58 protein-coding genes and 1 tRNA gene (2 of these 59 running past the window's edge) are annotated in these 57,671 nt (G+C 37.8%); 41 read left to right on the top strand and 18 right to left on the bottom strand.

Annotated elements, in window-relative coordinates; translation table 11 throughout:
• A protein-coding gene (locus tag P0077_RS17670) for a cytochrome c biogenesis protein (RefSeq protein WP_432422793.1) crosses the window boundary here: on the bottom strand, window positions 1-1,609 show its 5' portion. It extends 1,571 nt beyond the left edge of the window; the window shows 1,609 of its 3,180 coding nt (coding positions 1-1,609); its start codon is at window positions 1,607-1,609; the stop codon falls past the left edge of the window.
• 295 nt (window positions 1,610-1,904) lie between these two features.
• Between P0077_RS17670 and P0077_RS17665 the strand changes: the two genes are divergently transcribed.
• The 7 genes from P0077_RS17665 to P0077_RS17635 all read left to right on the top strand — a co-directional run bounded on the left by P0077_RS17665 (window position 1,905) and on the right by P0077_RS17635 (window position 9,815).
• Window positions 1,905-2,669 (top strand): Rossmann-like and DUF2520 domain-containing protein, encoded by a 765-nt coding sequence (locus P0077_RS17665; protein ID WP_276166530.1) that lies wholly within the window; start codon window positions 1,905-1,907, stop codon window positions 2,667-2,669.
• Window positions 2,653-3,180: a KdsC family phosphatase gene (locus P0077_RS17660; protein ID WP_276166529.1), complete on the top strand. Its 528-nt coding sequence runs from the start codon at window positions 2,653-2,655 to the stop codon at window positions 3,178-3,180. Before P0077_RS17665 ends, P0077_RS17660 begins: the two co-directional genes overlap by 17 nt.
• Before the next feature lie 2 nt (window positions 3,181-3,182).
• Window positions 3,183-3,764 (top strand): Maf family nucleotide pyrophosphatase, encoded by a 582-nt coding sequence (locus P0077_RS17655; RefSeq protein ID WP_276166528.1) that lies wholly within the window; start codon window positions 3,183-3,185, stop codon window positions 3,762-3,764.
• A 35-nt stretch (window positions 3,765-3,799) separates the two neighbouring features.
• The gene (locus tag P0077_RS17650) at window positions 3,800-4,747 is read left to right on the top strand and encodes a septum formation inhibitor Maf (protein WP_276166527.1); all 948 of its coding nucleotides are present in this window, start codon (window positions 3,800-3,802) and stop codon (window positions 4,745-4,747) included.
• Between the two features lie 3 nt (window positions 4,748-4,750).
• Window positions 4,751-5,296, top strand: coding sequence for a mechanosensitive ion channel domain-containing protein (locus P0077_RS17645; RefSeq protein ID WP_276166526.1), 546 nt, complete (start codon window positions 4,751-4,753; stop codon window positions 5,294-5,296).
• 151 nt (window positions 5,297-5,447) lie between these two features.
• Window positions 5,448-7,973: a PIG-L family deacetylase gene (locus P0077_RS17640; RefSeq protein ID WP_276166525.1), complete on the top strand. Its 2,526-nt coding sequence runs from the start codon at window positions 5,448-5,450 to the stop codon at window positions 7,971-7,973.
• Window positions 7,974-8,081: 108 nt separating this feature from the next.
• A complete protein-coding gene (locus tag P0077_RS17635; RefSeq protein WP_276166524.1) occupies window positions 8,082-9,815 on the top strand; it encodes a sodium:solute symporter family protein in 1,734 nt (577 codons plus the stop codon).
• Window positions 9,816-9,956: 141 nt separating this feature from the next.
• On the opposite strand, the gene P0077_RS17630 is transcribed toward P0077_RS17635, so the two are convergent.
• Both P0077_RS17630 and P0077_RS17625 read right to left on the bottom strand, forming a co-directional pair.
• Window positions 9,957-10,805 (bottom strand): DUF2911 domain-containing protein, encoded by an 849-nt coding sequence (locus P0077_RS17630; RefSeq protein WP_276166523.1) that lies wholly within the window; start codon window positions 10,803-10,805, stop codon window positions 9,957-9,959.
• Between the two features lie 78 nt (window positions 10,806-10,883).
• Entirely contained in the window at window positions 10,884-12,185 is a 1,302-nt protein-coding gene (locus P0077_RS17625; RefSeq protein ID WP_276166522.1) for a T9SS type A sorting domain-containing protein, read from the bottom strand.
• Between the two features lie 163 nt (window positions 12,186-12,348).
• On the opposite strand from P0077_RS17625, the gene P0077_RS17620 reads away from it, so the two are divergent.
• The 3 genes from P0077_RS17620 to P0077_RS17610 are packed head-to-tail and all read left to right on the top strand — an operon-like array spanning window position 12,349 to window position 14,863.
• Window positions 12,349-12,846, top strand: coding sequence for an SRPBCC family protein (locus P0077_RS17620; protein ID WP_276166521.1), 498 nt, complete (start codon window positions 12,349-12,351; stop codon window positions 12,844-12,846).
• Between the two features lie 10 nt (window positions 12,847-12,856).
• Window positions 12,857-13,549, top strand: coding sequence for an SDR family NAD(P)-dependent oxidoreductase (locus P0077_RS17615; protein ID WP_276166520.1), 693 nt, complete (start codon window positions 12,857-12,859; stop codon window positions 13,547-13,549).
• Window positions 13,550-13,552: 3 nt separating this feature from the next.
• Window positions 13,553-14,863: a cryptochrome/photolyase family protein gene (locus P0077_RS17610; RefSeq protein WP_276166519.1), complete on the top strand. Its 1,311-nt coding sequence runs from the start codon at window positions 13,553-13,555 to the stop codon at window positions 14,861-14,863.
• Window positions 14,864-14,879: 16 nt separating this feature from the next.
• Here the strand turns inward: P0077_RS17610 and P0077_RS17605 are convergent, their stop codons facing one another.
• Window positions 14,880-15,929 (bottom strand): DUF6340 family protein, encoded by a 1,050-nt coding sequence (locus P0077_RS17605; RefSeq protein WP_276166518.1) that lies wholly within the window; start codon window positions 15,927-15,929, stop codon window positions 14,880-14,882.
• 321 nt (window positions 15,930-16,250) lie between these two features.
• Between P0077_RS17605 and P0077_RS17600 the strand changes: the two genes are divergently transcribed.
• Window positions 16,251-16,700, top strand: coding sequence for a VOC family protein (locus P0077_RS17600; RefSeq protein ID WP_276166517.1), 450 nt, complete (start codon window positions 16,251-16,253; stop codon window positions 16,698-16,700).
• Between the two features lie 50 nt (window positions 16,701-16,750).
• Here the strand turns inward: P0077_RS17600 and P0077_RS17595 are convergent, their stop codons facing one another.
• The 4 genes from P0077_RS17595 to P0077_RS17580 form a co-directional block, all read right to left on the bottom strand.
• Complete coding sequence (locus P0077_RS17595) at window positions 16,751-17,071, bottom strand: GNAT family N-acetyltransferase (protein ID WP_276166516.1); 321 nt, start codon at window positions 17,069-17,071, stop codon at window positions 16,751-16,753.
• 28 nt (window positions 17,072-17,099) lie between these two features.
• Entirely contained in the window at window positions 17,100-18,407 is a 1,308-nt protein-coding gene (gene murA / locus P0077_RS17590; RefSeq protein WP_276166515.1) for a UDP-N-acetylglucosamine 1-carboxyvinyltransferase, read from the bottom strand.
• A 16-nt stretch (window positions 18,408-18,423) separates the two neighbouring features.
• Window positions 18,424-19,080 carry a DUF4290 domain-containing protein gene (locus P0077_RS17585; RefSeq protein WP_276166514.1) on the bottom strand — a complete coding sequence of 219 codons (657 nt, stop codon included), beginning with the start codon at window positions 19,078-19,080 and terminating at the stop codon, window positions 18,424-18,426.
• A gap of 81 nt (window positions 19,081-19,161) precedes the next feature.
• Window positions 19,162-19,449 carry a DUF493 family protein gene (locus P0077_RS17580; protein ID WP_276166513.1) on the bottom strand — a complete coding sequence of 96 codons (288 nt, stop codon included), beginning with the start codon at window positions 19,447-19,449 and terminating at the stop codon, window positions 19,162-19,164.
• Between the two features lie 88 nt (window positions 19,450-19,537).
• Between P0077_RS17580 and P0077_RS17575 the strand changes: the two genes are divergently transcribed.
• The 5 genes from P0077_RS17575 (at window position 19,538) to P0077_RS17555 (ending at window position 24,100) form a co-directional block, all read left to right on the top strand.
• Window positions 19,538-20,101, top strand: a complete 564-nt coding sequence (locus P0077_RS17575; protein WP_276166512.1) for an AAA family ATPase — start codon at window positions 19,538-19,540, stop codon at window positions 20,099-20,101.
• Window positions 20,101-21,999, top strand: a complete 1,899-nt coding sequence (locus tag P0077_RS17570) for a RecQ family ATP-dependent DNA helicase (protein WP_276166511.1) — start codon at window positions 20,101-20,103, stop codon at window positions 21,997-21,999. Before P0077_RS17575 ends, P0077_RS17570 begins: the two co-directional genes overlap by 1 nt.
• 31 nt (window positions 22,000-22,030) lie before the next feature.
• Window positions 22,031-22,978, top strand: a complete 948-nt coding sequence (gene fmt, locus P0077_RS17565) for a methionyl-tRNA formyltransferase (protein WP_276166510.1) — start codon at window positions 22,031-22,033, stop codon at window positions 22,976-22,978.
• A 174-nt stretch (window positions 22,979-23,152) separates the two neighbouring features.
• The gene (locus tag P0077_RS17560; RefSeq protein ID WP_194527026.1) at window positions 23,153-23,425 is read left to right on the top strand and encodes an HU family DNA-binding protein; all 273 of its coding nucleotides are present in this window, start codon (window positions 23,153-23,155) and stop codon (window positions 23,423-23,425) included.
• 114 nt (window positions 23,426-23,539) lie between these two features.
• Window positions 23,540-24,100, top strand: a complete 561-nt coding sequence (locus P0077_RS17555) for a YqgE/AlgH family protein (RefSeq protein ID WP_276166509.1) — start codon at window positions 23,540-23,542, stop codon at window positions 24,098-24,100.
• A gap of 15 nt (window positions 24,101-24,115) precedes the next feature.
• Here P0077_RS17555 and P0077_RS17550 read toward each other — a convergent pair whose 3' ends face one another.
• Together P0077_RS17550 and P0077_RS17545 are read right to left on the bottom strand one after the other, a co-directional pair.
• On the bottom strand, window positions 24,116-24,961 hold the full coding sequence (locus tag P0077_RS17550) for an aminotransferase class IV (protein WP_276166508.1): 846 nt from the start codon (window positions 24,959-24,961) through the stop codon (window positions 24,116-24,118).
• Window positions 24,962-25,017: 56 nt separating this feature from the next.
• Window positions 25,018-25,401 (bottom strand): START-like domain-containing protein, encoded by a 384-nt coding sequence (locus P0077_RS17545; RefSeq protein WP_276166507.1) that lies wholly within the window; start codon window positions 25,399-25,401, stop codon window positions 25,018-25,020.
• A gap of 136 nt (window positions 25,402-25,537) precedes the next feature.
• Here P0077_RS17545 and P0077_RS17540 point away from each other — a divergent pair.
• The 3 genes from P0077_RS17540 to P0077_RS17530 all read left to right on the top strand — a co-directional run bounded on the left by P0077_RS17540 (window position 25,538) and on the right by P0077_RS17530 (window position 27,901).
• Window positions 25,538-25,611: transfer RNA gene (locus P0077_RS17540), tRNA-Met, on the top strand.
• Window positions 25,612-25,721: 110 nt separating this feature from the next.
• Window positions 25,722-27,119, top strand: coding sequence for a tyrosine-type recombinase/integrase (locus tag P0077_RS17535; protein ID WP_276166506.1), 1,398 nt, complete (start codon window positions 25,722-25,724; stop codon window positions 27,117-27,119).
• Window positions 27,116-27,901: a hypothetical protein gene (locus P0077_RS17530; protein ID WP_276166505.1), complete on the top strand. Its 786-nt coding sequence runs from the start codon at window positions 27,116-27,118 to the stop codon at window positions 27,899-27,901. The genes P0077_RS17535 and P0077_RS17530 overlap by 4 nt, the downstream gene beginning before the upstream one ends.
• Before the next feature lie 383 nt (window positions 27,902-28,284).
• Here P0077_RS17530 and P0077_RS17525 read toward each other — a convergent pair whose 3' ends face one another.
• On the bottom strand, window positions 28,285-28,671 hold the full coding sequence (locus tag P0077_RS17525; protein ID WP_276166440.1) for a hypothetical protein: 387 nt from the start codon (window positions 28,669-28,671) through the stop codon (window positions 28,285-28,287).
• 91 nt (window positions 28,672-28,762) lie between these two features.
• Here P0077_RS17525 and xerA point away from each other — a divergent pair, with 91 nt between their 5' ends.
• Window positions 28,763-29,890 (top strand): site-specific tyrosine recombinase/integron integrase, encoded by a 1,128-nt coding sequence (gene xerA / locus P0077_RS17520; RefSeq protein WP_276166504.1) that lies wholly within the window; start codon window positions 28,763-28,765, stop codon window positions 29,888-29,890.
• Window positions 29,891-30,030: 140 nt separating this feature from the next.
• Here the strand turns inward: xerA and P0077_RS17515 are convergent, their stop codons facing one another.
• Entirely contained in the window at window positions 30,031-31,074 is a 1,044-nt protein-coding gene (locus tag P0077_RS17515) for a serine hydrolase domain-containing protein (protein WP_276166503.1), read from the bottom strand.
• Between the two features lie 345 nt (window positions 31,075-31,419).
• Between P0077_RS17515 and P0077_RS17510 the strand changes: the two genes are divergently transcribed.
• From P0077_RS17510 to P0077_RS17470, 9 genes are all read left to right on the top strand, one after another.
• Window positions 31,420-31,845 carry a GNAT family N-acetyltransferase gene (locus P0077_RS17510; protein WP_276166502.1) on the top strand — a complete coding sequence of 142 codons (426 nt, stop codon included), beginning with the start codon at window positions 31,420-31,422 and terminating at the stop codon, window positions 31,843-31,845.
• 1,140 nt (window positions 31,846-32,985) lie between these two features.
• Window positions 32,986-33,540 carry a hypothetical protein gene (locus P0077_RS17505; RefSeq protein ID WP_276166497.1) on the top strand — a complete coding sequence of 185 codons (555 nt, stop codon included), beginning with the start codon at window positions 32,986-32,988 and terminating at the stop codon, window positions 33,538-33,540.
• 241 nt (window positions 33,541-33,781) lie between these two features.
• The gene (locus P0077_RS17500) at window positions 33,782-34,264 is read left to right on the top strand and encodes a hypothetical protein (RefSeq protein WP_276166501.1); all 483 of its coding nucleotides are present in this window, start codon (window positions 33,782-33,784) and stop codon (window positions 34,262-34,264) included.
• Window positions 34,265-34,472: 208 nt separating this feature from the next.
• A complete protein-coding gene (locus P0077_RS17495) occupies window positions 34,473-34,817 on the top strand; it encodes a DUF3024 domain-containing protein (RefSeq protein ID WP_276166500.1) in 345 nt (114 codons plus the stop codon).
• On the top strand, window positions 34,810-35,256 hold the full coding sequence (locus P0077_RS17490; RefSeq protein WP_276166499.1) for a UPF0158 family protein: 447 nt from the start codon (window positions 34,810-34,812) through the stop codon (window positions 35,254-35,256). The genes P0077_RS17495 and P0077_RS17490 overlap by 8 nt, the downstream gene beginning before the upstream one ends.
• Before the next feature lie 212 nt (window positions 35,257-35,468).
• Window positions 35,469-36,179 (top strand): GNAT family N-acetyltransferase, encoded by a 711-nt coding sequence (locus tag P0077_RS17485; protein ID WP_276166498.1) that lies wholly within the window; start codon window positions 35,469-35,471, stop codon window positions 36,177-36,179.
• 153 nt (window positions 36,180-36,332) lie between these two features.
• Window positions 36,333-36,887 carry a hypothetical protein gene (locus tag P0077_RS17480; RefSeq protein ID WP_276166497.1) on the top strand — a complete coding sequence of 185 codons (555 nt, stop codon included), beginning with the start codon at window positions 36,333-36,335 and terminating at the stop codon, window positions 36,885-36,887.
• Window positions 36,888-37,099: 212 nt separating this feature from the next.
• Window positions 37,100-37,519 carry a carboxypeptidase-like regulatory domain-containing protein gene (locus P0077_RS17475; RefSeq protein WP_276166496.1) on the top strand — a complete coding sequence of 140 codons (420 nt, stop codon included), beginning with the start codon at window positions 37,100-37,102 and terminating at the stop codon, window positions 37,517-37,519.
• A 216-nt stretch (window positions 37,520-37,735) separates the two neighbouring features.
• A complete protein-coding gene (locus tag P0077_RS17470) occupies window positions 37,736-38,236 on the top strand; it encodes a hypothetical protein (protein WP_276166495.1) in 501 nt (166 codons plus the stop codon).
• 101 nt (window positions 38,237-38,337) lie between these two features.
• Here P0077_RS17470 and P0077_RS17465 read toward each other — a convergent pair whose 3' ends face one another.
• A complete protein-coding gene (locus tag P0077_RS17465) occupies window positions 38,338-39,909 on the bottom strand; it encodes an IS1182 family transposase (RefSeq protein ID WP_276166494.1) in 1,572 nt (523 codons plus the stop codon).
• A gap of 285 nt (window positions 39,910-40,194) precedes the next feature.
• Between P0077_RS17465 and P0077_RS17460 the strand changes: the two genes are divergently transcribed.
• The 8 genes from P0077_RS17460 (at window position 40,195) to P0077_RS17425 (ending at window position 45,579) form a co-directional block, all read left to right on the top strand.
• On the top strand, window positions 40,195-40,656 hold the full coding sequence (locus tag P0077_RS17460) for a hypothetical protein (RefSeq protein ID WP_276166493.1): 462 nt from the start codon (window positions 40,195-40,197) through the stop codon (window positions 40,654-40,656).
• A gap of 230 nt (window positions 40,657-40,886) precedes the next feature.
• Window positions 40,887-41,231: a DUF3024 domain-containing protein gene (locus tag P0077_RS17455; RefSeq protein ID WP_276166492.1), complete on the top strand. Its 345-nt coding sequence runs from the start codon at window positions 40,887-40,889 to the stop codon at window positions 41,229-41,231.
• Window positions 41,224-41,670, top strand: a complete 447-nt coding sequence (locus P0077_RS17450) for a UPF0158 family protein (protein ID WP_276166491.1) — start codon at window positions 41,224-41,226, stop codon at window positions 41,668-41,670. Before P0077_RS17455 ends, P0077_RS17450 begins: the two co-directional genes overlap by 8 nt.
• 44 nt (window positions 41,671-41,714) lie before the next feature.
• Window positions 41,715-42,230 carry a hypothetical protein gene (locus tag P0077_RS17445; RefSeq protein WP_276166490.1) on the top strand — a complete coding sequence of 172 codons (516 nt, stop codon included), beginning with the start codon at window positions 41,715-41,717 and terminating at the stop codon, window positions 42,228-42,230.
• A gap of 68 nt (window positions 42,231-42,298) precedes the next feature.
• Complete coding sequence (locus tag P0077_RS17440) at window positions 42,299-42,604, top strand: hypothetical protein (protein WP_276166489.1); 306 nt, start codon at window positions 42,299-42,301, stop codon at window positions 42,602-42,604.
• A gap of 201 nt (window positions 42,605-42,805) precedes the next feature.
• The gene (locus tag P0077_RS17435; RefSeq protein ID WP_276166434.1) at window positions 42,806-44,356 is read left to right on the top strand and encodes an IS1182 family transposase; all 1,551 of its coding nucleotides are present in this window, start codon (window positions 42,806-42,808) and stop codon (window positions 44,354-44,356) included.
• A 63-nt stretch (window positions 44,357-44,419) separates the two neighbouring features.
• Window positions 44,420-44,800, top strand: a complete 381-nt coding sequence (locus P0077_RS17430; RefSeq protein WP_276166488.1) for a DUF2750 domain-containing protein — start codon at window positions 44,420-44,422, stop codon at window positions 44,798-44,800.
• Between the two features lie 380 nt (window positions 44,801-45,180).
• Complete coding sequence (locus tag P0077_RS17425; protein ID WP_276166487.1) at window positions 45,181-45,579, top strand: DUF3997 domain-containing protein; 399 nt, start codon at window positions 45,181-45,183, stop codon at window positions 45,577-45,579.
• Between the two features lie 307 nt (window positions 45,580-45,886).
• Here P0077_RS17425 and P0077_RS17420 read toward each other — a convergent pair whose 3' ends face one another.
• A complete protein-coding gene (locus tag P0077_RS17420) occupies window positions 45,887-46,174 on the bottom strand; it encodes an IS110 family transposase (protein WP_276169223.1) in 288 nt (95 codons plus the stop codon).
• A 12-nt stretch (window positions 46,175-46,186) separates the two neighbouring features.
• Window positions 46,187-46,942 (bottom strand): IS110 family transposase, encoded by a 756-nt coding sequence (locus tag P0077_RS17415; RefSeq protein WP_276166486.1) that lies wholly within the window; start codon window positions 46,940-46,942, stop codon window positions 46,187-46,189.
• A 382-nt stretch (window positions 46,943-47,324) separates the two neighbouring features.
• Between P0077_RS17415 and P0077_RS17410 the strand changes: the two genes are divergently transcribed.
• From P0077_RS17410 to P0077_RS17395, 4 genes are all read left to right on the top strand, one after another.
• A complete protein-coding gene (locus P0077_RS17410) occupies window positions 47,325-50,579 on the top strand; it encodes a T9SS type B sorting domain-containing protein (RefSeq protein WP_276166485.1) in 3,255 nt (1,084 codons plus the stop codon).
• 161 nt (window positions 50,580-50,740) lie between these two features.
• Window positions 50,741-50,944, top strand: a complete 204-nt coding sequence (locus P0077_RS17405) for a hypothetical protein (protein ID WP_276166484.1) — start codon at window positions 50,741-50,743, stop codon at window positions 50,942-50,944.
• Window positions 50,945-50,953: 9 nt separating this feature from the next.
• Window positions 50,954-51,208, top strand: a complete 255-nt coding sequence (locus tag P0077_RS17400) for a type II secretion system protein GspG (protein ID WP_276169222.1) — start codon at window positions 50,954-50,956, stop codon at window positions 51,206-51,208.
• Between the two features lie 516 nt (window positions 51,209-51,724).
• On the top strand, window positions 51,725-51,874 hold the full coding sequence (locus tag P0077_RS17395; RefSeq protein WP_276166483.1) for a hypothetical protein: 150 nt from the start codon (window positions 51,725-51,727) through the stop codon (window positions 51,872-51,874).
• A gap of 136 nt (window positions 51,875-52,010) precedes the next feature.
• On the opposite strand, the gene P0077_RS17390 is transcribed toward P0077_RS17395, so the two are convergent.
• The 3 genes in view from P0077_RS17390 to ligD are tightly spaced (at most 41 nt apart) and all read right to left on the bottom strand, a layout consistent with a single transcriptional unit that may run on beyond the window.
• Complete coding sequence (locus tag P0077_RS17390; RefSeq protein WP_276166482.1) at window positions 52,011-53,390, bottom strand: exonuclease domain-containing protein; 1,380 nt, start codon at window positions 53,388-53,390, stop codon at window positions 52,011-52,013.
• Between the two features lie 8 nt (window positions 53,391-53,398).
• Entirely contained in the window at window positions 53,399-55,456 is a 2,058-nt protein-coding gene (locus P0077_RS17385) for an ATP-dependent helicase (RefSeq protein WP_276166481.1), read from the bottom strand.
• 41 nt (window positions 55,457-55,497) lie between these two features.
• Window positions 55,498-57,671, bottom strand: partial view of a DNA ligase D gene (gene ligD, locus P0077_RS17380; RefSeq protein WP_276166480.1) — the 3' portion only. It continues 244 nt past the right edge of the window; 2,174 of the gene's 2,418 nt are visible here — the last part of the coding sequence; its start codon lies off the right edge, out of view; the stop codon is at window positions 55,498-55,500.

The following is a 57,671-nucleotide window of genomic DNA, read 5'->3' as shown; positions in this document are numbered from 1 at the left end:
TCATACGGCCACCTTCATCCTGAATTACAAGTTTCCCAAACTTCTCCGCATGCTCCTCAGAAACAATTGTAGTTTGCAAAAGGGAGTCTATTTGAGATTGAGTAGGTGTGGTGCTACTATGATCATGACCATCATCTGCTGAATGTTCCTGAGCATTTACATTCAACAACATTCCCAAAACCAGAACCGTGGTCAGTTTTGCTTTTTTGCTTTTTAACTTCTCCAGAGAAACCGCTAAATCTTTAAACCTTGTTTTTCCAAAAAACATAATACCCATTAAACCAATGTAAAGTAAATAGTACCCCAAATATGTAATGCGCGTACCCCACTGATCATGGTTCACGGACAGAACGGTACCTTTTTCATCTGGGTGGAAACTAGACTGAAAGAAACGATACCCTCTATGATCCAAAATATTGTTCATAAAGATTTTATAATCGAACGGGCGTTCATCTTCTACGGTAACCTTACTCATAAAAGATTTATATCCTTGCTCTGTACCAGGGTATTTTTCTGCTATAAAATCATTCAACTTAATACTAAAAGGAAGTTCATAAACCTTGGAACCATAACTCAAACTAAAATCTAGACCGCCTACGGTTACCTTATCCGAAAAATCAGCAACCCCTCTTCCTCCCAACAATTTTTGCTGAACGGTTTCGCCATTTGCTGAGATTTCAACCACCAAAGCATCCATAGTTGCATCGGTAATTTCTTCTTTTGGCACTTTTACTATTCCGTAAGAACCGGTTACTACCGGCTCCGGAATAACGAATTGCATACCCGCTGTAGAATACAAGGACCGCAATTGAAATTCTTGCAAGCTATCCTTAACGACCTGCCCTTGAAACTGGTCTGCCATTCTCATAAAACTACCCTCAAAAGGGGTTTTTATTTGATATGCACCGTCTTTCTCAAAAATATTTATTGCACCATCCGTTTCATAGTTCAAAGAAAAAAGCACATTATGAATGCTTGAAACTTTACCACTTTCTAAAAAATGTTCATGACGCTCTCCATCACCTGCTTCAACTATCTTTAAATAGGTTTTTCCGTTTTCATCAGGAATCATTCCTTCCTTTGCGCCATCAATAAAATCTACATAAGCAATAGAAAAGGACTGGCCATTAAAATCTGACTTCCAAGGTAAATTAGACTTTATGTCTTCTGCCGTAACAATTAAATCTTCCTGTAACGTCTTTCTCTTGGGCTCTCCATTTATTTCTCCGTCAACGTAGGCCGTTAAATAGGTTTTATCCGAATAAAATACTTTTTCTGATTTACCCTCACGAATTGGCATCATACCTTCATAACTGATATACCTTGTAACAAAGGCGCCAACTATTATAAATATCCATGAAAGGTGAAGTGTTAATACGGCCCATTTTTCCCACCTTAAAAGGCGATATCTGAACATGTTACCAATAAAATTGATAACAAAAAACACCATAATAGCCTCAAACCACAACGTATTATAAATCCAAATTCTTGCTGTTTCCGTACTGTACTTACTTTCAATAAACGTACCCAGCCCCATGGCAACGGCAAATACTATAAAAAGAACGGACATCAATCTTGTAGAGAAAAAGAATTTCTTGAGCATGTTCATCAGCAGCAGCTAAATTGGTTTTCAGCAGGCAAAAATACGCCCTTTTTATTATTTAGAGGTGAAGGAACGCCCCTAAAGTCTTCGCAAAACTGTTAATTATAAGTGAATTTTTTCTGAAATCAACTTTAAAAACATCACCTATTTATGAATTGTACAACTATATGCCTGATTTGTACAAAACGGAAAAATTTCAATATTCTCAAAACCAATTGTTTCATTTACCAAATTTGCAAAATCAGTGTTATTTTTTATTTGCAGAAAATGCCAAACCTAAATATATGCTTATTTTCGCCCTATGATCAAGGTTAGTATTTTAGGAACCGGCAATGTTGCAACCCACCTTTTCAAGGCTTTCTCAAAGTCTAATGAAATAGAAATAGTGCAAGTTGCAGGCCGCAATAAAAAAGCGCTTCTTGCTTTTGGGCAAGAAGAGAAAACTACTTCGGATTTCTCCAACTTAAAACCTTCAGACATATATATTATTGCTTTAAGTGACAACTCAATACAAACTGTATCAGAGCAAATTGGAACTAACAGAGGATTAGTAGTCCATACCTCGGGAAGCACCTCTATGAGTCAACTTTCCGGACATGAGAGACATGGAGTTTTCTACCCATTACAAACATTTAGCAAAGAAAAAATGGTTGATTTTAACCAGGTACCCATCTGTTTAGAAGCGAATACCAAAGAAGACCTTACGTTATTAAAAAGGCTAGCAAATAGTGTTTCTGAAAATGTGTACGAGATAGATTCCAAACAACGAAAAAGTCTTCACCTTTCCGCTGTTTTTGTCAATAATTTCACGAATCACCTTTATCATATGGGCGCTCAAATCTGTAAAGAAAACAATGTTTCTTTTGACATTCTGAGACCGCTTATTCAAGAAACCGCAGAAAAGATTGAAACCCTGTCACCTTTAGAGGCACAAACGGGCCCTGCAAAACGTGGCGATTCCAATACTATATCATCCCATTTAGAACAATTAAAAAATCCTGACTACAAAGCAGTTTACGAACTGTTAAGCAAATCAATAGAAAAAACTTATGGAAAAGAGCTATAAAGAATACCTTAAGAACATAGATACTTTTGTTTTTGACGTGGATGGTGTTTTTACGGACAGCACCTTAATTATTACCACAGAAGGAGAAATGCTCCGTAGAATGAGCGTTAAAGATGGTTATGCCGTTAAGACTGCCCTACAGAAGGGATATAAAATCTGTATTATCTCAGGAGGAACCAACGAAGGAGTCCGTAAACGACTAAACGAACTTGGAGTTACGGACATCTATTTAGGCGCACACCATAAAATGGATGCGTTAAATGAATACATGGCCAATAACAATATCACCCCTAGCACAATGCTGTACATGGGAGATGATATTCCGGATATTCCACCAATGAGAACTGTAGCCCTACCCACATGCCCTCAAAATGCCGTTCCCGAAGTAAAAGCAACATCCATGTATGTTTCCCACAAAAATGGTGGTGAAGGTTGCGTTCGAGATGTTATAGAGCAGGTCCTAAAAGTTAAGGGAGATTGGATGACAAATTTTAGTGCTGCAAATGATTAATTATGCTCGATTTAAACAACCATTCCATAATTCTTGCTAGTGGTTCCCCTAGAAGACATCAGTTTCTTACAGAAATGGGGCTCCCTTTTGAAGTACGCCTAAAACCTGTAGATGAAGTTTATCCTCCTGAATTAAAAGGAAGTGAAATCAGTGATTATCTTGCTAAGCTAAAAGCCGATGCTTTTAAGGGTTCTTTAAAAACAGGCGAGATCCTAATTACCTCGGACACGGTGGTTTGGCACAATGGCCTTTCATTGGCAAAAGCGGCCGACGCAGAGGAAGCCTTTAGTATGATAAAGGCCCTCTCCGGCGATTGGCATGAAGTCATAACTTCAGTTTGTTTTACAACCCCCAGCTCTCAAGAGGTTGCCAACCAAATTACCAAAGTAAAGTTCAGACAACTGCTGGATGAAGAAATATACTACTACATCAACACCTTCAAACCCTATGACAAAGCTGGTGCTTATGGCATTCAGGAATGGATTGGCCTAACCGGTATTGAAGAAATAAAAGGGTCTTACCCAAATGTTGTAGGCCTACCAACGCAATTGGTATACAAAATGTTAAGCGCCATGGTCAAGTAGTTCTTTTTAATTAATTTTAAAAAAACTACTCTACAATGAAAACCAGAACAAAATATAGTCCTTCGCTCCTGTTTTTTACTATACTGCTTGCTTTTTCCCAATCTTGTAAAGAGGTTGAAAAAGAGACCGCTAAGGACATGGCGCTTAACAAGGAAAAAGCGGAAGAGCTGCCAAAGAAGGAACTTTCGAGCGAATTCAAAAAATACTGGTACGCCGGCGAAGCAGAAATTACCTCTTACAAATTAGAACAAGCACGCTATGGAGAAATTCGCGACGGAGAAGCTGTTCTTATCTATGTCACCGAGCCTTTTCTCAAGAAGAAACAAGTAAAAGCCGATGGACAAAACCCAGACAATATACCTGTTTTAAAATTGAACGGCACTAAAAATTATCTTACGGGAATCTACCCCTATTCCATCATGACCAGTAGTTTTTATCCTGTACGCGACAATGACCACGCTCTTAAAGTCTCTTTCTCTGCACAGGAGTGGTGCGGACAGGTTTACGCTCAGCTAAACAATCGTGAAAATTTTGATGTAATGTCCCATTCATATTTTGAAACTGAAGCCGACCAAAACTTTGAATTGGAAAAAGCTACATTGGAAAATGAACTCTGGAACAAAATTAGAATTGCCCCCGAATCATTACCGACCGGTAATTTAAAAATAATACCGTCCCTAGAACATATACGATTGTCTCACAGGGAATTAAAGCCGTACGAAGCAACTGCTTCTTTAAGTGATAAAAATGGAATTACTTCTTATAAAATATCCTATCCAGAGTTAGAAAGAACGCTAACCATTAACTTCACATCTACTTTTCCTTACCGTATTGAAAGCTGGTCTGATACCTTCATTAGTGGCTTTGGTAAAAACGCCAAACAAATGACTTCAACAGCTACAAAAATTAAAACATTAAAAACACCATATTGGCAGCGGAATGGAAATAAGCATATATCTTTGCGCGATAGTTTAGGCCTATAATTTATGCAAGAGTTTTTATTATCGAACAAGAACGAAATGATAGCGACCGCTATAGCATTTTGTTTGCTTCTTATACTAAAATTCGTAACGGATAAAACCATTCGCAAGATTGGTAGAATTAGTGATATTGTAGAAGCACGCACCCTTTTGATTACCAAATACGCCTCTCTGCTCCTAACTTTAATAGGGTTTGGCGTTATTTCGTTTATCTGGGGCGTAAATTTCAAAGAAGTAGGTCTCGTGTTTTCTTCGGTATTCGCAGTAATTGGCGTTGCCTTGTTTGCCAGTTGGTCTATTTTGAGCAACATTACCGCTGGTGCAATTTTATTCTTTTCATTCCCATTTAAAATAGGGGATCGCGTAAAGATTTTAGATAAGGACATAGAATCTGAAGAACCTTTTTTGATAGAGGACATTAGAGCTTTTCACGTAAGTTTAAGGAAATCCAATGGAGAGCTATTAGTATACCCAAACAATCTAATGATGCAAAAAGCGGTTACCTTAATCTATAACTCTGAAGATACACCGGACGGAAGTGAAGAGGCTTAATGCATAGCATGACTCTTTCACCTGAGTACCACATCTCTTTATTTTTGTTAAAGTAGTTCTAAAAAACCCACCTACCCTTATTAAACTTTCTATCTTTGATATGGTGTCGTCTCTGTTAATCAGTAGCCTCACCCATACAAAAACCAACTTTATGCGCTATCTTTTGGCATTCGTTGCCGGAATACTCTTGTCTTTAAATATTGTCAGTGCACAGAAACCTGTGCAACAATCAACTTCCGAAATTTACCATTCCCTTGAAAAGCTGAATTTTCTGGGAACCGCACTCTATATTGCTGCACACCCAGATGACGAGAACACAAGACTTATTTCCTACCTATCCAATAAAACAAAAGCTAGGACCGGTTACTTATCTTTAACAAGAGGAGATGGCGGCCAAAATCTTATTGGGCCAGAACTTCGTGAACTTCTTGGTGTTTTGCGTACGCAAGAACTGCTGGCTGCAAGGCGTGTAGATGGTGGCGAACAATTTTTTTCGAGAGCAAATGATTTTGGGTATTCCAAACATCCGGATGAAACCTTGGAAATATGGAATAAGGAAGAGGTTTTAGGTGATGTGGTTTGGGCCATTCGTAATTTTAAACCTGATGTAATCATCAATCGTTTTGACCATAGGAGTCCAGGTACAACTCACGGGCATCATACTTCTTCTGCCATGCTAAGTTATGAAGCTTTTGATTTGGCCAATGACAAAAGCGCTTATAGCCAGCAATTAGAGCTTACCGAAACATGGCAACCACAAAGGCTATTTTTCAATACTTCTTGGTGGTTCTACGGGAGTCAGGAAAAATTTGAGAATGCCGATAAATCCAAAATGGTCAATTTAGACATCGGCACCTACTATGCTTCTTTAGGGAAATCCAATAACGAAATTGCCGCTTTAGCCAGTAGTCAGCACTTATGCCAAGGTTTTGGTCGCTTATCACAAAGAGGAACGGAAAATGAATACGTTGAGCTATTGAAAGGCGATATGCCCAAAAATTCAAATGATTTATTTGAGGGGATTGATACTTCATGGTCTCGTGTCAATGGTGGTAAAGCTGTAGGTGAGATTCTTTATGCGATTGAAAAGGATTTTGACTTCTCCAATCCTTCAAAACATTTGCCTCAATTAATAGAAGCGTATGAATTGCTTCAAAAAGTTGATGATCCCTATTGGAAAGCTTTAAAATCCCTAGAGTTAAGAAATATTATTTTAAATGTAGGAGGACTTTATCTTGAAGCATCTGCCGAAACTGCTTTTTCCAATCCTGGAGGTAAAGTAAAAGTGAAAGTTGAAGTAGTGAACCGTAGTTCTAGCAATATTGTTTTAAAATCTATTTCCATATCAAATACGGGTACAGCGCTACAACCTTCAATAGCTTTAAAAAATAATGTAAAGCAAAATTTTGAAATTGATTTAGAAATTCCTGAAACAACGGAGTACACAAGTCCGTATTGGCTCAAAGAAAAAGGGAGTTTAGGTATGTATAAAGTGGATAAACAATCCCTTATTGGCAAACCTGAAACGCCACGTGCATTCATAGCAGAATTTGAACTTGATTTCAATGGAAAATCCGTGGTTTTTGAAAAGCCCGTTATATACCACTACGCAAAACCTGATAAAGGGGAATTGTTTCAACCTTTTGAAATACTCCCAGAGGCTACTGCTAGTTTTAGTGATAAAGTATTAATATTCGCTGATGGAAAATCGAAAAAAATTCCGGTTACCGTAAAGGCCAATGCAGACAATATTAAGGGAAGTTTGCAACTGAAGCATTCCAAAGGGTGGACGGTAGATGTTGAATCAAAACCATTTGAAATTGCTAATAAAGGTGATGAACAAACTTTAATTTTCACTTTAACACCACCTGCAGACGAAGATGAAAGCTACATCTCTCCTGTTGTAAAATTAAACGGAAAAGAAATCACTAAGGAATTGGTGAGAATTGAGTATGACCATATCCCAACACAGTCCGTATTACTGCCTTCGGAGGCCAAAGTGGTTCGCCTAAATATTAAAAAATCCGGAGAACACATTGGCTATATTGTGGGTGCCGGAGATGAAGTGCCAGAAAGCTTAAGACAAATTGGCTACATTGTTCACACAGTTGCGCCTAGTAGTATTGCAAAAGGATCATTGGATAAGTATGATGCAGTAGTTGTTGGTATTAGAGCGTACAATGTATTAGATGAATTAAAATTTAAACAACGATATCTTTTCGATTATGTAGAAAAAGGTGGTAATCTTGTTGTACAGTATAATACTGCCGGCAGATGGGGAGACCAGTTTGAAAATTTGGCGCCCTACCCTATTACGTTATCCCGTGATCGAGTAACGGATGAAAATTCAGAAGTAGAAATAGTGGCCAAGAAAAATTCTTTGGTAAATTATCCGAATAAAATAGAGGCCAATGACTTTAACGGATGGGTACAAGAACGCGGACTATATTTCCCCAATAAATGGTCTAAGGAATTTACGCCTATCCTATCTATGAGTGACAAAGGAGAGTCCGCAAAAAAAGGAAGTCTTTTGATAGCCCCTTATGGAAAAGGAAATTATATATACACAGGGTTAAGTTTTTTTAGGGAACTGCCTGCTGGGGTACCTGGAGCGTACAAGCTATTTGCCAATATGCTTTCGGTAGAAAAGAACGTGAAACCCACCAAATTGAATTAAACGGGATGTTAGATAAATTCGATTGGAAAAAAGAATACACATTGGTACTCATACTGAATATTGTATACGTGCTTATTTTTTGTTATTTAATGACTGCATTCACCTAGTATGGGAACATTAGACTGGATTATCTTATCGAGTACACTGCTCTTCATAGTTGCCTATGGTGTTTGGAAAACCAAAGGGAGCAAAAGCGTAGAAGATTATGTAGCTGGTGGCAAAGATGCCAAGTGGTGGACTATAGGTTTATCCGTAATGGCCACACAAGCCAGTGCCATAACTTTCCTTTCAACCCCAGGGCAAGCCTTTCATGATGGAATGGGCTTTGTGCAATTCTACTTTGGCCTTCCTTTGGCCATGATTATTATTTGTTTAGTTTTTCTCCCTATATACCACAGGTTAAAAGTATATACCGCATACGAATTTCTTGAAAATCGGTTTGATTTAAAAACCCGTTCATTGGCGGCCATTCTGTTTTTAATACAGAGAGGTCTTGCTGCCGGGATTACTATTTTTGCACCGTCCATTATACTTTCAGCAGTGCTTGGTTGGGACCTCCGAACCTTAAATATCATTATTGGGGTCCTAGTAATTATCTATACCGTTTCGGGAGGTACCAAAGCTGTAAGTGTTACACAAAAACAGCAGATGTTCATTATCATGACAGGTATGTTCATCACCTTCTTTTTCATCTTAGGATACTTACCTGCCGATATTAATTTTAGTAAAGCACTTAAAATTGCCGGAGCCAGCAATAAGCTAAATATAGTTGACTTCAGTTTTGACACTACCAGTAGATATACATTTTGGAGCGGAATTACCGGTGGACTTTTCTTGGCATTATCTTACTTTGGAACAGATCAAAGTCAGGTACAGCGCTACCTTTCCGGCAAATCACTTCGGGAAAGTCAGTTAGGTCTGGTTTTTAACGGACTTTTAAAAATACCTATGCAATTCTTTATTCTATTAGTAGGTGTTATGGTTTTTGTTTTTTACCAATACAACCCCTCCCCTTTAAACTTTAACCCTGCTGCCACGGAAGCGGTAATGAGTTCCGAATACGCCAAGGACTACTCCATTCTTCAAGAAGGACAGGAAAAATTAGAGGAAGAAAAGAAAATGGCCCAAAACAAATTTTCCGCTGCTTTGGAGCTTAAGGAATATAGTGCCGTTGAAGAGGCAAAACAACAAATTATTAGTCTTAATGTAAAAGACAGTACTAACCGAGCAGCGGCGAGAGCATTGATAAAAGAAGCGGATAGCGTGGTCGAAACCAATGATAAGGATTATGTCTTTATTCATTTTATACTTCATAATCTACCGAGAGGACTTATTGGTCTGCTTTTGGCCGTTATTCTTTCTGCTGCCATGTCCTCAACGGCTTCAGAACTAAATGCCTTGGGTACCATTACCGCTTTGGACCTGTACAAAAGAAATATAACAGGACCGCTGACCGATGAGCACTATGTGCGGGCTACAAAAGCATTTACATTATTATGGGGAGTAATTGCTATTCTTATTGCCAGTATCGCCAATCTGTTTGACAATCTCATTCAATTGGTAAATATTATAGGTTCTATTTTTTATGGGAACGTTCTAGGTATATTTCTATTAGCGTTCTTCTTTAAGTTTGTTAAAGGTAATGCCGTATTTTTCGCGGCTCTATTAACGCAACTAATTATCTTTGTGCTATTCTACAACCTTATATTCATCCATCCAAGTGGGGAAGAAAAATTAGGATACTTATGGTTGAACTTTATTGGCGCCGCAATGGTTATTGCAATGGCTATGGCTTTTGAAGGATTTGACAGGTTGTTGAAGAAGCCGCCTGTAAGTAATTAGATTTCTGTTTAAGAAATCACACTTGCTTGAGAATACTACACTTCCAGTCAATAGAATTAAATATTTTTTCCTTTAGTTAGAAAATTAAAAACCCGGCCCTCAATGGAGAGCCGGGTTTAATAAATTTTGAGAGAATTGAGTTTACTTAGCTTTCCACTCCGCAATAGACTCTGTGTTCATTTTAATGTAATCATCATTACCAGCTTCCTTAGCTTTTTCTAAAGACTTTTTTGCCGTTTTAATAGCCGCTTTTTTGTCTCCTGCTTTTGCCTGGATAAGTGATTGTTGACGCAACTGCCAAAAAGCGGGTTCCTCAGTTTCAGACATAGCTTTGTCCATCCATTCAGATGCTTTTTTAATGTCCTTATCTTCCGATGAATAGTATACAGCGGCTGCGTAGTAATCATCTGCTTTTGGAGAGCCAGCCATTGTTTTTTCTATATCGGCCATTACCTTCTCATCCGTAGGAACTTCAAAAGGTACGGCCACATAGGTACGCTCCCACATCATACCCAAGTTAGCTGACCCAGTGGTCATATCATCAATAGTAATTGTGAAAGCTTCGATATCTACCGGTAATGTATAAACTTCTGCAGTTGTCTTAGCCGCTACTTTACTTTCATCCCATTCCTTTGGCGTTCCACCACCATCAACATCAGTATAAAAGAAAACCTCCCAAGAAGTGGCTTCCGGTTTTGTGAAGATTGAGTATGTACCTGCTTTTACGTCTTGCCCTGCAATTTGAACATCGTCACTAAAAGTGATTTTAGTATAAGCATTAGCTCCTGTTCTCCACAACTTGCCGTGGGGAACAAGATCTCCAAAAATGGTTCTACCGCGCATAGAAGGTCTTGAATAGTCTACTGTTACCTCGGTTAAACCTACGGTCTGCTGTAGCTTAGAAGCCGGGCTGGGCGCTGGTGTTTGAATTTGAGCCTGCATTGTAGCAGTGGCAAATACTATACTAGCTAAAAGAAATATTTTTCTCATTTTAATTGGTTTATATGTTTCTAACAAAACTAAATATAAACCTTTCTAGATGTGTTAACGAAATCTTAAATATCTGAATTATTGAACTACAAACGGTTTTGAAACCACCTTGCTATCCAAGGAAAGCGTGAGGTAATAAATCCCCGATTTTAAACTCGAAATATTTATTGATGAGTTCTCTATTTCGTTTCTATGATGAAGTAACAATCTCCTACCGGACGCATCATAAACTGCTCTGATTAAAACTAAATCATCCTCATCAACTAGGTACATCAAATTAGTTTCAGTTGCACTTTTTACAACGATTAATCCTGAATTACCGTCTACGTTATCATCTACTGAATCAATACCGTCAGAAATATCGACTGCCTCTTCATTTTCCTCTTGATCTGGGTCAGTTTCCGTTTCTCCTTCATCATCCAAGCCAGGTTCTTCTTCTTCTTCTTCTTCTTCTTCTTCTTCTTCTTCTTCTTCTTCTTCTTCTTCTTCTTCTTCTTCTTCCTCATTCTCTAGAAAAGAATTGGTGACTAAAAGACTATAAAGTTTTGGTTCAAATGAAAGATTAAAACTTTGCCGTTCGAATTGTTCCGATGTTAGATAGTATGTATTCGCGTTTACATGAACAATACTTTCCACTTGTGAAGTTTCCATATCTATTTTAAGATTTTCAACTACCCCTCCAAAAATAGTATTTGTTGTCGCTCCATCTATGACATATACAAAAGGAGCTAAAATAGAAGAGTATCCAACAATATATAATTGCTCGGTCGTAGGGTTAAAATCAGCTCCTGTTACCAGTCCATTTACTTGGTAACCGTCCAACTCTTTGGCCATGTATTTACCCGGTTCCGTTGGTAGACTATACGCTACGGTTCCGTAGTTATTCCATTGCTTGGTCAAGATTATCAACTTATCCTGTAAAACTAACAATGCCTCAGCGTCCCAATCGCTATTTCCATTGTTAACAAAGTTATCCTGATTTTCATACTCAAATTCAATCTTCTCTGCCTCTATGGTATCAGATGCTAAATATTCAGATTTTAGAATGCGGTAGACCAGTAAATCTTTTCTAGTACCATTATTATTTCCAATATCTCCAATATAGATGTAAGTTTCATCTTGCGCTATATCCTCCCAGTCTCTATTCTCTGCATTAGTTATGGTTATGGTTCGCTGAATTTCTAGGGAGACCGTGTCTATTTCATAGAGCTGAGGCAGATTTCCTGAATCATTATGGGTTATTAGTCTATTATTAAAATAAAGTAACCCTGAGCTTTCGGATAACTCCATAGGCAAAGTCCCAATTTCTTCCACAGTATGTTGAGATGAAAGAAAAAAGCTCACAAAAAGAAATACTAATAAAAATACACCTCTCTTCATATTTAAATTCAACTTGAAATGTACAAAATTGTCTCCATAGACCTATTCCATATCCTTCAATTTGTTGATATTACCTTTTTAGCATCAAAATCGAGTAGCCTATATGTTAATTTGTTTATCGATTGCATTAATTTGTTAAACAAAATGTTTTTACCTTTGTAATATGAAATTATACCAACTACACTCCAAACAATCTTTTCCTATAAGTACCGCTGAAGCTTGGACGTTTTTATCCGACCCCAATAACCTCAAAGTTATTACGCCTAAACATATGGGTTTTAAGATACTCTCTGGTGATGACCGCCCCATGTTCCCAGGTCAGATTATACAATATACAGTTTCTCCTTTTCCCGGATATACCACAAAATGGGTTACCGAAATAACCCATGTAAAAGAGGGCGAATATTTTGTGGACGAGCAACGTTTTGGGCCATATGCTCTTTGGCATCACAAACATTTTATAAAACCAGTACCTGGCGGTGTTGAGATGGAGGATATAATTGATTATAAAATTCCGTTTGGCATCCTAGGGCAACTAGCGCATCCATTACTAGTAAAAAAGCAGCTAAAGCAAATTTTCTTTTTTAGGGAACAAAAGCTAATAGAACTCTTTGGAGCATTAGAAAACGGTAAGAAAGAACTCCATTTTAAATCAATTTAAAATTTGCAATATGAAGAAGAACATACTTTTAATTGGTGGATCATATGGAATAGGACTTGAAATAGCAAAACAACTATCAGAAGAATATGCGGTTTATGTTGCATCTAGAACTTCTGAAAAGCTGAACGAAACAAATATTACGTATATCCCCTTTGATGCAAATACCGATGTACTTGACATAACGAACTTACCAAATGAGCTTCACGGTTTTGCCTATTGTCCCGGTTCTATCAATTTAAAACCATTTAAAATGATGTCTCTAGACACTTTTGAATCCGATATGCAGTTAAATTTTTTCAGTATGGTAAAGGTCATCAAAGAAATTATACCTTTAATGGCCAAAGAAAGCTCGATGGTACTTTTTAGTACGGTAGCCGTAGGTTCCGGAATGCCTTACCACACCAGTGTTGCGGCGGCAAAAGGTGCTGTTGAAGGTTTCGGAAAATCATTGGCAGCGGAATATGCACCAAAAATACGTGTAAACGTCATTGCTCCTTCTTTGGTGAATACACCTCTGGCAAATCGTCTTTTAAGTAGTGACAAAAAGGTAGAAAATATGTCTCAAAGACACCCCTTAAAACGCATTGGTCTAGCTGAAGATATTGCCAATACAGCTGTATTTTTACTCAGTGAAAAAAGTTCTTGGATTACTGGGCAAATTATTGGTGTAGACGGTGGTATATCAACCTTAAATTTAAGTTAGTTTATGTCAGAAAAGATTTCAGTTTTTTGGTTTAGGAGAGATTTACGTTTGGATGATAATATGGGATTTCTTGAAGCGCTGAAGGGAGATAATCCTGTTATGCCCATTTTCATTTTTGATACCGAGATTCTTGAGAACCTACCTAAAGATGATGCCCGGGTTACGTTCATTTTTGAAACACTGCTAAAGATGAGGAATACCTTGCAAGACGAAAACTCAAGCTCTGTAGGTATGTATCATGGCAATACAACTTCAATATTTAAAACACTTATAAACGAATATAACATTGGTGCGGTGTATACGAATCATGATTATGAGCCATACGCCAAGCAGCGGGACGAACAAATCCATAACCTTTTAAAAGAAAATGATATTCTCTTTCAGACGTTTAAAGACCAAGTTATTTTTGAAAAAGACGATATTCTAAAAGGGGACGGAGATCCATACATTGTTTATACGCCCTATAAGAACAAATGGAAAGAACATTTTAATCCTGAGAAACATTTAACCATTCATTACACTAGTCAGTACAGGGATAACCTGATTCAAAATTCCAGATTACCAAATCTATCATTAGCGGATATAGGTTTCAAAGCTTCCTCTTTAAAAGTCCCTGACCCTATTGTCACTCCCTCCTTAATTGACAATTATGAAGATACCCGAAATTACCCTGCCATTGAAAACGGAACTTCTAGATTGGGCCCTCATTTGCGATTTGGAACAGTTTCCGTTCGCAAAATGATGAAAAAGGTAATTGCCGAAAAAAATGAAGTGTTCTGGAGCGAGCTTATTTGGCGAGAGTTTTTCATGCAAATTCTATGGCATTTTCCAAGAACCGTAAGTGAAGCTTTCAAGAAAAAGTATGACCGTATCAACTGGCGGAACAATGAAGAGGAGTTTAACAAATGGAAAAATGGCGAAACCGGTTTTATGCTGGTGGATGCCGGAATGCGGGAACTTAATGAAACAGGATATATGCACAACCGGGTGCGTATGCTGGTCGCAAGCTTTCTTTGCAAACATTTACTTATAGATTGGCGTTGGGGCGAAGCCTATTTTGCAGAAAAACTACTGGATTATGAAATGAGCAGTAATGTGGGTAATTGGCAATGGGCTGCTGGAAGTGGTGTTGATGCAGCTCCGTATTTCCGCATTTTTAACCCAATGACGCAGGTAGATAAATTTGATAAGGACAGAAAATATATTTCTAAATGGGTTCCCGAGCACGAAACAGATTCCTATGCTCAAAAAATGGTGGATCACAAGGAAGCCCGGGAACGTTGTTTAAGTACATACAAGGAAGCACTCAACTAAATACCGATAACAATTATTAACGAGAAAGCTGTCTCTCTAATTGACGCTTTTCTGCCATGCGGTACTTTAATATGTTTACATATCGTAATGCATCGCCATTATTATAATCGGTATATGATTTTGAAGCCCATTCCATGGCTTTTTCAAGATTACCATTAATTTCGTTAATTATAGCCATGTTATAGCATGCTCTACCGGCAACTTTCATATCTGGATTGTTCACCTCTTTTTCCCATAGTTCAGCAGCTCCGTCCCAATCACCGGTTTGCGCTCTTCTTTTTGCAATTACAAAATTATCCGTGCCTTTAACAAAGTAATCTCTAGAAATTCTTTTTCTCAACGGACGAACATCATAACCATATGAGTTGCCGATATCACTACTTCGTTGCAATACCGCTTCTTTTCTTCCTATTACAGCCTCAACGGCTTTCATAGGATTAATTCCAGAACCCATAGACGTTACGTAATTATTATTCGTGTACTCATCTAAAATCAGCTTACTTTGTGGATCATAAACTCTCCATCCGTTTTTAATAGCCGTATTAAGCGTTACCTTATGTCCGGGTAAATTTGCTTTTATTCCAAAGTCGTTTGGTACACTTACCATGGTAGCTTCATAATCTACTTTTGTATCCGTATCATAATATTCCAAAGAGAAAAGTACATCTACACCATTAGCTTCACAGATTTCCTGAACAGCTTGCCAGTTCAAGGCTGCTGGGAAAATACCAAGTCCTTTTCTTTGAATATCGGTGTCGTTTATTATTACAATCTCTTCAAAACGTTCGTTTCGTGTAAGTTCATCAAAAAGTCCCGTTACGGCAGACTCCGCTCCTTCCCTATCAAGATTTAGCCCTTCCAAAGACAGAATCTTATCTATTTTATCTACCACCTTATTTTCTTCCGATGGAATGCTTCTGTTAATCAGACCAACTCGTACCGCATTTGACGGTAAACTTATTCGGGCAGGCTCCGTTGCACCCATTGTTAATTTATTAGTGGAAACACAACCGGATAAAAGAAGTAAAACAATACCCGCAGATAGTAATTGGTTAAGATTTTTCATGGGACAAAAATTAAAATCATTATACTTTTTGATTTTTTCAAAAAGCCAAGTAGGTTCGTTATAAACTGAAAGCGCCCCGTATTATTGCGTTTTGCCCCGCTATAGTCAATAATATCGACCAATTACCTAATTTCTCAAGTTGTAGTATAAAAAAGACTCTAATTGTACCGCGTCCCTGTTATTTTATACTGATGCGAAAAATAGAAGAGTACAAATAGTACACTAGTCCTTTAAAATGCTTTTGTATCTTACCAGTCGAAAAATCAACGTGCAGTTTGTTGAACATCGATTTAAAAAATTAATTTTATTAGTATAGACCAAATGAAAAGAATATTTCTCGCTTTCCTATTCGCAACCAGCTCAACTTTATATGTACAAGCACAACAGTTTGATTTTAAAATCGACCACTTTGCATTGGTCGTAGAAGACTCAGATGTTAGCGCCGATTTTTATGCCAACATTCTAAAATTAGAAGAAACCCCACACCCGGATAAAAAACCCGGTTTTAGGTGGTTCATTGTAAGTGGCAACTCTCAAATACATCTAATTGAAAAAGAATTCGCCCCATTTGAAAAAAATAAATCCATGCACTTATGCCTATCTACGCAAGATTTAGACGGAATGATTGCGCATCTTAAAAAAAACAACATTAAGTATTGGGATTGGCCTGGCAAAGAAGGAGCCGTTACCCTACGTACTGACGGCGTACGACAAATTTACTTTCAAGACCCTGATAAGTACTGGATAGAAATCAATACTGCAGAACATTAAAACATAAAAAGAGGCCGATGAGGCCTCTTTTTTATTATATTATATTCAATCTACTTTATGGAATACCCAGGAGCCAATATAGCTTTTCCTTCTTCTGGATGGCGTTTAATATAAGCTGCCACGAACGGGCACAAAGGCGCCATTTTCATATCAGCTTGCTTAATAAACTCAAACACTTTGGAAACCAAAGCACTTCCCACTCCTTGGCCTCCTAATGACTTAGGAACTTCCGTATGGGTCAAATAGATGATATTCTGCTTAGAAATCATATATTCCATAAACGCTATTTGTCCGTCAACATCAATCTCAAACCTACCTTTTTCACCTTTCTTGTTTACAAGTGGTATCTGGGTAAAATCTCTTTTTGACATGGAGTTAACAAGCTAGTGTTTATAAAACTTATACTCTAGTGATTTTAGCACCAATAGCACGCAAACGGGTATCAATATCTTCATACCCACGATCTATCTGCTCAATATTGTGAATAGTAGAAGTACCTTTTGCAGATAATGCCGCTATTAACAAAGAAACTCCCGCTCTAATATCCGGAGACACCATAGTAGTAGCTTTTAAAGTAGATTTAAAATCATGACCGATTACGGTAGCGCGGTGCGGATCACATAGAATAATCTTTGCACCCATATCAATAAGTTTATCTACAAAGAACAAACGGCTCTCAAACATCTTTTGATGAATAAGCACCTCTCCTTTTGCCTGTGTTGCTACAACAAGAATTATACTTAATAAATCTGGCGTAAGTCCGGGCCATGGTGCATCTGCAATAGTAAGAATAGAACCATCTATAAAGTTCTGTATCTCATATCCATTTGTATGCTTGGGAATGAAAATATCATCGCCTTTTCTTTCTACCGTAATTCCCAACTTTCTAAATACCGTTGGTATCTGACCCAAATCGTCCCAACTTACATTTTTAATGGTAAGTTCACTTTTGGTCATAGCGGCCAGACCGATCCAACTACCAATTTCAATCATATCCGGAAGCATGGTGTGTTCTGTTCCCCCTAAGGACTCAACACCTTCAATTTCCAATAAATTAGAACCAACTCCGGAAATCTTAGCACCCATACGGTTCAACATTTTACACAGCTGTTGCAAATAGGGCTCGCAAGCAGCATTGTAAATCGTTGTTTTACCTTCTGCCAGAACAGCTGCCATAAGAATATTAGCTGTACCCGTTACGGAAGCTTCATCCAGTAACATGTAGGTACCCTTTAATTTTTTAGCCTCAACACCATAGAAGTATTCTTCTTTGTTGTACCTGAACTTGGCCCCTAACTTTATAAACCCTTCAAAGTGGGTATCCAAACGTCTACGTCCTATTTTATCACCGCCCGGTTTAGGAATATATCCTTTTCCAAAACGCGCCAAAAGCGGACCTACCAGCATAATAGACCCTCTAAGACCACGGCCATCTTCTTTAAATTGGTCCGACTGTAGATAATCTAAATTAATATCATCTGCCTTAAAGCTGTACGATCCTTTTGCTTTCTTTTGGATCTTTACGCCCAAATCTTCAAGCAGAGCAATAAGCTTATTGACATCTACGATGTTAGGAATGTTTTTAATGGTAACCGTTTCATTCGTAAGTAATACGGCACAAAGAATTTGTAGGGCTTCGTTTTTTGCCCCTTGTGGCGTTATTTCACCAGTAAGTTGGTGACCGCCTTCAATTTTAAAGGTACCCATGTAAGATTGAGGAGTATTAGTATCGCTTTTTACCGCGATTGTTATTGTTACGTTGGTTATTTTTCTTTCCTGAATTATTATTTCTTGGAGTTTTTGCCACCCGGTTTTTCAAAAATTGACCGCTATCGGTAAGGCTTTCTCCTTTTAAATCTATTTGACCGTCACTAAGTTCAAGTAGGTGTTTGAAAATAGCTGAGTCATCCACAGTATCTTTGTTCCAATTCAGGTAACATTTTTTCATGTGGTTGGCAATGGCATATTCCAGGCCATCACGCATATCTCCCTTTTCCCATTTAACGGCAACATCTATCATTCGTTTGATGTTATTTCCATAAAAACGGTATTTTGGAAAATTCTGAGGGTATTCTAACGGCTCTGGACGCTGTCTCAAAACCTCTTTACTAGTGATAGGAAAAGGTGATTTCACATCTAATTTAAAATCGGACATGATAAATAACTGATCCCAAAGTTTATGTTGAAAATCGGGCACATCTCTTAAATGCGGCTGAATATTACCCATAACACTAATAATAGCTTGGGCTACTTTGTTTCGCTCTTCATCGTCCTCTATGGAAATGGCATGATCTACCATTTTCTGAAAATGACGCCCATACTCGGGAATGATCAATTTTGACCTTTCCGTGTTATATTCTAGGTTTTCTACTAAATTCAAATTGAAAAATTTTGCTTAAAAAAAATAAGGAAGTGTTCTTATAACGTCTGCAAATTAAGAAAATTATGGCTTAAATGCTATTTAAAGGGAGATTACCCCTTCAACTTGGCCAACTTCTTTATATTTCTCTATTACAGCATCGGGATTTTTCATGTTCACCGTAATGGAAACGCTCGTATATTTTCCGTTTTTAGACTCCTTCAAATCTATTACGGCACCCGTGTTATCAAATATTTTATGAATTTGACTTACTTTTTCAGGTTTACTTTCTACTATAAATTTATATAGGTAATTAGAAGGCCATTTGGCGCTCTCTTCCAATTGCTCATGTAGACGCTTATAAAACGCTTCAGGATTCTCTTTGTCCATAATATTCATTTTCCACAAAGATAACGGTTAACCGTCAATTTTAAAATCATTAGGGATTGATTACTTTTGCTAGACTAACAATTATGTATTGGATCTTAAAAAAGTAGTTATTACAGGTGGCCCTAGTACGGGCAAAACATCGGTTATTGAAAATCTTGAGAGAAAAGGGTATCACTGCGTACACGAGCTCATCCGAAGTATGACTTCGTCCGAAAAGAATGAGAATGACGCTCCAGATTTTGCAGTTAACCCTATAGTTTCCGTAAAAGACCCTAAAAAGTTCAATCAAAACCTTTTAGACGGCAGAATTAAACAATATACGGACGCGGACAGCACTACTGAAGAAATTGTGTTTTTTGACCGGGGAATTCCAGATGTACATGCGTATATGAACTGTTTTGGGCAAACCTACTCCGAGGCGTTTGAAAAGCCATGTTACACTTATAGATACGAGCAAATTCTATTGATGCCGCCATGGAAAGAAATCCATGTAGTAGATAATGAACGTTTTGAATCTTTTGAGGAAGCAGAACGGATTTACCAACACCTTAAAACCACCTATGAGCAAGTAGGTTATACAATTACAATAGTACCTACGGGAACAATTGAAGAACGTACCGATTTTATTCTAAAACAGTTAAACCTAAAATAATGCATAAAGACCCGATATCCATTTTACGGCAATATTGGGGCTTTACGAGTTTTAAAGGCTCCCAAAAAAAGATTATAGATGCTGTTTTAAACAAACAAGATGTGCTAGCCTTGTTACCCACCGGTGGGGGCAAATCCGTTTGTTTTCAAGTTCCCGCCATGGCGCAAGAAGGGCTCTGTATAGTAGTTTCTCCTCTCATCGCCCTTATACAAGATCAGGTAGAAAGTCTTAAAAGAAAAGGAATTAAGGCTATTGCCCTTACCGGAGGTATCCCCTTTACCGAGCTTTTGGACTTACTGGATAATTGTTTATACGGAGGATATAAATTTGTATACCTATCTCCAGAACGTCTACAACAAGATTTGGTACAGGAAAAGATTCAACAAATGAACGTGAATCTTGTGGCTATAGATGAAGCGCATTGTATTTCTCAATGGGGCCATGATTTTAGACCGGCCTATCTAGAATGTGCCCAACTACGCAAATTGCTGCCCCAAACACCCGTGGTGGCACTTACCGCCACGGCTACGGACAAAGTTGCCAATGACATTGTGGAAACGTTACATTTAACAGCTCCTACAATTGTAAAAGACTCTTTTGCGAGAAAGAACATTTCCTTTAAAATTCTATGGGAACAAGATAAGTTGTATCGTCTAGGGCAGTTATGTTCGCAAATACAGAAAAGTGGAATTGTTTACGTAGGTACACGAAGAAGTACGGTAGAACTCTCTCAATTTTTAAATTCCAAAGGATGTAGCGCTACTTTTTTTCATGGTGGAATTACCAAAAAGGAGAAGGAGAAAAAACTGGATCAATGGCTGACGAACAAAGTTCAGATTATGGTGGCTACAAATGCTTTTGGCATGGGAGTGGACAAACCAGATGTTTCATTAGTTGTACATTACCAAATACCGGACTGTTTAGAGAATTATTATCAAGAAGCGGGAAGAGCAGGTCGCGATGGTTCTCCTGCAGAAGCTGTTCTAATTACGAATTCAAATGACGAAGAGCAACTCAAGAATCAGTTTTTAAGCGTTTTACCAGATACGGCATTTTTAAAAAAAATATACAATAAACTTAATAACTACTTCCAAATAGGGTATGGCGAAGGCAGCAATGAAATACTGCAATTCAACTTTAACGAGTTTGTAGGAACCTATGGGCTCAATTCGTTTTTAGCTTATAACGGATTAAAAGTTTTAGACCGTAACTCTGTAATTTCATTATCGGAATCATTTTCAAAAAGGACGATAGTACAGTTTATTTCAGAAAAAGATGCCATTTTCGATTATCTGGATTTACATAAAACTGCTGCAAACATCATCCAGACCATTTTAAGAACCTACGGAGGTATTTTCGACTTTGAAACCAAAATAAACCCTGGACTCATTGCGAAAAAAACGAATAGTTCAGAACAACATGTCCTTAAAGTTTTGGACCAACTAAAAAAAGACGGAATCATTACCTATGAAGCACAACAGAGTGATTTAGAGATTATCTTTCTTGTTCCTCGCGAAGACGACCTTACCATAAATGTATTTGCAAAAGAAGTACAAGAACAAAACCGAGTAAAAACGGATAAGATTTTCCAAATGATAGGTTACATTAAGAATGATAAAAAATGTAGAAGTAGGCAGATTTTAGAATATTTTGGAGAAAACGATACGGAAGACTGTGGCATCTGTGATGTTTGCCTAAGGAAAAGAAATGTAGCGGAACCAACTTACAATCAGGTTTCAGAGGAAATCAAAACCTTATTAGCAGTATCCCCACAAACATCACGTGCACTTGCAGCGGTCATGGACTATAAAGAAAAAATAATTTTAAGAGCTTTACAATTGATGCTGGAGGACGGTGATATTGAGATAAACACAAGAAATCAATACAGAATAAAATAAACCTTATATAGGTGTAAACTAAAGGAATACAATGAAAGATTTACGCATCGTTTTTATGGGAACGCCAGAGTTTGCCACTACCATACTAGCAAAGCTTGTTGAAAATAATTATAATGTAGTTGGTGTAATTACCGCTCCGGACAGACCGGCCGGAAGAGGCAGAAGCCTACAACAATCTCATGTAAAGAAATACGCGCTTGAAAAGGGATTAAAAATCCTACAACCTACCAATCTTAAAAATGAAGATTTTTTAGCCAAACTAAAGTCTTTAAACGCAAACCTTCAGGTTGTCGTAGCTTTTCGCATGTTACCAAAAGCGGTGTGGGCCATGCCAGAATATGGTACATTCAACCTTCATGCTTCACTACTACCAGATTACAGGGGGGCCGCGCCAATAAACTGGGCCATCATCAACGGAGAAAAAGAAACCGGGGTTACCACTTTCTTTATAGATGATAAAATAGATACCGGAGAAATCATCCTGCAGGATCGTACGAGTATCAATGAAGATATGTCCGCTGGAGAATTACATGATAATTTAATGGTTATGGGCGCTGATCTTGTGCTTAAAACTGCTGAAGCCATTGGCAAAGGACCAGTGACCACAGTAGCGCAACCCACTTCAAAAGAATTAAAAGAAGCCTTTAAAATACATAAGGATACTTGTAAAATTAATTGGAACGCGTCAATAAATGACATTTACAATCACATAAGAGGATTAAGCCCCTATCCTGGCGCTTGGACAACTTTGGTAAATGGAGATGAAAAACTCTTCATAAAGATTTTTGAAACCTCGAAAGAAAATACTGACCATGAATTACAAGTGGGAGATATAGAAGTAAGTAAAAAGGAACTGAAAGTTGCGGTTAATGGCGGCTATATACACCTACTGGAAATACAATTGCCGGGTAAGAGAAGAATGAAGATACAAGATGTTCTAAATGGCCTAAACTTGCAAAAAAATGCCCAAATGGTGTAAACGCCTAGTATCATTGGGCTGCGAGAAGCGTAAAAAAACCCCTACTTTATCAACAAAGACCTATAGTTATTAACAAAAACAGTGATTTCCCCCCATTTTACTTGCGTTGGGCGCAAATCCGTATAAATTTGTTTAACAGTAAAATACGTTTAACAACAATTAATTAATTAAATTATGAACAAAACAGAATTGATCGATGCAATGGCAGCAGATGCCGGCATCACAAAAGCCGCAGCAAAAAAAGCATTGGAATCTTTCTTAGGAAATGTTGAAGGATCTCTTAAAGGAGGTAACAGAGTTTCTTTGGTTGGTTTTGGATCTTGGTCAGTATCTAAAAGAAATGCTAGAGAAGGAAGAAACCCTTCTACAGGTAAAACTATCAAAATTGCAGCTAAGAACGTTGTTAAGTTCAAAGCAGGATCTGACTTGGCCAGTTCAGTAAACTAAGTCTTACGAGCCATAATATAGAGAAGCGTCTGCAATGCAGACGCTTTTTTTTTATTCGTATTTGCTTTTTTTATAAGAAATGTCTTATTTTTAGTTATAACTAGCTATGTAATTATGGTAGACTTAAAACCAGAGAAAGGCAAACTCCTTATTGCCGAACCAACTTTGACCGGAGACGTATCTTTCAATCGTTCGGTCGTTCTTTTAGCGGAACATAATAAAGAAGGCTCTGTAGGTTTTATTTTAAACAAACCGCTGGAATATACTATTGGCGAGCTTATAAACGAAATAGAAATACCGTTTCAAGTATACAACGGTGGTCCTGTGGAGCAAGATAATCTGTACTTTATACATAAGGTTCCGGAATTAATTTCCAATAGTATTGAGATTTCAGATGGAATTTATTGGGGCGGTGATTTTGAGAATACCATCGACCTTATTAATCAAAAAGTGATATCGGAAGAAGATATTCGGTTTTTCTTAGGGTATTCCGGTTGGTCTTCCCTTCAATTAGATAAGGAGTTACTATCTAAATCTTGGGTGGTGGTAGAAAACGACTATGAAAGCGGACTCATTCATAAATCATCGGACGCTTTTTGGAAAGAAAAAATGGTAGAATTAGGAGGGGATTATCTTCTTTGGTCCAATTCACCTGAAAACCCTAACTTAAACTAGCTATAACATCAACCTTTAAGAAAGTCTTGCTGCGGCATTTAACTTCCCTAAAAGTCCTTTTGCTACGGTATTGGCAAATTCTTTTTTTCTATACTTAGAAATAGGCTGAATGCCCACTATACTGTTTGTAATGAATATCTCATCTGCTTTTTGCAATTCAAAAGGAGATATTGACGCCTCCTCAAACTGATACTCATCAATTTTACTTAGAATCTCTATCAGCTTTTTACGAACAATTCCGTTCAAACAACCCTCTTTTATAGGTGGCGTTTTTATGCTTCCATTCTTTACAATAAAAATATTACCGTTTAAAGCCTCCACTACTTGTTTTGAACTATTTAGAAGGAGGCAGTTCTGATAATCGTTTTCTTTAGCGTAAATGCTTCCAACAACATTTATAATTTTATTATTGGTCTTTAAGGTGGATAACATATCTGCATTAACGTAGAAATCTTTAAAAAGCTCTACTTCGTAGGGCGCATCATTTACTACATAAAAAGGACTTTGAAGCGGCAGGGCTTCAATGCAATAACTAATATCGTTCGTAGTAGGTAAATAAAAACCTCCTTTTTCCCTAAAAACTGAAAACCTTATACGGGCTTGGGAATTGGCCAGACCATTTGCTTCAACGGTTTCACTAATTTTAGACTCCAAAAATTCCATGGTAAAATCCATAGGAATTTCCATACGCAGCACGCGCATAGATGCCATGAGTCTAAGATAATGGTCTTCCCAGAAAAATAATTTTCCGTTAACCATTCTCATAGTTTCAAAAAGGGCATCACCATACCGCAAGCCCCTGTTTTGGTGGTCTAAGAACTGAGTGTTTTCTTCTAGAAGATTTCCGTTGTAATTAATCATAAAAAAGTCCCGATAATTATCGGGACCAAATATAAGGTGATATTAGAAGAATACGGCTACTTGGAACCTAAAACCTGCTTCAAATCCGTTACTTGATTTGTCCATAGCATTTTAGCTTCGTCAACTTCGTCTTCTTCTGCAAAATCTGTTATAAATAGAGAAACGTCCTTGGTAATTTCATCAACAATGATTTTCAATTCAAAAAACGAATCGTCTTCATTATCTACCCATGCGAACTTTACAAACTCATCACTTTTACGCTTCAATAACTTTGCTTCCTCTTCCGAACCGTCCCATATAAAACTGAACATTTCACCTCTAGAGTTCACATTATCAGCAAACCATTCGGAAAGTCCTGACGGGGTTGATATATATGTATATAGTAATTGCGGTGAAGATTGTATTACAAATTCTAGTTCAAATTTTATTTTATCGTCCATTCTTAAGTGTTTACGTTGGGCAATATATAGATTTCCTTATGATAAAAAAATAAAAGAGATAGAATAATTTTAGCAAAGTATTGCGTCAGAACAAGAAATAAACTTTATATTTGCAGCCGTTTCAAAATAATAATACGGCGAGGTAGCTCAGTTGGTTAGAGCGTCGGATTCATAACCCGGAGGTCGGGGGATCGTGCCCCCCTCTCGCTACAAGGCTTAAAATGCTGTAAATTAACGGATTGCGTACTACAATCCGTTTTTTTATGTCTTGTATTTCCCTTTTATTACGTTCCGTAAACGAAAACGTAAACACTTTTAAAATGAAATTGAACTACACCGAACCTAAAATCTTTACAGGTGGTGTCGATATCACCCAATGGTCCGCCCTTGACAAAAAGCAACGCAACGATGCCCTTGCAAAAGCCTGGTTTGTATATTTCTCTTTCAGGGACCCTGATACCGGCAAACTAAAAAAGCAACCTTTTATCAAAGCCGGAGCCAACCGCTTCAAAGGAAAAACTAAACGTTTACAGTTCTTAAAAGTGCTACAACGAAACCTCCTTCTGTTATTGGAAGCCGGATTCGACCCTTATAAAGACAATACAGAGTTAGAAGACGAATTTAGACGGAGAGCAATAAAAGAAGAACGCCCCATAAACAACTTTCCAGCGAAGAAAGAAGTGGAAAAAGAATCTACAGCAGCAGTAAATAGAGAGCGTATTGACCTTGCCAATGAAAACGCTAAACCAAATCCAGTACCTATTTCAGAAATAGAAAACAATGTGGTGGACGAGAACAAAGTTTCAGTGGCCGAAGCATTCGAACTGGGCCTAAACATTAAAAAGAGCACATTGAACGATAATTCGTTCAAGAAGCAGAAAAGTCGAATAACCAAGTTTGAAAGATGGCTTGCCGAAAATGAGGTGGATGTTTCCGATATTAATAACATTGACAAAAAGACCGTAGTGCGCCACCTGAACGATGTTTTGCGCACCTCCAGCCCTAGAAACAGGAACAATACCAGAACCGCTCTCAGTGCGCTCTTTGGCACCTTGGAGAACAATGAACTGATCGACGACAACTTTATTCGTAAGATAAACATACTAAAATCCGTTCCGAAGCGAAACAAGACCTACACACCCACACAGTTGGCGGAAATTGACGCACATCTTATGAACAATGACCTTTTGATGCGGATGTTCGTCCAAATGGTCAGCTATAATATGTTGAGGCCTATAGAAATATGTCGCCTTAAAGTAGGTGATATTGACATCAATGACAAGAAAATATATGTCAAAGCCAAGAACAAACCTGTTAAGATAAAGATCATACCGGATATAATGCTTGGGCAATTGCCGGACCTTTCCAAGATGGACGCCAAACATTCCCTATTCACTCCACAAGGCTTTGGCGGAGAATGGAACCTTGCCGATAACGACAAACGGAACTACTTTTCCAAACGCTTTAAAAAAGTAAAGGACCATTTTAATTTGGGCAATGAATATGGGCTGTACAGTTTCAGACATACGTATATAACCATGCTCTACCGTGAGATGATAAAAACGGGGACGCCTGAAGAGGTTAAAAGCAAACTGATGCTCATTACGGGCCATGCCACCCTTGATGCACTTGAAAAATACCTTAGGGACATAGATGCCGAACTACCCCAGGATTACTCAAACCTATTGAACCGATCCATCAACAAAACCGACAAATGAGTTACTTTGGACTTTTAAAGAATTTGGACCTGAACTCGTTGACAATGGACGAGCTCACTCGTGTACAGCTCTCAAGGGGCATACTCCAAGAGGTAACACGGGTACCGCTGTCCGTTGAGGGAATACCTAATGCCATTTCCCCCAAGAACAGTGAAACCGTTTATGTTCCCGACCCTAACATGACCGAGGAGTTTTATGGGTTTATAGTGGATGTGTATCAAGATATAATTGAAAATAGCCTCATTGGGTTTTATTATGTGTATGAAGAGGATATGATGGGGCTGGATGAACCGGATACTCGAAAAGTTGCTTTGGAGCATTACAAAAGAATTGCCCAACTTGCCATTAAAAATGAATTTGATATACTGAAGCCTGTAAATTTGCCCAATGGACACCTAAGCATACGTAGAGCTAAGAAAGTAGAGCTCTTTGAGCTGCGGAAGGAGGCACTACAGGAGCGTCTTGCCACAGAATGTCCAGTGCCCCTGGCCCACTTCCTGATCGGAAACGTTGCATATTTTGAAGATTCCCTAATAGATAAGTTTCCTGTACTGAACGAAACATTAAAATTTGAGGCATCACTTGGGATCCTATTGACCTTGAACGAGCAATTTCAATTTGAAACGGTGGACGACCCACCCAAGAAAATTGAGAATAAACTGCACACTGTTCAACAACTAAAGGAGAAAAGTACAGAACGTAAGAAAAAAGACGCTATCATTTCCGATGACGAAGCCATAGACTTCCTGTTAAATTCGGTTTTCTCCAAGTCGTCTAAATAGCACCATAGGCATAGGCCAAAATATGGTTGTCTTATACTGTCCTAAATTATATTGGCCTAATATCCTACTAAGCTTTTTAACCACATAAAATATAACCATACTTTTTTTAGATACCACCATATAAGCTATAAAAAGTAACCTTATTTTGTCCAAATACACATTCAGGAGCACCATAGCTATGGTTGCCCCCTTATGGTTAATTACTTAGTTACTTTAACCATATATTTTAAAAAGAATATTAATAGTAACCCTATTTTTGTAATGCGCTACGGGCAAAGGAGGGTCAACCATACCTTAGCGAACGACATACTGAAACAACAACCCAAGTTTACTGCCAATGCCAATTATATTGATAAACAATCAATTAACTTCTATTCCTCCCGTTACATTCCCTTGTTCATATAATCTTGCCAGGTAACCAGAATGTATTTTTCTTTTCCATATTCGATTTTTTTCAAGAAACCGTATTCATAAATAAAAAAATATACGTCTCCCTTTTTGTTCTTCCAATAGTGGGTGAAAAAGTTGGAATCGAATCCCTGCTCCGAAAGAACCTTACATCTTATCGTTACCTTGCCCCCTTTGTTATATTGTTTAAGAATCTTCCGGTTCAGTTTTAGCTGATTGTCTACTTTATTGTAAAAGCGTTCCGGTCTTTCCTTTTCTTTTTGATATTGGAAAGCACTCTTGCAATGTAGATTGCAATATTTTTTATCCGTTCTACCCGTAAGTGGCTTTTTACAGTACAAACACTCATGTTGTAGTCTCATTTCCATAAACTTAAGTGAATCTTTATGCGAACATTATTCGATTAAGATACGATTAAATCATTTTTATTAATGAACTTGGAAAAAAAATAACATGTTTAAAGGTAGAAGCATTACGTTAAAACATTTATTGATAAATAACGTAAAACATATTGGACTCCAGTTCAAATCTGATAAAGTAATCCAAGCGCTTGTGGAGAAATTACCACACATATGTTGGAGCCAGGAATATGGCATGTATCATGTCCTCAACAATAAAACCAACCTTAGTACACTTTGGAGTACATTTCGTGGAGAGGTCTGGATAAACGGAAATTATTTTTTCGAGAATAGCCATGGACTAAACCCAGACAAACCCCATAACATAAACTGGTACAGGAACAGGGAGCTGAAAGAAGGTTTTAAAAGATGTCCGGAAGAGTACCTGGACAAGTTGGAATTAAGCAGATATGCGGAAAATACGGTAAAGACCTACGTACACCATTTTGAAACCTTTATAAATCATTTTCACGGCATACCACCCAATGCCATTACTGAGATAGAGGTAAGGAAGTATTTGCAAAAGCTAACAAGGGATGTCCGTTCACACTCTTATTTAAACCAAGCAGTCAACAGCATCAAATTCTATTTTGAGGTGGTCATGGGTATGCCCAACCGCTTCTATAACATTGAACGGCCCATTAAACAAAAACAACTGCCCAAAGTACTTTCAAAAGAAGAAGTTCTAAGCCTTATTGAGTATACCCGCAACTTAAAACATCGCTGTATCATTTCCCTATTATATTCGGCAGGCCTTAGAAGAAGTGAGCTTCTGAACTTAAAAATAGACGATATAGATGGAAAGCGAATGCTTATCTGCGTTAAGGCGACCAAGGGCAATAAAGATAGAATGACCGTCCTAAGCCCCACACTCTTAAAAGAACTACGTGCTTATTACAAAGAGTATAGACCACAGCACTATCTATTTGAAGGCCCCGGTCAAAAAGCCTATACCGCTTCAAGTGTATTAAAAATTACCTCTATGGCTGCCATGAGATCGGGCATCCGTAAGAAAGTTACACCTCACATGTTACGTCATAGCTTTGCTACCCACCTTCTTGAAAACGGCACTGATATAAGGCACATTCAACTGCTGCTAGGCCACAGTAGTACCAAAACCACGGAAGTTTACACTCATGTGGCAGAAACCTCGTTTAAAAGCATAAAAGATCTCTTATCTTAGTTCCGCATATATAATATATATAGATCATATGATCTATATTACTACGTTATCTGCAAGCTGAAAAAATATCTTAACTTAAATAATGTCAAATGGAATAAACTTCCGAAATCACAATTTTAACGTAAGCCCTTTTTTGACACTTAATTGAATTTTAAAATATTTTTAATTTCATCTGAAATATCGCCTACATTTTCATGTTTCTGATTTGTTTGAACGATTATCGTTAATACATCTTTATCATTATTAAATCTTCTTACTATACATTCATAATTCCCAGCAGAACCATGATGAGAATGCTCAATAATTCTATTCTTTGTCCATTCTACAGAACCCAAAGGAGATTGGATATTCCCAAAAAAATCGGCTTCTTCAGACAAGAACTTTATGGATTCTTGATTTATAATTTTATAAGAATGAAGGTTTTCTATCCAATTATATAAATCGTTTGCAGTTAAACTAAAAATAGCTCCCGAGATTGTTACTTTATAAGAATCTTCCTCATAATTTTCATTAAAAGGAATAGCCATTAAGCTTTTATCTAAATATGGGGCTTCTGGATGAATTACTGCATCTTTTAAAGAAAATGGAATGAATAAATTTTGAGTAACATACACTTTAAAAGTTTGATTTGTGACTTTTTCTACAATTTGCGACAATAACATTGGACTATGATTCGTATATAAGTAATCTGCACCTGGCTCAAACTCCAACTCTTCTATATCTATTAAATCTTCCTTAATTTTTTCATCAGTAATCCGTTCATTTTTCTCAAAGTACTTATCCCATTCAACTTCAGGAAGACCACTTGTGTATTGCAATAAATTTTTAATTGAAATTGTTGATGCCCAACTTGGCAAATCTTTTAAATATTTATTTATTTTATGCTCTACATTAAGCAATCCTTTTTCTTGAAGTTGCATGATTGAAACTGCTGGAAACTCTTTGTATACTGACCCTAAATCGAAACGAAAATCTTTAGTTAACTTAACTGTTTTAGAGCCATCTGAAAACCCGAAAGAATTTTGGTAAACTTCTTCTCCATTTAAAACCACTAAAACATTTCCATTAAAATCACCATCTGCTACTAGCTCTTTCATATAAGAATCTATAGAAGTATGACTTTTACAGTTCATGAAAGTTGTTGAAATAACTACCAATAAAAGAGTAGAAAAAAAATGTTTCATAAATTTTAGTGTTTTACTATATTTCAAAGACGAACCAGTAAAAGTTTTGTTACAGTTTAAATTCTTTTTCATTTTAAAGCTAATAATGTCAGACCTAATCGAAATTTAACCCCAACAGAAAAGCCAGCAGATAACAAAACCTATAAACAATACGGGCTTCAGGGCTTAATCGCAGGGTTTGCGTATATTTATGATGACCGCAAAATCTTTGGGATTTTGCTTTGTGGAGAAAAAAAAGAGAAAACAAAACCAAAAGATTTTGCTATGTGCGTGGCGGAAAGTAAACGCTATTTTGCTCCCGTACTGTTCATAGCTAGATCGTTGTACACAAGCTAAAAATTAGAAATGATAAGAAAACATAAGGAACAAGATCTTGAGCAAATTATTAATGTTTGGTATAAATCATCCACATTGGCTCATCCTTTTTTGAATTCTAGTTTCGTGGAAAAAATAAAATCGGATATGACTAATATTTATATTCCGAACTCGGAAACGTGGGTTTATGAAGTTGAAAATTCAATAGTTGGATTTATAAGTATGTTGGAGAACGAAATTGGTGGGCTTTTTGTTTTACCAAATAATCATTCTAAAGGAATTGGGACAAAATTGGTCGATTTTATTAGTCAAAAACATTCTGAGCTTGAAGTCGAGGTCTTTGAAAAAAATGTTATTGGAAGAGCGTTTTATGACAAGTATGGTTTCGAAAGAATAAAAAAATATAGCCACGAAGAAAGCGGAAATGAAGTTTTGAGATTAAAACTTAAAGCTTAAATTATGCCAGTGTACAACAACGGCTATAATTCATTGTGGCGGAATTTTCCACCGAAAATTCCTATCTTTCAATCATCGCTTGGTTCTCGCGGAATAGTCCTTGCGGACAATTCCACAACGAAACCATAGCCAAACACGTTAGCAAACATATTGCAAGAAAAGTCCAATCGGTTCGCAATTAGCCTGAATATCTAAAAAATAATAAGAGTTTGGTTCGGGCAAATCCGCATTTTTAAAATGGTTTCTTTAGGCTTGTTACTTTCTCAAACTTCAGATATTTCTTTAATAAATTACCTTGCCAAAGTTCTCGCTCGGACGGACTTCACTCAGACGCAACTGTTGCGCAGACGGACTTGCGGCTTTCTTACCAAAGTTCGGGCAAAACCGAAAGACCAAAATTGTATACTTTTAAAGTACGGCGGACTAAAAAAGAAACCATTTTAAAAGTGTTTGGGAAACTAATCAGTGTTCTGTGACAAGACCAAGGGTTTGCGCTGCAACACGTTTGCTAACAATATGTATAATCTATACTGTCCGATTTTCCGTCGGAAAATCTACGTATATTTAGAATGTAATCGTACGGCGGGAAATCCTACGGATTTCAAAACCGTACAGATCATACATTAGACGTTAGCAAACATATTGCCATAAAAATAAAATCGTTGCGCAATTAGCCTGAATATCTAAAAAATAATAAGAGTTTGGTTCGGGCAAATCAGCATTTTTAAAATGGTTTCTTGAGGCTTGTTACTTTCTCAAAATTCAGCTGTTTAATTAATAAATCACCTTGCCAAAGTTCTCGCTCGGACGGACTTTACTCAGACGCAACTGTTGCGCGAACGGACTTGCTAGTTATTTGCTATTTTCTGTTCGAAAACGAAAAACTTAAATCGGTTACTATTTAGGCTCGACGGACTTAAAAAAAGAAACCATTTTAAAAGAGTTTGGGGAATAAATCAGTGTTCTGCGACAAGATTAAGGGTTTGCGCTGCAACACGTTTGCTAACAATATGTATAATCTATACTGTCCGATTTTCCGTCGGAAAATCTACGTATATTTAGAATGTAATCGTACGGCGGGAAATCCTACGGATTTCAAAGCCGTACAGATCATACATTAGACGTTGTGCAACATTTCAAATGACATTCGAAATTGGAAAATATATCGTCAAATTATTAAACGAATCTGATTTTCAAATAGGTTCGAAGGACAATAATATCGAGTATCGAAAAAGCTTTTTTACTGAATCAGACTTTATTCTTGCAACAAAATTCGGAATACAGATTTTAGAAAATGGACTTGAATCTCAAAACGCAATTATTGGCGCCGAAGGGGGTGCTTCTGGATTACACGAGACTTCACAAATAATTGAAAAAGAGCGAATATTAGTTTGTTGCGGCGACACGATTTTTTGTTTAGGAATACCAGACCTAAATCTAATCTGGAAATCCAAAGTGGACGAGTTTACTTGTTTTGAGATTTTTAAGATAGAAAATGGCTATATAGTTCATGGAGAAATGGAAATTTCAAGAATTGACGACGATGGACAAATAGTATGGAAAAATGGAGGGGCGGATATTTTTGTGTCAGCTGATAAAACAGATGATTTTGAAATTTCGGACAACTATATCAAAGCGTTGGATTGGGACAAAAAAGTGTATAAGTGGGACTTTGACGGAAATGAAATCGCGTAAAAAAACGTTGCACAACACAACCTAAACGTAATGCGGACTGTAGGGCAAAAACGAAAGGTCTGTGTATATTTATAATGTCGCTAAATCTTTGGGATTTAGCTTAAGACAAGAAAAAATAAAACTAAACCAAAAGTTTTAGCTTCGTGCGCAGACGGAAACGAAAAGTTTCCTTGCCCCCGCACTACGCTTAGCCCAGACCGTTGTGCTTAATTTTGGAGCAATTTTTGATGATTCAACTAATATGAAAAAACTAGCTGTTATCTTCCTAATTTTTCTGACTGTTGGAACTACCGTAAATGGACAGGAAAATCCGATTGCTGAATTTGATTTATATGGCTGTTGGATTTTAGAACGAAACGAAGATGGAAGTCGTCCAAGGAAGCTAATTTATAAACGTTGTGAAGATTCGAATCCTAAACTAACAATAAAAAGTTCTGAAATTTCCCTTTTGGCATATAATGAAAGTGAAGAGCAGATGCTTCACCCTTATATTTGCCCAGTTACTTATACAGAAAAAGGAACATGGGAATATGATGTTAAAAATGGATTAATAATTATGTACCGTAATAAAAAGGTCATAAAAGAACTTAAAGAAAAACATCCCGAGGAGTTTGCTAAATTTGGTTCTCCCAAAAGACTTGTATCTAATAAATTTAGAATAGTCAAACTATCGAAATCTCGACTGGAAGTAGAAAAACTAAGCACAACAAAACCTATGAATTAATGCGGGTGGTTTGGTGTTTAATTCTAAGTTTTGCGTAATTTTATAAGGTCGCCAAATCAGTTTGATTTGACATTTTAATAATTAAAAAAGAAAAAACGCAAACAAAAAGCTTCGGCTTAGCGCGAAGACGGAAACTTTACAGTTTCCTTGGTTCCGCACTAATCATAGCTCAGGCGTTGTGCGCAAGCTGAAAAAATATTTTAGTTGAATGAAAAATACCACGATTGACATTAACGAATCGACTATAAAAAAGTATGTGGAATCTTTACGTCCGGAGAATCCAGAAATTCGTTCTCAACTAGATTATGGATATTCTTATGACGGAAAAGTTGAGATTCTTTATGAAGTTCGACCTGATTGGAACAATCCTAAAAAACTACAACAAAGTGAATTTGCGAAAATAAGGTTCTACAAATCTAAGCAGGAATGGAATCTATATTGGATGCGTGCTAGTGGGAAATGGGAACTTTACGAACCGTTTCCCAAATCAACATATTTAGAAAAAATTATTGAAATTATCAAAGAAGATAAACACCATTGCTTTTATGGATAATTCTCAAAAAAATATTATCAAGGAAATTGTGGAAAATCTGGATTGCGGAAACAATTGTTATTTCAATTCCAAAACAAATGAAATTGTTACAATTCCAAATTTCTCAAACACCTCGGACGAACAAGAACTAAAAGAATTTTTTCGAGATGACTTAAATAAGATAAATGACCACAAAGCGGATTTTATAAAATTTGAAGTATTAGAAAGCTTTGAATCATTTAAAATAATGGAACGTTTCTCTGAGCAATTGACGGACGAAAAATTCAAATTCAAATTGAGAGACATTTTAGAAAAGAAAAAGCCTTTTCAGAATTTTAAAAATACTATCGACCAATCAGATTTTAGACAAGAATGGTTTGATTTTAAACAGAATGAACTCGAAAAAATAGTAGAAAGCCAATTAGAACGTGGAAAAGCCAGCGCACAACACAACCTATAAACAATACGGGCTTCGGGCTTACCTGCCTGCCGGCAGGCAGGATCGCAGGTTTTGTGTATTTTTATGAAGTCCGCAAAATCTTTGGGATTTTGCTTTAAACAAGGAAAAGAAAAAACAAAACAAAAAGATTTCGCTATGTGCGTGGCGGAAAGCAAACGCTGGTTTGCTCCCGTACTGTTCATAGCTAAACCGTTGTGCTTAATGTTGAAATCGTGCTAAAAACAAACTTTCATCCTTCCGAAAAACATCTTGCTGATATAAAAAATTGGCTGATTGAAGAATGGAATAAAACGAACAGCGGATTTTATTGCAATTGGAATATAATTGAAGACGAGTTTGCGAAAAATAACGTAGCTGTAATCACCAAAAATGATTTTGCAATCGGATTTACAGTTTATAGAATCTATGAATTTCAAGCAGTAATCGACATAGCCGAAACTAAACCAACTGAAAGGAAAAAAGGAATTGCAAGAAAATTAATTAATGACACTTTAGAATACTTTGGTCAAAAAGGTATTTTAGTTTGTGAATTATTTTGTTCGCCTGAAAATTCAGAGCCTTTTTGGAAAAGAATTGGGTTTGAAAATTCCCCTGATTTACCACACAACTCAAGAATCAATATGTTCAAACCACTCGTTGAGACTTTAAAGCCGACTGAAAAAGCAGAATCGGAAACAAAAATCAGCTTGTGGAATTGTGAACCTTATCAAGCGGACAGAGAAAAACCAAAATGGAATTGGGACTTGAATTTCGCAGAGGACAATGAGACTTTGACAAAACCGATTATTTTCCCAGTCTCAAGTGATTGGCAAGTGGAATTAACCAAAAACGGACAAAAAATAGTAACGGAAAAAATTAAAAGATTTCCGATTGATTTAGCAGATTATGGTAGTTTTATGATTATCCGAAAATTAACAGAGTGAAAAAAACACTAAGCACAACGATGTATAACCGCAATTACGGCGGATACGACTACGTCCGAATCCACTCACAATTGCTAAAGCCTGTGATAAGCCGAAAAACATTAACTTTAATCCCGTAACTTCGGTTATACCTACCGTTGTGCAACATTTCAAATGACATTCGAAATTGGAAAATATATCGTCAAATTATTAAACGAATCTGATTTTCAAATAGGTTCGAAGGACAATAATATCGAGTATCGAAAAAGCTTTTTTACTGAATCAGACTTTATTCTTGCAACAAAATTCGGAATACAGATTTTAGAAAATGGACTTGAATCTCAAAACGCAATTATTGGCGCCGAAGGGGGTGCTTCTGGATTACACGAGACTTCACAAATAATTGAAAAAGAGCGAATATTAGTTTGTTGCGGCGACACGATTTTTTGTTTAGGAATACCAGACCTAAATCTAATCTGGAAATCCAAAGTGGACGAGTTTACTTGTTTTGAGATTTTTAAGATAGAAAATGGCTATATAGTTCATGGAGAAATGGAAATTTCAAGAATTGACGACGATGGACAAATAGTATGGAAAAATGGAGGGGCGGATATTTTTGTGTCAGCTGATAAAACAGATGATTTTGAAATTTCGGACAACTATATCAAAGCGTTGGATTGGGACAAAAAAGTGTATAAGTGGGACTTTGACGGAAATGAAATCGCGTAAAAAAACGTTGCACAACACAACCTAAACGTAATGCGGACTGTAGGGCAAAAACGAAAGGTCTGTGTATATTTATAATGTCGCTAAATCTTTGGGATTTAGCTTAAGACAAGAAAAAATAAAACTAAACCAAAAGTTTTAGCTTCGTGCGCAGACGGAAACGAAAAGTTTCCTTGCCCCCGCACTACGCTTAGCCCAGACCGTTAGCAACAACTATGAAAAGAATCCTGCTCATAATATTAATTGGCATTTCTAATTTGACTTTTGCTCAAATTGGACCAAACTTGAGCGGAAAAATAGTGGATGAAAAACTGACTTGTTTATTCGGAGTAAAAATCACGAACCTGAATAGCGGAGCGGAATCTATATCTGACCAAAATGGTGGCTATGAAATAATCGCAACGGAAAATGACACTCTGGAATTTCAAATGATTGGACTGACAACTGACAAAATAAAAATTGAAAAGCCGACTCAGACTCTGAATTTGATAATGATGGATAAAGATGTGAATTGTTTAGGAGCAATTTGGACAGAAAGGCAATATCGCAAAGCGTATCGAGAAATTGAAAAACGACTAAAAAAATTATATAAAAAAGCGGAAAAACAGAACGTGTGGAAAAATAGCAGTTGCTAACAAAACCTATAGCAAATAGGGCATAAAGTGCTGAATTTAAAGGATTGGGCGTGTTTGCCAAGTCCGCCAAATCTTTTGGATTTGGCAATTAAAAAATGAAATTAATTACAAAACAAAAAGCTCTGGCTACGAGCGCAGACGGAAACAAAAAGGTTTCCTTGCTGCCCAACTTGCCATAGCCGTACCGTTGTGTATAATGCGGAAAAACCGTCTCGAATGAAAAATATAATACTTCTTTTATTGTTAACGACTTCGGTTTATGGACAGAATTTGGAGAAAATTTCTGACGGACAACTGTGCGGACAAATCAAATCAGCGGTTAAATACCTTAAAGCTGATAAGGAATTAAAAACTCGGAATTTTAGATTTGATTCCAAAATTGGAAACGGATGGAATTATGATATTTTTTCATCAGAATATGTTGCTCATCAATTAGGTGTTGAAAAAGAAAAGATATTTGATTTTGATAAGACCAAAACTTATCCGATTTATAAAAAACTAGAAAACACCAAACGCAAAATTTCCGAATTGGAATTAGATTGTGTGAAAAAGAAAAGAAAACCGAATGCGGAATTATCTAAATTGGACAACGATAATTTGCTGATTAACGTGACAACAAACCGAGTCGGAAAAGAAGGCGCAAATGGAATAGCTTATTTATTCTTTTTTGAGAATGGAGAAATATCAAAAGTATATAAAACGAGTTGGATTGAATAAAAAAAGCACTATACACAACAATGGTAACCGTTGCACAAGTCATTAATCCCTGAAAAAGCGGATTTATACAAGCCTCTTTACCGGGCTTTTTTTTTGGCCGCTCAGAAAGGGAAAGCTAATTTTGGACGCTTTAAAGAAGGACCGAACAGTAATTCAAAGGCACTTTTGACAAGTGTTGCAAAAGCGGGTGTTCCTACCCCGCTTTCCACAAGTTTTTGGTCGAATTTCAGATACTTTTTCAGATTGTAGGCGATCGCAGATAGGTGCATTACCTTGTTGGCCTGTTCGATCCCGATGGTATTTATCTTCCTCAGTCCCATGAACTGGGTCAACGTTCCGAATACGGGCTCTACCGTGCTTTGCCGCTTACCCTTCATATAGCGTCCTTGGGGGCTCTTCACCCGGGCGATGTTACGAAAATATTCCGCACGGTAATAAGTGACGCCGAACTTCTTCTCCTGTGCACTTTTGCCCAGGCAGCTACTGCGTATGGGGCACCCGGTGCAGATATGCTTTCTTGCCCTGTATTCCTTCTTTCTTGTTCCCGTGCGATGGTCCCTGAACTCCTTGGTGAACGGTATGGTTTTCCCTTGGGGACAGCGGTAGCTGTCCGTCCCTTGTTCATAAACGAAACCATCGGGACCTCCCTTGAAGGTTCCGTGGGCGGGTATGAAACTCTTGAGCCCCCTGCTTTCCAAAAAGGCATAGTTCTCGCCACTGCTATAGCCCGTGTCGGCCACGCAGTTCTCAAAAACGAAGCCCTGTTGCCATAATCTTCTTTGTAGGCGTTGTACGATATCCTGTAACTGCTGGTTGTCCTTTCCATCGGCATGGTATGCCCTGATGTCCGTGATCACATGATGGGCGGTATCGACGCTCAACTGACTGAGGTAGTTCAGCTTTCTGGCCTTGCCCGGCTTTACGCTTATCCTGGCATCGGGGTCGGTAGGGCTGTAATGGGTCTTGTTGCTCGTATACTTTGCTCCTTTGTTACCTGCGCCCGGTCTCTGATCCTGATCTTTTGCCCATTTCTTGTTCCTGCCCTTTATCGCATCAAGTTCCTTATTGTTGGCGGTAACACTTCGTTGTCCTTTATCCGACCTGTCGCCTTTACTCTTGCGGTGGGGCGCTTCTTTATCCATCGAACTAAGGGTACGTACCTTTCTAAGGTGCTCGTCAAGTTCATCTTCCGGTACCTTGGGCTCCAAGGTATCCATAGAAGCGTTCGCTTTCACGGGCGCACTGTCGATCGCCTGGGTATGACCGGAGACCATCCCCTTCTCAACACACATGCAAAAGACTTTGGTGAACACTTCCTCGAATACCGACTCCGGGTAAAGTTGGCGGGTACGGCTTATGGTAGAATGCCATGGCAGCTCCTCGTCGATATCGTAGCCTATGAAATATAGTATATCCAAGCGCATAGAACAATGGTCGATAAGCTTACGGTCGCTGATGATGTTCTCCAAGTAGCCTACAAGACATAACTTGAAGAACACAACGGGGTCGATGCTCTTCTGGCCGCTCTCTCCATAATAGGGACGGGTAAGCATATAAAGAAATTCCAAATCCAGAACGCATTTCAAACGCCTGTAAAAATTGTTCTTGGGGATGCGCTCGCTTAGTTGAAATTGTGCAAAAAGCTTTTCCTGATACTCCTTTTTTCCCTGCATACCTAAAGTTACGATCCTTCTCCCTATTGGCAATGATCACAACCCTATTTTTTCCTAACTTGTGCAACAGGCACAATGCCTAAACGTAATGCGGACTTATGGGCTAGAATCTAAGGTCTGTGTATATTTATGAAGTCGCTAAATCTTTGGGATTTAGCTTTGGACAAAAAAAGAAAAAGCAAAACCAAAAGCTTTAGCTTCGTGCGAAGACGGAAACGAAAAGTTTCCTTACCACCGCACTACGCTTAGCCGAGACGTTGTAAGCAATTTAACCTTAGATTTAAAATGGGATTTTTTAAAAACCTTTTCGGTAGAAAAAAGGAAAAAGAGTTAGGCGAATACGAACAGTATTTGAAAATACGTGAGGAGAAAGCTTATGATGAAAAAGCTAGGGGAATTTGGGCTAATTACGTTCCAAAGAATGGACAGGCGGAATTTGTGGTTGGAGAATTATTAAGAGCAATCGAAAAATTGCGGGACGAAGCTAATCGCAATGGAAACATCAATTTTAATGAAAAATGCCACGGAATATTAGTGGAATACTTGCGGGAAAAACTAACTGATGAGCGTGTATTTGACAAAGAGATTATTTCCGAAATTAATAGTGAATTGGATTTATTGAAAATTGAAGACGAACCACAAACGGGGGATGAAATTTATGATTGGATTTCGGACAGAATAATTGACTGGCATTTGATTTATGATGAACCAATAAAGCATACGAAAAATCCCGAATTGTATTGCTAAATAAAACTGCTTACAACAAAACCTATAAACAATACGGGCTTCAGGCTTAAATCAAAGGTTTGCGTATTTTTATGATGTCCGCAAAATCTTTGGGATTTTGCTCTGGACAAGAAAAAATAAATCAAAACAAAAAGATTTCGCTATGTGCGTGGCGGAAAGCAAACGTTAGTTTGCCCCCGTACTGTTCATAGCTAAACCGTTGTGCGCAAGTTGAAAAATATTTTAGTTGAATGAAAAACACCACAATTGACATTAACGAATCGACCTTAAAAAAATACGTGGAATCATTACGTCCGGATAATCCAGAGATTCGTGCTCAACTTGATTTCGGATACTCATATGACGGAAAAGTTGCATTGCTTTATGAAATTAGACCTGACTGGAACAATCCTAAAGAACAACAACAAATTGAATTTGCTAAAATTAGATTCTACAAGTCCAAACAAGAATGGAATCTATATTGGATGCGTGCTAGTGGAAAATGGGAATTGTACGAACCTTTTCCAAAATCAACACATTTGGAAAAAATCATACAAATCATAAAAGAAGATAAACACCATTGCTTTTATGGATAATTTTCAACAAAATATTGTCAAGGAAATTGCTGAAAATCTGGATTGTGGAAATAACTGCTATTACAATTTGAAAACAAAGGAAATGGTTACAATTCCAAACTTCTCTGACACTTCAGACGAACAAGAATTAAAGGAGTTTTTCCGAGATGACTTAAATAAGATAAAGAACCACAAAGCGGATTTTATAAAATTTGAAGTATTAGAAAGCTTTGAGTCATTTAAAATAATGGAACGTTTCTCTGAGCAAATGACGGACGAAAAATTCAAATTAAAATTAAGAGACATTTTAGAAAAGAAAAAGCCATTTCAGAATTTTAAAAATATAATCGACCAATCAGATTTTAGGCAAAAATGGTTTGATTTTAAACAAAATGAACTCGAAAAAATAGTTGAAAGCCAATTAGAATGTGGAAAAGCCAGCGCACAACAACACCTATAAACAATACGGGCTTAGGCTTTAAACGCTAAGGTTTGTGTATTTTTATGAAGTCCGCAAAATCTTTGGGATTTTGCTTTGGGCAGAAAAAAAGAAAAAACAAAACACAAAGATTTCGCTATGTGCGTGGCGGAATGCAAACGCTAGTTTGCTCCCGTACTGTTCATAGCTCAACCGTTGTAACCAATTTAAGAAAAACCTCGAAATTGAAATTTGAAACCATCATAAAGACCATTTCTTTGACTTCTTACTCGCTGATAATTCTAATGGGACAAATGATTGGAATTCCATTTATTGTATGGCTATTTTGGACAAGTTTTGAATTTGGCAATAATGACCAAATTTTTGCAATTATTGGATTAATTGGACTTATTTCATTTTTTACGAGATATTTTAAAAAGAGAATTTTTAGAATCCTGATTTTTGGGTTAATGCTCACACCATTAATTAGGCGTTTAACAGAAATACCAATTGAGAAGTTTAACTATTTGGCTTTTCAGATACCATCAATAATTTTCATTACGACCTTTGCAATTTTGATTTTAAAACCTAAAATTAAATGAAACGCATCCTAATTGGAATTGGAACATTTTTATTTATCGCAATTTTAGTTTTGCGATGTGATATTCCAATGACGAAAAATACTGTTGAAGGAGTTTACGCAAATACGAATTACGGTAATGAAATTTGCTGTTTAGAATCACCTCATAAAGCAGACACTTTAATATTAAAATCGGATCGAACATTTACGAGCGGATATTACGGAAATGGAACTTATAAAGTTAATTACGGAATACTAACAACCGAAATTGACTGGACTTACGAATATGAATTCGGAAAAGCGGGACATAGTACATATTTCAGCAATAAGATTTATGAAAAACCAAAAATCATATTGAATTACGACTTGAATCATTACTATGAGAAAGTGGAATAAAAAACTGGTTACAACAATGTATAACCGCAATTACGGCGGATTCGACTACGTCCGAATCCACTCGGAATTGCTAACGTCTGTGCTAAACCTAAAATAATCGCTAATTTAACCCGTAACTGACGGTTATACGAGACCGTCAGACTGTCTCAATACTTAAAGATAGCTTTACCTCGCAAGGTTCGATATTCCTTATCTTTAAGTATGGAGTATCAACAGAAACAATCCCGTACCCAGCTTACCCTCTACACCACTTGTTTGGATGATATGATCGCCGAGGAAAATTCGGCACGCACCATTGACCGTTTTGTGGACGGTCTGGACCTACAGGCCTTAGGGTTTGGGCCCATGGCATCGCAAGGGCGTCCGCCCTATGACCCCGCCGATCTCTTGAAGCTTTACATCTATGGGTATTTGAACCGGATACGTTCGTCCAGAAATTTAGAGTTGGAGTGTGCCCGCAACATCGAACTGATGTGGCTGCTCGGCAACCTAAAACCAGACCATAATACTATTGCCCGTTTTAGAAAGGACAATCCCAAGGCGATAAAACGGGTGTTCCGAGCCACGGTGTCCATAGCCAGGAACCACGAGCTGATCGGCGCAATCCTCATTGCCGGAGATTCCACCAAACTCAGGGCGCAGAACAGCAAAAAGAACAACTTTAACCTAAAGAAGGTCGCACGCCACCTGGAATACATCGATAAAAAGCTCGAAGAACACCAACAGGAGCTGGCCGAGGCGGACGGCGACCGAAAGGAGGATATCCGTAAACTGGCAGAAAACAGGGAACGACAAAGGGAAAGATATCTCCGTATCCAAGAGGAACTACGGGCGGACACCTCCACGGAAAACCCACAGATATCCACAAGCGATCCCGATAGCCGCCACCAAATCGTCAGGGGCACCATAACGGAAGTCTGTTATACCGCACAGACAACGGTGGATGCCGACCATAAGCTCCTGATCGATTACAAGATCACCAACCAAAACGACAAAAAGGCCATGGGCGGTATGCTCAGAAGGGCAAAGGCCATTTTGAGCACCAACGCTTTTACCGCATTATATGACAAAGGCTACCATACCGGAAGCGAGTTCAAGGTGGCCGACGACCTTGGGGTCGACACCCTGGTGGCCGTGCCCGGTATCGGCCGTGCCAGCCAGGCACCGGACCCGGCATATAATGCCGAACATTTCAACTACGACCCACAACGGGACAGCTATCGCTGCCCACAGCGCCATGAGCTTACCAGTAACGGAAACTGGTACAGGGCACGCAACTATCGGTTCAAACAATACAAAACGAAAGCGTGCAAAAATTGCCCGGTGCGCAACCGATGCACATCGGCAAAGCAAAATGGAAAGATATTGCAGCGCAGCGAATTCACAACGTTTATCGAACGTAACGCCCGTAGGGTAGAGGAGCAACCAGATGTTTACAAAAAACGGCAGGCCCTTGTCGAACATCCTTTCGGTACCATAAAAAGGCAATGGGGCTTTGACCACATCATCACCAAAAAGGGAATCCCTGCGGCCGGTGCAGACTTTGGGCTTATTGCATTGGCGTATAATTTAAAAAGACTTATCAAATTAGGTTGGAAGCCCGAAATCAGGGAAAATCACCGAACGAACATCTTAAAAAAGCCTCTTCTAACCGTTAAAAGGCTGAAAGATGGGGTCCTGTCCCATATATCCGAATTTATGAAAATCCCCCCATCTTTCAGGCCCATATCTCGTATATCCCAAATTGTGTAAATTTATTCAAAATAAAAGGTGGTTTTGAGACAGACTGCCGTTATCTCTTATTTTATAAAAATTATGAACCATCAAAAAATCGAGAACGTTTTTAACTTAAAACCATCCGAGAGGTATGGTTTTTTAGTGCGTAAAGTTGCTGATTTTGAGCAAGTATTCCTTATTTCGGACAAAAATGGAGATTACGTTACTTGTTCGAATGGCGAAACGGAATGTATTCCGGTATGGCCTGAAATGGAGTTCGCAATGGAGTTCCTAAACTCGGACTGGATTGATCATAATGTTGTGAGGGTAGAATTAAGTCCGTTTTTGGAGTGGTTAGATAAGCTAGAACAGGAAAATTATTTGATTGGAGCATTTCCGAATCGCGTATTTGATGCAATTGTCATTAAACCGAGTGAAATGAAAAGCCATTTGATTTTTGAATGCGAACAATACGAATAAAAAATCCTAAAAATTCAGGGTTACGTAAATGGACTTTACTCAAACGCAACTGTTGCGCAGATGGACTTTTTAGCTTGGTTGCTAAGGTAAAAGTAATACAACGTGCTTACCCAGACGCAGAAAAACAAGAGATAACAAAACCTAAACGTAATGCGGACTCTAGGGCGAAATCGAAAGGTCTGTGTATATTTATGAAGTCGCTAAATCTTTGGGATTTAGCTTTTGACAAGAAAAAATAAAACTAAACCAAAAGCTTTAGCTTCGTGCGCAGACGGAAACTGGCCAGCGCGCCAACTCGCCCACTGCTGTCGCAGATGGCGTACCACCGCACTACGCTTAGCCCAACCGTTGTATGCAATTTAAAATCACCAAATAAACTCATGAGAAAATTTGTAGTCGTATTTACAATTCTGCTTCAATCTTGTTTATTTGGTGCCGGATTAGTGGAACAAGAGATAACGGACAAATATTGGTTAACTGCTAATAATACGCTGGACGAAATGAGTATTTGGTATTTTCCTGGAGAACATCAGTCTAAGCTAATTGTGGAACAAACTGTTTTTGAAGTTGGACATAATGATAATTTTATAATTGCAAAAAGCCATCCCAAAGATTCTGTAAACGGACTGAACAAAAATGTGACGTATTACCATATAATTGAAGTGGCTAGAGCAAGTAAGAGTGTTCCTTTATCATTAGAGCAGTTTGAATTTAAAAAAAAGGAATTGCAGGTATCTGAAAAGCTAGAATTCACTAAGGTTTTCCATGAATTGAAATAAAAACTGCATACAACAAAACCTCCTATGAAAAGCCTTCGTCCAGTTCTCTCTAAAGTTAATTAATATTTTCTTTTTACTTTAAACCACCTTTTTTTCTTTTAATATAACTTGCTCGCACTCCTATTTGTGATCGTCTCAACACTTGAAACGTCACCGGCATCTGTATTATTATAAATTATAATAAAACCGGTCACTTGCTAAAAATGTGATACTGAACGGTACAGGTCACGGGTTTTGTTTTGTGATACGGTCCTCACTACTATTCTAGAGCTTTGTTATGATTCTTATTATATTGTTTTTCTACTTATTATTCAATAACCCCAATGGTATATGGAACTTCCGTCTTTATTACCGCCAAGGTTCTACTCAGTAGCTTTCTGGCTACTTTGACAATAATACTTTTTACGTTCTTTCCTTGATGTTTACGATAGTAAGCCTGCATAATAGGGTCTGCACGGATAGCTTGCCAGGAAGCCTCCACGAAATAACTCCTTAATAAACGGTTCGCACGTGGAGTCATGCCCATTGTCCTTTGACTGTTTCCGCTTTGATACATACTTGGTGCCAGACCTACGTAACCTGCCAAATGCTTGATATTGTTAAAACGTCATAAATCACCTAGTTCACATAATATGCCGCACGCCACGATACCTCCGATTCCCGGTATACTTCTAAGCAATAGATAATCCTTCTTGTAATGCACTTTGCAATACTTTCTCAGCTGGGTCGATACATCCCGAAGCTCTTGGTCCACAAAACGAAAGAAACGCATTCTACTCTCCAATGTGGCCTTCGCCGTTGGGTACTCGAACATTATATCATCCAGCCAATTGCGGTACTTATGGCTCCAATGGTCATTATCAAATTCTTCAGGCTCTTTGATTCCGAAATACAACAGCTGCATCTTTATATAGCTCTTTATCCTTCTAAAATCCTTTACAAGGTCGTTCCTGCGTCTGAACAAACTTCGAAGCTCTTCCCGTTTCCTATCCGGCACTGTGATACTCTGTAATCGGTTATCCTTCAACTCCCTAGCTATCAACTGCGCATCTATCCTATCGGTCTTGGCATGTTTCTCCTTGCCCTTTCTGTGAATGTCCGTCGGATTGACTACTAAACTACGCCAACCGTAACTCTCAAAACAGCGATGGGCATGGTAACCGCAACAACCTGCTTCATAGGCCACGGCAACTTCATACTCCTTGAAATGTTTTGAAACATAGGCATGTAATTGCTTTGGGTCGGGCGACATACTGAAAGACTTACCTGCGAACAAATCTGTTGCACAATGTACTTTCCAACTTCGTTTGTGAATATCGATACCAATGTATAACTTCGGGAAAGCAGTTTGTTGAGTGTTCATATCTTATTGTTTTAGTGAACTTTAAAGATACTTGACTTGCTGCTTTTTCATCGATGCTAAACGTAATGCGGACTTTTGGGTAAAACCGAAAGGTCTGAGTATATTTATTGTGTCGCTAAATCTTTGGGATTTAGCTTTGGACAAAAAAAATCAAACTAAACAAAAAGCTTTAGCTTCGTGCTAAGACGGAAACGAAAAGTTTCCTTACTTCCGCACTACGCTTAGGTACTGTGTCAAAAAACAAGCTCCAAAAGTTTTGAAAGCGATAGGAACTAAAAGTGTTTGTATAACGCTTTTTCTTACCCCTAATCAAAAAAGTTTAGCTGGTTAGCAAACAATTAGTATTTTGAAATCGTTATATTCCTAAACAATCTACTGATCAGTGCTCAAGAACCTACTTCTAGTCTCATTTGTTTTGTTATGCAATGTGATTTCTGCGCAAATTACATTAACACACAATATTGGTAACACCCCAATAAAAACTGATGTGACTTCTTGCCAATATGAAGAAGCATGGGCAAGGGCTTTTACACTTTCTGATTTTGGCATAACCACAGCAGATCAGTTTTTAATCAATTCGGCTCAGGTAGCCATTGGCAATTCATATGATGGCGCCAGACTGGTGTTTAATTTTTACAGTCTTACCTCCGAAGCGCCCACCCAAAACCCACAACGAATTAGTTATGGAAATCTGGTATTGGCACCTGAAATTGGGGATACACCTGAAATCGTTCAGATAAATTTTGATTCCCCGGTAGTCATACCTGCAGGCGTTGAACGAATTTTGGTAGAGGTCACGCAAATGGACGACATTTATAATGATGACTACAAAGAGGTTTTAATTGCGGGCACTGAATTTGACAATGACACCTCTTGGTTTAAAGGATGCAGGGAACATTATACGCATATTAGCACCGAAGACTTAAATACATCCGTTTCTGATGCCAATTTTTTTATAAATGTCACTGGAGAAATCCAAAACATTGCCCAAAGCGGCGCATCAGTAACCCTATCCCATAATTTATGTGACGATATCATAGAAACTCGAATACACTCGTGCTCCTCCTCTTATATTTATTGGGCAAGAGACTTTTATTTAGATGATTTTGGAATCTCTGACGATGAAGAATTTGTAATTACCTCTGGGCAAGTTGGCATTAATAAAGTAGGGTGGCTTCCCGAAATAAGCTTCAATATTTATGAGATTGATGACAATTTTCCAGATTCATTTTCTGAAGCAAATTTAATAGGCAGTAGTCAATATCAACAGCTTTCACCGAATATAGATAGGAATTCTCGAATTATAAATGTAGCCTTTGATACTCCTATCGTCGTCCCGGCTGGAGTCAATCGTATTCTTGTTGAAGTACATAAAGGAATTGTATATGGAGATGGCTTGGCATTTATTGCAGGTTCTAGCCAAGATACAGGTGTTTCATGGCAAAGAGGATGTACTAGAACCTCATCCGAACACGATTTCGGCTTTGACGAATACGTAGACACCCAAGATTTTGGAAGGCCTGATGCCAATTTTTACATCAATGTCACAGGAGACGTACATCACGTCACCAATAATTTTTCAATGAACATATCCAATGTCTGTTCAGAATTTTTAAAGGAATTCAGCGTGACACCGGCTGGAAATGTTGCTTCGGTAGTGTGGGATTTTGGAGACCCTGCATCGGGGGGTGACAATAGTTCCAATGATTTATCACCCTTTCATGATTTTTCTTCTGACGGCAATTACACAATTACAGCCACGGTAACGGGTAATGATGGTACTATTGAAGTATTGACGGAAACCATAGAGGCCAAAGAACCTCCAAATGCGTATGGCATAGATAACCTTTATGCTTGTGAAGACATTTTCGGCACTGGAATTTCATCTTCGTTCGATGTTTCGCAGACTGTCGCACAAGTCTTAGGCGGCCAAAACTATATGAAAGTTACCTTTATTGATGGGAGTGGAAATGAATATGAAACCTTACCTGATACATTTACCAACACGGTAAGGGATAGGGAAACCATAGTGGTCAGGGTAGCCCATGCCAATAATCTATGTTGTTATTCCGAAACGACATTTGACTTGATTGTACATCCGATTCCCGACCTTTCTTCAGTTACCGACCTCTTTGTTTGCAGCAATGGAACGGACGGATTTTCAACCTTCGATTTGGAACAGGTACAAAATATTATCTTGGCCGATAATACTGCAGCTTCCGTCTCATTTTATCGCGCCGATGGCAGTCCTATTGGGGACCCTTTAAATGCTGTGGAGAACCTTGTTGCCAATGAAGAGGTTATTACGGTACAGGTGGTGGAAAGTGTCAACAACTGCACTAACGAAGCTTCATTTCGATTAATGGTCAATCCACTTCCAATGGCGTATGAACCCGAAGTTTTGATTGGTTGTGATGATAATGGTGATGACATTTCAGAATATTTTGACACTTCCAATGTGGAATCTCAGGTTACTAGGGGCCAAATTGGTCTAACGGTATCCTACTTTGATGGAAATGGCCTTGTATTGCCCAGCCCTTTACCCAATCCGTATACCAATACGGTCAGCAATGAGGAAACCATTACCGTACGGGTAACCAACGAGGAGACCTACTGCTATGAAGAGACCCAGCTATTGCTACGCACGTCTTCGCAACCCCAACTCAATAGCCCGCAACCCATCTACGCCTGTGATTTGGGGAATGGTTTCGCCCAATTTGACCTTTCCCATGTTGAGGCTGAAATCCTGGGAAGTCAGACAGGCTTGGTCACACATTTCATTCAAGAAGATGGCGTGGAATTGCCAAATCCACTGCCCAGTTTTTACGAAAATACCGCAGCATGGAATCAAACCTTATTGGTACGTGTGGAAAATGAACTGAACAATTTATGTTATTCGGAAACCAGCATTGACCTAGTGGTTACTGAACTACCATCAACAGCCTTGTTAGAGGAAACATATTTTATATGCGGACTTGAACCCTCATTAGCGATACAAATAGAAACCGATTTTGAATATTACCAATGGACCCAACCGGACGGCTCTGTAATCTCCAACGCTTTTGAAACGGAACTTACGAGCGAAGGAATGTATACCCTTACAATTGGTCAAACTACCAACGGACTATACTGCGAAAACCACTATGAATTTGAACTCGTTCGGTCTGAACTACCGACCATTGTTGAAATAAAACGGCGAGAATTGTCTACCGATAATTATATTGAAATTATAGCCTCTGGTGATGGAGATTTTGAATATTCGATAGATGGCGTGGTATTTCAAGACAGTAATTATTTCCCCAACATCCTTGGGGGCAACTACACAGTTATGGTCCGCGACAAAAAGGGCTGTGGAGAAGATAGCCAGCAAGTTACCCTTATCGATTATCCAAGGTTTTTTACCCCAAACAATGATGGTTTCAACGAATATTGGCAAATATTTGGCATCGAAGCATTTCCAGACGCTCAAGTCTATATTTTTGACAGGTATGGAAAACTACTGGCCCAATTACGACCTGAAGACGAAGGTTGGGATGGTTTTTTCAATGGTAGGGAAATGATTTCTAACGATTATTGGTTCCGGGCCAATCTAGGAGAAGGCACCATTTTTTCGGGCCACTTTACTTTAAAAAGATAAAAGCCAGTTGCCAACACGGTGTATAATTAATTGCGGGCGGATTCCTTAAACGGAATCCTTTGCAATCAATTATCTTTAGAACCGGGCGGACATTTTCCGTTGGAAAAGTCCGCAACTAATCATACACGAACCGTTGTAGCACATTTACCAAAACCAACTAAATGATTAAATTAATACTTTCGACTTTAGCAGAATTTGGACTTATTCGCGAGGATTACAAACATCGGAAACGAATTAGTAAAAAAGAAAAAGAAGATGGTGTTAAAAGAGCTATTCAGAAATATTTTCTACAACCGAGTTCAATTATGGTCATTTCGTTTTTAGTAGTTGGAAGTATAAGCGCATTACTATTTTTCGGTTATTAAAGAACGTCTATCTATCCTGATAAAACTGAAAAAGAAATAGCTGAAATTAGTGAGAGAATGGCAAATTGGAATGAGAAGTTTGGAAAATATCCAACAGACCTGAATGAATTAATCGGAAATAATCCTTTGAGACAAGATTGGAAAAAAGACGCTTGGAATAGAGAGTATGAATTTAAGATTACGGAGAATGGGCAAGGATTTTTAATCATTTCTGTTGGTTCGGATGGAAAACTTAAAACGGGAGATGACATCAAATCGCAATAAAAGAAATTTAAAAATTGTACGACTTTACATAATTAGTCTATTCTGTATTATCGGTTATTTCTTAATGGAAAATTATAATGTAATATATGAACTTACTAAACAATGGAGTACATTTCGTTATAATCAATATACTTCAAAGTTTGTTTCTGTATTATTTACGGGATTACTCAAATATGGATTATTGACTGTTGGGATATGTATTTTTTCAATATTGAGCTTCATATTAATCAAAGAAAAATTAAACAAATAAATAAAAACGTGCTACAACACAACCTATAAACAATACGGACTTCTAACTTAAACGCTAGGGTTTGCGTATTTTTATAAGGTCGCGAAATCTTTGGAATTTCGCTTTAATACAAAAAAAGAAAAAACAAAACCAAAAGATTTCGCTCTGTGCGAGGCGGAAACCAAACGCTAGTTTGCTCCCGCACTGAGCATGGCCAAAACGTCAGACTGTCTCAATACTTAAAGATAGCTTTACCTCGCAAGGTTCGATATTCCTTATCTTTAAGTATGGAGTATCAACAGAAACAATCCAGTACCCAGCTAACCTTCTACACCACTTGTCTGGATGATATGATCGCCGAGGAAAATTCAGTGCGTACAATTGACCGTTTTGTAGATGGTGACCTCCTCCCATATTTAGGTACCGGTCATAATTAGAGAATCCGGGCTTTTACGGAAGGCTACAGTTACTTGGCGTTATCCACGCATTTATAGTAAATAAATAGCCTATACTCTATTGCGTTTAGGAATTAGAAAGAATACATTAGAAATTAAACGTGCCTTTTCAAGATTGTTAAAAAGTTTTGACATTCTTAGGATTGCGTTTTTTATAGGCTGAAATAATATTTGCCGAATGAAATGTATGTCTCTTTGGTGTCATCATGTTCTGCAAGTCGTCAATTCCGGAAATGGAACATGAATCATCTAAAAATCCGTAGCCCTGGTAAACACCATGTTGAACTAAAACAAAACTGCGTTCATCATTAGCACGACCTTTCTCAAAAATTACGTAATTCTCTTTTTCATTATTTAAGTACTGTAAAGCATTCTCCACTTTTTGGTTGTAATCCGAAATATTTTCTGAATCTTTACAAATTCCCTTACAGGTATATATATCACCAAACCTACAAGAACCAAGTTTACTCTTTAAACCTGAATAGGTAGGACATAATTCAAATTTCGTTGTTAATTCAATTAACCGATTTATTGCATCCCCTCTCTTGAGAAATACTTCTGTTGGCGTATGTTCAAATGGTCTTCTTTCTATTTTTAATTGAAGTATACCCTTTTTATTCTTTTGCGGAATGATATGATAGGTAACGTATTCCTTTTTTTGAATGTAATTGTAAACCGGATCAAGACTATGGATTAAATCTGCTTCTCGTAACAACGCTATCAACTCATTGCCCGTTATTTCAAAATCGATTTTGTACGTAGCCCCACAAAGCAGGACTTCTTTATCGCTTGTATTACTAAAGTGGCTTAATACCCGTTTCTTGATATTCTTAGCCTTACCTACATAAATTACTTCACCTTCCTGATCTTGAAACTTATAAATGCCTGGTTCACTGGGCAAACTGGTCAATTGGGAATTCTCCATGTTTGCTGACATTGCCACTCTATTCTTTTCCTTTGGTGCTAAAAGCTGGGACACTACTTTCCCTTGCTCATCAAGTTGTAAAAGTCTATCGAACATAATGGATACCGCCCGATTTAAATCTATCACATCGTCATTATTATATAACGGTATACCAAGCACCCCACACAGATAAGATAGTTCATAGCTCAACATATCCGGAATTAGCTTTTTAGCGAGCCTTTGAGTGCATAATTGTGGTAACTTAAAGGTTAACCCTACATCCCTGAACTCAGACTGTAGCGCATAATGCAAGAAAGAAGCGTTATGCCCCACTATAACGTATTCTTCAAGTTCCTTAAAAATAATTTCTGCCAACTCTAGAAAACATGGTGCTTTTAATAAAACCTCATCAGTCAGTCCAGTTTTTTGCTGTATGTAGTTCGGTATTTGCTCTTCAGGATTGATATTCGTTGATAATACGGGTTCGTAGCTGCCGTCTTTAAGTTTACTTATCGTCAACTGTACAATTCTCAAAGGTTTTGGTTTATAACCAAATGTGGTTAATGTAACCACCGCAAATTTTCTTTCTAACATAGTGCATCCTAACTAAAGTCCATCCCAGAGGACAAATCAATATTATTCGGTTCCGGGGCGTCTCTAACGGTTCTAAAATCATGACCTATCGTTTCTTGCTTGACCAATCTCTGGGGAATAGCCATCAAAAAATATGTTTCAGCATCATCGGATTGTTGACCCTTAGCCGTAGGTATAGATTTGCCATGAATAGCCGCAATCGATGCGGTATTCCTCGTGATAATCAATCTATTCTTCGCACGCGTAAGTGCCACATACAAAACCCTGCGGTCTTCTTCAATAGCATCCAAATCATCTAAAGACCATGAAGATGGAAATGATTTTGGGGATACATTCAATACAATACAAACATCTGCTTCTAGACCTTTAGCCGAATGGATAGTAGAAATTATTACATGATCTTTAATTTCTGCGGTATCTAATTGTGATTCGCTTAACACGGGAGCCCCATTCATTTTATCGGCATTATCCAACAGACCCTCACCGATAAATTCCCCAAGACTTGAATAACTGTCCGCCAATAGTTTTAATACAGGAAAATCTCCTTTCCGTTTTTCAATCCAATCTTTTCTATATTTATAAGCTAGTCCCAACGACATAGCGTCATAAGCAATATCTACCATTTTGCCGACCTTCCCCTTTTCTTTTTGTACGGCATTATATAACTCTGAGATTTTTATTCCATCATCCCCTGGTATGGCTTTTTTCAATAAAGTCGGAATATCGGTTTTCCCTTCGTCAGCAATTATAATCGCCATGATTCTAGATGCCCTAACTTCTCCGATGCCCTCCCAAAAGGTAAGGAAACGAACCCACGCTATTTCGTCATAAGGGTTGTTAACAATTCTTAGTAATGAAACCAAATCTTTTATATGTGCCGCTTGTAAAAATTTTCGCCCTCCATAGGTAACATAGGGTATCTTCCGCCTAATAAACACGGCCTGTAATGTTTTCGTATAGAATTGTGAACGAGACAGAATAAGGTGGTCAGAAAATTGACGGTCTTCATCCGTATAGTTTTTCAGCACTTCATCTGCGACCCAATTTGCTTCTTGCCATTCATCACTGACATTTAATAAAATAGGGAGTTCTCCAGCACCTCTTGCCGATTGCAGTTTCTTCTTGTAATCAATTGGAGATTTATCCAACAGCCAGTTTGATATGTCCAGGATTTCTTGAGTGGAACGATAGTTTTTCTCTAGCTTATATACTTCAGAATCCTTTACCCGCTCCTTAAACTGGTGTACATTCTTAAAATCCGCACCACGGAAAGAATATATGGATTGTGCATCATCACCCACACAGAACAGCTTACATATGTCTATAAATGGAGATAATAGCTCCCACTGTAAAGGATTCGTGTCCTGCATTTCATCAACAAGTAGGTATTCAAGGTCTTGAGAAAGTAGCTCTCTTGCATCAGGATTGGACTTTAACTGTGTTGAGACCACGAGCAACAAATCATCATAATCTAGATACCGTTGCTCCATTTTTTTTTTCTGATATGCCCTTAGCAACGTTTCCACATTAGGTTTCATTGCCGTAATCTCATACTCGGTATCCTTATCTTCCTTACCCTTGTAAATCAAAGCACGTAGGGATTCTGTTAGGTTTTTTTTTGTATTTCGTGCGTACGAATAGGTGTCCAATAATTGTTGCGGTTTTATCCTTAGCTTTCCGTATACATCACTATGGTTACCGGAAACCATTTTCATAAGACCTAATTGGTCATCAGGATCAATTACGGTAAAGTTGGCCGCACCGAACAGGTTTGGGTATTTTATTATCAATTGGTTACACCAAGAGTGAAAAGTCGCACCGTTCAATGAACGGCTGCTAGACTGTGGCAAACTTGCTTTTACCCGTTCCACGATTTCATTAGCAGCTTTTTTTGTGAACGTTAGAATCTGAATTTTAGAAGGGTTTGCACCGTTTTCGATTAGATATGTCGCCCTACCAATAATCGTTCGGGTTTTACCGGTTCCTGCGCCGGCTAATACTAAAAGGTGCTTGCCCGAAAACTCTACGACCTTGAGCTGTTCTTTGTTAAGTTCTTTCTGGGTCATTAAAATACTTTCTATGCTAGAATATAATTGTGTACTATAAATTAATCAAAATCATTAATATTCGACAATGTAGCTTGCATGTCAAAGTCGGCATTAATCAATTTGCTAAATAGGTCTCCATGCTTTTCCAATCGTTTTGGATAATCTTTCATCAAAAATTTACGTGAACTAAGTTTGTCATTCAGCTCGTCCCAAAAGATAGGTGCCGATATAGGTGCTTTTTCAACAGGCCTTACCGAATGAATAGCAGCAATGGTGTGCCCCCTTCTGTTTTGTAGATAGTCCAAGTAAATTTTTCCGTTTCTCTTTTTTATGGTCCGCTCTAACGTAGTTAGTTTCGGCAACCTCTCCTCTACCAAATGGCATATCAGTTTTACAAAATTTCTTACTTCTTCATAAGTGTATTTCTGTGCCATAGGAAGATAAATGTGGATACCTTTTGAACCCGAAACCTTGCAAAAGCTTTCAATCTTTATATCCTTCAGGATTTTACGAAACTCCTGTGCTACTTGCACCACATTTTTAAAGTCAAAACCGTTCGGTGGGTCTAAATCTATAATTCCGTAATCGGGATAATCAAGGCTAAACACTTTTGAACTCCAAGGATTAATTTCGATACAACCCAAATTAGCCATATAAATTAATGATGCCGTATTCTGGCACATTAAATAATTTATTTCACGTTCAGAGGATTTCGAATAAATGGAAACCGTTTCGAACCAATCGGGCAAACTATCATTGTCTTTTTGGTAAAAGCTTTCCTCTTCAATACCATTGGGATGTCTATGCAAACTTTGTGGCCTATCTACCAAATGCGGCAATATAAAATCAGCTATATTCAGATAATAATCAATTAAATCATACTTTACCAAGTGGCTTTGCGGCCAATAGACTTTGTTCAAGTTACTGATAGGAACCTTTAAACCATCAATGGTAATCACCTCTTTCTTAGCACTTACCTTATATTTGGCTGGTGTTACCTCTTTCGAAACAGTTTCGGGCAAAGCAGTCGTAAACCTCTTAAAAATGGGGTTTCTTAGAAAACCATTTTTTGTACGCTCCGAAAAAGTTACCTCACATTCAAATATAGGTTCTAACCAATGTGCTTTCCTCCCTTTTAAAGGTATTTGTTTTTCAAACACACTTTTTTCTATCTCAAAATTTCTAAGTGATTCTTGAAGTTCTTTTCGGCTCTTGTCAGAAAAACCAGACCCACAATTTCCGATATACTTCAGTACATTGTTTTCATACTGGCCCAGTATGAGCGAACCAATTAATTGGGGGCTATTATTGGACTCGCTATATCCACAAACAATGGCATCGACACTTTGTACTCCCTTAACCTTTAACCACTTTTCCGTCCGATAGCCAATCGTATACTTTGAATTCTTTTCCTTGGCCATTACGCCTTCCATACCTGCCTCAATTGCTTTGTTGTACAATGCGGCACCCATACCTTCTATATGGTCGCAGTATTGGGTAATTACCAATCCATCTATAACCTCTTTAATGAGACTTTTTCTCTCTAACAATTTTAAATCGAGCATACTGTGGCCGTTGAGATACAGCATGTCAAAAACGTAGTAGCGAAGTTCGCCTTTGGCGTTAGGGTAATTTTGTAATTCCCCAAAATGTGAAACGCCATTAGCATCAACCAAAACAACCTCTCCATCTAAAATAACTTCATGTTCTATGGCTCCTAACTCCTCATATAATTTTTCGAACTTTGTGTTGTAATTAATACCGTTACGTGATTGCAATAGCACTTTTCCATTAGCAATTTGGGAAATAACCCTATACCCATCCCACTTTAGTTCATAAATGAAATTAGGGTCATTAAAAATTTCTTTAGTACTAGAAGCCAGCATAGGTTGTAGTATCCTGCCAGGCTTTATCTCATCATTGTTTTTGCTAGATTTACTCTCCGAAATGGGTACTAGGGTTTCGGCATCGTAAAAAGTTGTAATAGCGAACTCATCTTTCTTTTTCAGTAGTAACCATTGCTCCGTATCAGTTTTTGAAGTTGTGCGAACCAAAGCAAAACGCCCACGGATTTTTTTCCCGTAAAACAGTAATTTTATATTGCCGATCGCTAGTTGTTCAGAAAGACTTTTATCCGTTTCGGTATCATCTATTTTAAAAGTACCGGTATCCCATATAATCATTTTACCTGCACCATAATTCCCTTTTGGAATAGTGCCTTGAAAATTAAGGT

The organism is Zobellia alginiliquefaciens, from assembly GCF_029323795.1.
Taxonomy (GTDB): domain Bacteria; phylum Bacteroidota; class Bacteroidia; order Flavobacteriales; family Flavobacteriaceae; genus Zobellia; species Zobellia alginiliquefaciens.
Note: the sequence above shows the minus strand (reverse complement) of the source record. Positions and strands in the feature narration are given on the sequence as shown.

Excerpts from the sequence above, each read along its gene's own strand:
- P0077_RS17665 (WP_276166530.1), top strand. The coding sequence starts at position 1,905 with ATGATCAAGGTTAGTATTTTAGGAACCGGCAATGTTGCAACCCACCTT.
- P0077_RS17660 (WP_276166529.1), top strand. The coding sequence starts at position 2,653 with ATGGAAAAGAGCTATAAAGAATACCTTAAGAACATAGATACTTTTGTT.
- P0077_RS17655 (WP_276166528.1), top strand. The coding sequence starts at position 3,183 with ATGCTCGATTTAAACAACCATTCCATAATTCTTGCTAGTGGTTCCCCT.
- P0077_RS17650 (WP_276166527.1), top strand. The coding sequence starts at position 3,800 with ATGAAAACCAGAACAAAATATAGTCCTTCGCTCCTGTTTTTTACTATA.
- P0077_RS17645 (WP_276166526.1), top strand. The coding sequence starts at position 4,751 with ATGCAAGAGTTTTTATTATCGAACAAGAACGAAATGATAGCGACCGCT.
- P0077_RS17640 (WP_276166525.1), top strand. The coding sequence starts at position 5,448 with ATGCGCTATCTTTTGGCATTCGTTGCCGGAATACTCTTGTCTTTAAAT.
- P0077_RS17635 (WP_276166524.1), top strand. The coding sequence starts at position 8,082 with ATGGGAACATTAGACTGGATTATCTTATCGAGTACACTGCTCTTCATA.
- P0077_RS17630 (WP_276166523.1), bottom strand. The coding sequence starts at position 10,805 with ATGAGAAAAATATTTCTTTTAGCTAGTATAGTATTTGCCACTGCTACA.
- P0077_RS17625 (WP_276166522.1), bottom strand. The coding sequence starts at position 12,185 with ATGAAGAGAGGTGTATTTTTATTAGTATTTCTTTTTGTGAGCTTTTTT.
- P0077_RS17620 (WP_276166521.1), top strand. The coding sequence starts at position 12,349 with ATGAAATTATACCAACTACACTCCAAACAATCTTTTCCTATAAGTACC.
- P0077_RS17615 (WP_276166520.1), top strand. The coding sequence starts at position 12,857 with ATGAAGAAGAACATACTTTTAATTGGTGGATCATATGGAATAGGACTT.
- P0077_RS17610 (WP_276166519.1), top strand. The coding sequence starts at position 13,553 with ATGTCAGAAAAGATTTCAGTTTTTTGGTTTAGGAGAGATTTACGTTTG.
- P0077_RS17605 (WP_276166518.1), bottom strand. The coding sequence starts at position 15,929 with ATGAAAAATCTTAACCAATTACTATCTGCGGGTATTGTTTTACTTCTT.
- P0077_RS17600 (WP_276166517.1), top strand. The coding sequence starts at position 16,251 with ATGAAAAGAATATTTCTCGCTTTCCTATTCGCAACCAGCTCAACTTTA.
- P0077_RS17595 (WP_276166516.1), bottom strand. The coding sequence starts at position 17,071 with ATGTCAAAAAGAGATTTTACCCAGATACCACTTGTAAACAAGAAAGGT.
- murA (WP_276166515.1), bottom strand. The coding sequence starts at position 18,407 with ATGGGTACCTTTAAAATTGAAGGCGGTCACCAACTTACTGGTGAAATA.
- P0077_RS17580 (WP_276166513.1), bottom strand. The coding sequence starts at position 19,449 with ATGGACAAAGAGAATCCTGAAGCGTTTTATAAGCGTCTACATGAGCAA.
- P0077_RS17570 (WP_276166511.1), top strand. The coding sequence starts at position 20,101 with ATGCATAAAGACCCGATATCCATTTTACGGCAATATTGGGGCTTTACG.
- fmt (WP_276166510.1), top strand. The coding sequence starts at position 22,031 with ATGAAAGATTTACGCATCGTTTTTATGGGAACGCCAGAGTTTGCCACT.
- P0077_RS17560 (WP_194527026.1), top strand. The coding sequence starts at position 23,153 with ATGAACAAAACAGAATTGATCGATGCAATGGCAGCAGATGCCGGCATC.
- P0077_RS17555 (WP_276166509.1), top strand. The coding sequence starts at position 23,540 with ATGGTAGACTTAAAACCAGAGAAAGGCAAACTCCTTATTGCCGAACCA.
- P0077_RS17550 (WP_276166508.1), bottom strand. The coding sequence starts at position 24,961 with ATGATTAATTACAACGGAAATCTTCTAGAAGAAAACACTCAGTTCTTA.
- P0077_RS17545 (WP_276166507.1), bottom strand. The coding sequence starts at position 25,401 with ATGGACGATAAAATAAAATTTGAACTAGAATTTGTAATACAATCTTCA.
- P0077_RS17535 (WP_276166506.1), top strand. The coding sequence starts at position 25,722 with ATGAAATTGAACTACACCGAACCTAAAATCTTTACAGGTGGTGTCGAT.
- P0077_RS17530 (WP_276166505.1), top strand. The coding sequence starts at position 27,116 with ATGAGTTACTTTGGACTTTTAAAGAATTTGGACCTGAACTCGTTGACA.
- P0077_RS17525 (WP_276166440.1), bottom strand. The coding sequence starts at position 28,671 with ATGAGACTACAACATGAGTGTTTGTACTGTAAAAAGCCACTTACGGGT.
- xerA (WP_276166504.1), top strand. The coding sequence starts at position 28,763 with ATGTTTAAAGGTAGAAGCATTACGTTAAAACATTTATTGATAAATAAC.
- P0077_RS17515 (WP_276166503.1), bottom strand. The coding sequence starts at position 31,074 with ATGAAACATTTTTTTTCTACTCTTTTATTGGTAGTTATTTCAACAACT.
- P0077_RS17510 (WP_276166502.1), top strand. The coding sequence starts at position 31,420 with ATGATAAGAAAACATAAGGAACAAGATCTTGAGCAAATTATTAATGTT.
- P0077_RS17505 (WP_276166497.1), top strand. The coding sequence starts at position 32,986 with ATGACATTCGAAATTGGAAAATATATCGTCAAATTATTAAACGAATCT.
- P0077_RS17500 (WP_276166501.1), top strand. The coding sequence starts at position 33,782 with ATGAAAAAACTAGCTGTTATCTTCCTAATTTTTCTGACTGTTGGAACT.
- P0077_RS17495 (WP_276166500.1), top strand. The coding sequence starts at position 34,473 with ATGAAAAATACCACGATTGACATTAACGAATCGACTATAAAAAAGTAT.
- P0077_RS17490 (WP_276166499.1), top strand. The coding sequence starts at position 34,810 with ATGGATAATTCTCAAAAAAATATTATCAAGGAAATTGTGGAAAATCTG.
- P0077_RS17480 (WP_276166497.1), top strand. The coding sequence starts at position 36,333 with ATGACATTCGAAATTGGAAAATATATCGTCAAATTATTAAACGAATCT.
- P0077_RS17475 (WP_276166496.1), top strand. The coding sequence starts at position 37,100 with ATGAAAAGAATCCTGCTCATAATATTAATTGGCATTTCTAATTTGACT.
- P0077_RS17470 (WP_276166495.1), top strand. The coding sequence starts at position 37,736 with ATGAAAAATATAATACTTCTTTTATTGTTAACGACTTCGGTTTATGGA.
- P0077_RS17465 (WP_276166494.1), bottom strand. The coding sequence starts at position 39,909 with ATGCAGGGAAAAAAGGAGTATCAGGAAAAGCTTTTTGCACAATTTCAA.
- P0077_RS17460 (WP_276166493.1), top strand. The coding sequence starts at position 40,195 with ATGGGATTTTTTAAAAACCTTTTCGGTAGAAAAAAGGAAAAAGAGTTA.
- P0077_RS17455 (WP_276166492.1), top strand. The coding sequence starts at position 40,887 with ATGAAAAACACCACAATTGACATTAACGAATCGACCTTAAAAAAATAC.
- P0077_RS17450 (WP_276166491.1), top strand. The coding sequence starts at position 41,224 with ATGGATAATTTTCAACAAAATATTGTCAAGGAAATTGCTGAAAATCTG.
- P0077_RS17445 (WP_276166490.1), top strand. The coding sequence starts at position 41,715 with ATGAAGTCCGCAAAATCTTTGGGATTTTGCTTTGGGCAGAAAAAAAGA.
- P0077_RS17440 (WP_276166489.1), top strand. The coding sequence starts at position 42,299 with ATGACGAAAAATACTGTTGAAGGAGTTTACGCAAATACGAATTACGGT.
- P0077_RS17435 (WP_276166434.1), top strand. The coding sequence starts at position 42,806 with ATGGAGTATCAACAGAAACAATCCCGTACCCAGCTTACCCTCTACACC.
- P0077_RS17430 (WP_276166488.1), top strand. The coding sequence starts at position 44,420 with ATGAACCATCAAAAAATCGAGAACGTTTTTAACTTAAAACCATCCGAG.
- P0077_RS17425 (WP_276166487.1), top strand. The coding sequence starts at position 45,181 with ATGAGAAAATTTGTAGTCGTATTTACAATTCTGCTTCAATCTTGTTTA.
- P0077_RS17415 (WP_276166486.1), bottom strand. The coding sequence starts at position 46,942 with ATGAACACTCAACAAACTGCTTTCCCGAAGTTATACATTGGTATCGAT.
- P0077_RS17405 (WP_276166484.1), top strand. The coding sequence starts at position 50,741 with ATGATTAAATTAATACTTTCGACTTTAGCAGAATTTGGACTTATTCGC.
- P0077_RS17395 (WP_276166483.1), top strand. The coding sequence starts at position 51,725 with ATGGAGTATCAACAGAAACAATCCAGTACCCAGCTAACCTTCTACACC.
- P0077_RS17390 (WP_276166482.1), bottom strand. The coding sequence starts at position 53,390 with ATGTTAGAAAGAAAATTTGCGGTGGTTACATTAACCACATTTGGTTAT.
- P0077_RS17385 (WP_276166481.1), bottom strand. The coding sequence starts at position 55,456 with ATGACCCAGAAAGAACTTAACAAAGAACAGCTCAAGGTCGTAGAGTTT.